Source organism: Ligilactobacillus sp. MP3 (genome assembly GCF_024436335.1).
GTDB lineage: Bacteria > Bacillota > Bacilli > Lactobacillales > Lactobacillaceae > Ligilactobacillus > Ligilactobacillus salivarius.
Window position 1 is genome coordinate 1 of the sequence record NZ_JANFQI010000011.1, and the last position, 57,671, is coordinate 57,671.

47 protein-coding genes, 1 tRNA gene and 1 riboswitch (1 of these 49 running past the window's edge) are annotated in these 57,671 nt (G+C 32.4%); of the genes, 42 read left to right on the forward strand and 6 right to left on the reverse strand.

From position 1 onward, the window contains the following. The 5 genes from NOU10_RS08000 to NOU10_RS08020 form a co-directional block, all read left to right on the forward strand. Positions 1–995 (forward strand): LPXTG cell wall anchor domain-containing protein (locus NOU10_RS08000; protein WP_255906527.1); only part of this gene is annotated, 995 nt, incomplete at its 5' end. 141 nt (positions 996–1,136) lie between these two features. Beyond that, complete coding sequence (locus NOU10_RS08005; protein WP_003705203.1) at positions 1,137–1,583, forward strand: CopY/TcrY family copper transport repressor; 447 nt, start codon at positions 1,137–1,139, stop codon at positions 1,581–1,583. A 123-nt stretch (positions 1,584–1,706) separates the two neighbouring features. Beyond that, positions 1,707–2,150 (forward strand): universal stress protein, encoded by a 444-nt coding sequence (locus NOU10_RS08010; protein ID WP_003703052.1) that lies wholly within the window; start codon positions 1,707–1,709, stop codon positions 2,148–2,150. A 28-nt stretch (positions 2,151–2,178) separates the two neighbouring features. Continuing rightward, a complete protein-coding gene (locus tag NOU10_RS08015; protein WP_003710625.1) occupies positions 2,179–2,712 on the forward strand; it encodes a TetR/AcrR family transcriptional regulator in 534 nt (177 codons plus the stop codon). 333 nt (positions 2,713–3,045) lie between these two features. Next, positions 3,046–3,480 carry a MarR family winged helix-turn-helix transcriptional regulator gene (locus NOU10_RS08020; RefSeq protein ID WP_003705201.1) on the forward strand — a complete coding sequence of 145 codons (435 nt, stop codon included), beginning with the start codon at positions 3,046–3,048 and terminating at the stop codon, positions 3,478–3,480. 65 nt (positions 3,481–3,545) lie between these two features. Here NOU10_RS08020 and NOU10_RS08025 read toward each other — a convergent pair whose 3' ends face one another. Continuing rightward, a complete protein-coding gene (locus NOU10_RS08025) occupies positions 3,546–4,427 on the reverse strand; it encodes a LysR family transcriptional regulator (protein ID WP_161022877.1) in 882 nt (293 codons plus the stop codon). A gap of 141 nt (positions 4,428–4,568) precedes the next feature. On the opposite strand from NOU10_RS08025, the gene NOU10_RS08030 reads away from it, so the two are divergent. The 6 genes from NOU10_RS08030 (at position 4,569) to NOU10_RS08055 (ending at position 10,776) form a co-directional block, all read left to right on the forward strand. Beyond that, complete coding sequence (locus NOU10_RS08030) at positions 4,569–6,194, forward strand: malolactic enzyme (RefSeq protein ID WP_255906528.1); 1,626 nt, start codon at positions 4,569–4,571, stop codon at positions 6,192–6,194. Between the two features lie 60 nt (positions 6,195–6,254). Next, on the forward strand, positions 6,255–7,223 hold the full coding sequence (locus NOU10_RS08035; protein WP_255906529.1) for an AEC family transporter: 969 nt from the start codon (positions 6,255–6,257) through the stop codon (positions 7,221–7,223). Between the two features lie 142 nt (positions 7,224–7,365). Next, positions 7,366–7,962 (forward strand): ECF transporter S component, encoded by a 597-nt coding sequence (locus tag NOU10_RS08040; protein WP_255906530.1) that lies wholly within the window; start codon positions 7,366–7,368, stop codon positions 7,960–7,962. A 32-nt stretch (positions 7,963–7,994) separates the two neighbouring features. Then, positions 7,995–8,651: a glycoside hydrolase family 73 protein gene (locus NOU10_RS08045; protein WP_255906531.1), complete on the forward strand. Its 657-nt coding sequence runs from the start codon at positions 7,995–7,997 to the stop codon at positions 8,649–8,651. Positions 8,652–8,695: 44 nt separating this feature from the next. Continuing rightward, positions 8,696–8,793, forward strand: a riboswitch (purine riboswitch). A 67-nt stretch (positions 8,794–8,860) separates the two neighbouring features. Next, the gene (locus NOU10_RS08050) at positions 8,861–9,439 is read left to right on the forward strand and encodes a xanthine phosphoribosyltransferase (protein ID WP_255906532.1); all 579 of its coding nucleotides are present in this window, start codon (positions 8,861–8,863) and stop codon (positions 9,437–9,439) included. Positions 9,440–9,441: 2 nt separating this feature from the next. Then, entirely contained in the window at positions 9,442–10,776 is a 1,335-nt protein-coding gene (locus NOU10_RS08055) for a nucleobase:cation symporter-2 family protein (RefSeq protein WP_003705195.1), read from the forward strand. A gap of 43 nt (positions 10,777–10,819) precedes the next feature. Here the strand turns inward: NOU10_RS08055 and NOU10_RS08060 are convergent, their stop codons facing one another. Next, positions 10,820–11,356, reverse strand: a complete 537-nt coding sequence (locus tag NOU10_RS08060) for a sugar O-acetyltransferase (RefSeq protein ID WP_255906533.1) — start codon at positions 11,354–11,356, stop codon at positions 10,820–10,822. 74 nt (positions 11,357–11,430) lie between these two features. Here NOU10_RS08060 and NOU10_RS08065 point away from each other — a divergent pair, with 74 nt between their 5' ends. The 17 genes from NOU10_RS08065 to NOU10_RS08145 all read left to right on the forward strand — a co-directional run bounded on the left by NOU10_RS08065 (position 11,431) and on the right by NOU10_RS08145 (position 35,066). After that, positions 11,431–13,506, forward strand: a complete 2,076-nt coding sequence (locus tag NOU10_RS08065) for a DNA topoisomerase III (RefSeq protein WP_255906534.1) — start codon at positions 11,431–11,433, stop codon at positions 13,504–13,506. 100 nt (positions 13,507–13,606) lie between these two features. After that, on the forward strand, positions 13,607–14,251 hold the full coding sequence (locus NOU10_RS08070) for a GTP pyrophosphokinase family protein (RefSeq protein ID WP_003703093.1): 645 nt from the start codon (positions 13,607–13,609) through the stop codon (positions 14,249–14,251). 20 nt (positions 14,252–14,271) lie between these two features. After that, the gene (locus NOU10_RS08075; protein WP_011476267.1) at positions 14,272–15,078 is read left to right on the forward strand and encodes an NAD kinase; all 807 of its coding nucleotides are present in this window, start codon (positions 14,272–14,274) and stop codon (positions 15,076–15,078) included. Continuing rightward, positions 15,068–15,955 (forward strand): RluA family pseudouridine synthase, encoded by an 888-nt coding sequence (locus NOU10_RS08080; RefSeq protein WP_003705190.1) that lies wholly within the window; start codon positions 15,068–15,070, stop codon positions 15,953–15,955. Before NOU10_RS08075 ends, NOU10_RS08080 begins: the two co-directional genes overlap by 11 nt. A 17-nt stretch (positions 15,956–15,972) precedes the next feature. Beyond that, on the forward strand, positions 15,973–17,340 hold the full coding sequence (gene mgtE / locus NOU10_RS08085; protein ID WP_014568625.1) for a magnesium transporter: 1,368 nt from the start codon (positions 15,973–15,975) through the stop codon (positions 17,338–17,340). Between the two features lie 593 nt (positions 17,341–17,933). Beyond that, entirely contained in the window at positions 17,934–18,248 is a 315-nt protein-coding gene (locus NOU10_RS08090; protein WP_003703026.1) for a hypothetical protein, read from the forward strand. 17 nt (positions 18,249–18,265) lie between these two features. Then, the gene (locus tag NOU10_RS08095) at positions 18,266–18,748 is read left to right on the forward strand and encodes a GNAT family N-acetyltransferase (protein WP_069469084.1); all 483 of its coding nucleotides are present in this window, start codon (positions 18,266–18,268) and stop codon (positions 18,746–18,748) included. A 178-nt stretch (positions 18,749–18,926) separates the two neighbouring features. Continuing rightward, positions 18,927–20,300, forward strand: coding sequence for an NAD-dependent succinate-semialdehyde dehydrogenase (locus NOU10_RS08100; RefSeq protein WP_255906535.1), 1,374 nt, complete (start codon positions 18,927–18,929; stop codon positions 20,298–20,300). A 186-nt stretch (positions 20,301–20,486) separates the two neighbouring features. Next, entirely contained in the window at positions 20,487–21,821 is a 1,335-nt protein-coding gene (gene gdhA / locus NOU10_RS08105) for an NADP-specific glutamate dehydrogenase (RefSeq protein ID WP_004564287.1), read from the forward strand. 89 nt (positions 21,822–21,910) lie between these two features. Continuing rightward, complete coding sequence (locus NOU10_RS08110) at positions 21,911–23,020, forward strand: hypothetical protein (protein ID WP_255906536.1); 1,110 nt, start codon at positions 21,911–21,913, stop codon at positions 23,018–23,020. 39 nt (positions 23,021–23,059) lie between these two features. Then, entirely contained in the window at positions 23,060–24,823 is a 1,764-nt protein-coding gene (locus tag NOU10_RS08115; RefSeq protein ID WP_255906537.1) for a glycoside hydrolase family 13 protein, read from the forward strand. A gap of 204 nt (positions 24,824–25,027) precedes the next feature. After that, positions 25,028–26,977, forward strand: coding sequence for a 1,4-alpha-glucan branching protein GlgB (gene glgB, locus NOU10_RS08120; RefSeq protein WP_004564290.1), 1,950 nt, complete (start codon positions 25,028–25,030; stop codon positions 26,975–26,977). 98 nt (positions 26,978–27,075) lie between these two features. Beyond that, positions 27,076–28,218 carry a glucose-1-phosphate adenylyltransferase gene (locus NOU10_RS08125; RefSeq protein WP_113895773.1) on the forward strand — a complete coding sequence of 381 codons (1,143 nt, stop codon included), beginning with the start codon at positions 27,076–27,078 and terminating at the stop codon, positions 28,216–28,218. Continuing rightward, positions 28,208–29,380, forward strand: a complete 1,173-nt coding sequence (glgD, locus tag NOU10_RS08130) for a glucose-1-phosphate adenylyltransferase subunit GlgD (RefSeq protein ID WP_255906538.1) — start codon at positions 28,208–28,210, stop codon at positions 29,378–29,380. The genes NOU10_RS08125 and glgD overlap by 11 nt, the downstream gene beginning before the upstream one ends. Continuing rightward, entirely contained in the window at positions 29,380–30,810 is a 1,431-nt protein-coding gene (gene glgA / locus NOU10_RS08135; protein ID WP_255906539.1) for a glycogen synthase GlgA, read from the forward strand. The genes glgD and glgA overlap by 1 nt, the downstream gene beginning before the upstream one ends. Before the next feature lie 28 nt (positions 30,811–30,838). After that, positions 30,839–33,262 carry a glycogen/starch/alpha-glucan phosphorylase gene (locus NOU10_RS08140; RefSeq protein ID WP_255906540.1) on the forward strand — a complete coding sequence of 808 codons (2,424 nt, stop codon included), beginning with the start codon at positions 30,839–30,841 and terminating at the stop codon, positions 33,260–33,262. Further along, entirely contained in the window at positions 33,243–35,066 is a 1,824-nt protein-coding gene (locus tag NOU10_RS08145) for a glycoside hydrolase family 13 protein (protein ID WP_255906541.1), read from the forward strand. The genes NOU10_RS08140 and NOU10_RS08145 overlap by 20 nt, the downstream gene beginning before the upstream one ends. Positions 35,067–35,172: 106 nt before the next feature. On the opposite strand, the gene NOU10_RS08150 is transcribed toward NOU10_RS08145, so the two are convergent. Next, on the reverse strand, positions 35,173–35,538 hold the full coding sequence (locus NOU10_RS08150) for a DUF4828 domain-containing protein (RefSeq protein WP_004563810.1): 366 nt from the start codon (positions 35,536–35,538) through the stop codon (positions 35,173–35,175). Positions 35,539–35,769: 231 nt separating this feature from the next. Between NOU10_RS08150 and NOU10_RS08155 the strand changes: the two genes are divergently transcribed. The 10 genes from NOU10_RS08155 (at position 35,770) to pgmB (ending at position 47,410) form a co-directional block, all read left to right on the forward strand. Next, positions 35,770–36,780, forward strand: a complete 1,011-nt coding sequence (locus NOU10_RS08155; protein ID WP_164480099.1) for a Gfo/Idh/MocA family protein — start codon at positions 35,770–35,772, stop codon at positions 36,778–36,780. A gap of 18 nt (positions 36,781–36,798) precedes the next feature. Continuing rightward, positions 36,799–38,079 carry a DEAD/DEAH box helicase gene (locus tag NOU10_RS08160; protein WP_255906542.1) on the forward strand — a complete coding sequence of 427 codons (1,281 nt, stop codon included), beginning with the start codon at positions 36,799–36,801 and terminating at the stop codon, positions 38,077–38,079. A 32-nt stretch (positions 38,080–38,111) separates the two neighbouring features. After that, a complete protein-coding gene (locus NOU10_RS08165) occupies positions 38,112–38,525 on the forward strand; it encodes a DUF3284 domain-containing protein (RefSeq protein WP_003710591.1) in 414 nt (137 codons plus the stop codon). A gap of 85 nt (positions 38,526–38,610) precedes the next feature. Then, positions 38,611–38,684, forward strand: a tRNA-Arg gene (locus tag NOU10_RS08170). A gap of 99 nt (positions 38,685–38,783) precedes the next feature. Beyond that, complete coding sequence (locus NOU10_RS08175; RefSeq protein ID WP_255906543.1) at positions 38,784–40,808, forward strand: KUP/HAK/KT family potassium transporter; 2,025 nt, start codon at positions 38,784–38,786, stop codon at positions 40,806–40,808. A gap of 139 nt (positions 40,809–40,947) precedes the next feature. Then, on the forward strand, positions 40,948–41,943 hold the full coding sequence (locus NOU10_RS08180) for a LacI family DNA-binding transcriptional regulator (protein ID WP_250200508.1): 996 nt from the start codon (positions 40,948–40,950) through the stop codon (positions 41,941–41,943). A 155-nt stretch (positions 41,944–42,098) separates the two neighbouring features. After that, positions 42,099–43,454 (forward strand): SLC45 family MFS transporter, encoded by a 1,356-nt coding sequence (locus NOU10_RS08185; RefSeq protein ID WP_255906544.1) that lies wholly within the window; start codon positions 42,099–42,101, stop codon positions 43,452–43,454. A gap of 3 nt (positions 43,455–43,457) precedes the next feature. Next, positions 43,458–44,450, forward strand: coding sequence for an aldose epimerase family protein (locus NOU10_RS08190; RefSeq protein ID WP_255906545.1), 993 nt, complete (start codon positions 43,458–43,460; stop codon positions 44,448–44,450). A gap of 14 nt (positions 44,451–44,464) precedes the next feature. After that, entirely contained in the window at positions 44,465–46,729 is a 2,265-nt protein-coding gene (locus NOU10_RS08195; RefSeq protein ID WP_255906546.1) for a glycoside hydrolase family 65 protein, read from the forward strand. Between the two features lie 9 nt (positions 46,730–46,738). Further along, positions 46,739–47,410: a beta-phosphoglucomutase gene (pgmB, locus tag NOU10_RS08200; RefSeq protein ID WP_255906547.1), complete on the forward strand. Its 672-nt coding sequence runs from the start codon at positions 46,739–46,741 to the stop codon at positions 47,408–47,410. A 113-nt stretch (positions 47,411–47,523) separates the two neighbouring features. On the opposite strand, the gene NOU10_RS08205 is transcribed toward pgmB, so the two are convergent. Further along, entirely contained in the window at positions 47,524–49,131 is a 1,608-nt protein-coding gene (locus tag NOU10_RS08205) for an APC family permease (RefSeq protein WP_160996645.1), read from the reverse strand. Between the two features lie 311 nt (positions 49,132–49,442). Beyond that, a complete protein-coding gene (locus tag NOU10_RS08210; protein ID WP_255906548.1) occupies positions 49,443–50,678 on the reverse strand; it encodes an aminopeptidase in 1,236 nt (411 codons plus the stop codon). Between the two features lie 126 nt (positions 50,679–50,804). Between NOU10_RS08210 and wecB the strand changes: the two genes are divergently transcribed. The 4 genes from wecB (at position 50,805) to NOU10_RS08230 (ending at position 54,797) form a co-directional block, all read left to right on the forward strand. Further along, complete coding sequence (wecB, locus tag NOU10_RS08215) at positions 50,805–51,947, forward strand: non-hydrolyzing UDP-N-acetylglucosamine 2-epimerase (protein ID WP_255906550.1); 1,143 nt, start codon at positions 50,805–50,807, stop codon at positions 51,945–51,947. Between the two features lie 171 nt (positions 51,948–52,118). After that, positions 52,119–52,913, forward strand: a complete 795-nt coding sequence (locus NOU10_RS08220) for a TrmB family transcriptional regulator (protein WP_255906551.1) — start codon at positions 52,119–52,121, stop codon at positions 52,911–52,913. A 17-nt stretch (positions 52,914–52,930) separates the two neighbouring features. Further along, positions 52,931–53,797, forward strand: coding sequence for a sulfite exporter TauE/SafE family protein (locus NOU10_RS08225; protein ID WP_003703062.1), 867 nt, complete (start codon positions 52,931–52,933; stop codon positions 53,795–53,797). Between the two features lie 13 nt (positions 53,798–53,810). Further along, positions 53,811–54,797 carry an ornithine cyclodeaminase family protein gene (locus NOU10_RS08230; protein ID WP_004563822.1) on the forward strand — a complete coding sequence of 329 codons (987 nt, stop codon included), beginning with the start codon at positions 53,811–53,813 and terminating at the stop codon, positions 54,795–54,797. Between the two features lie 58 nt (positions 54,798–54,855). Here the strand turns inward: NOU10_RS08230 and NOU10_RS08235 are convergent, their stop codons facing one another. After that, positions 54,856–57,671, reverse strand: partial view of a YfhO family protein gene (locus NOU10_RS08235; RefSeq protein WP_255906552.1) — the 3' portion only. It continues 43 nt past the right edge of the window; only the last 2,816 of its 2,859 coding nucleotides appear in the window; its start codon lies off the right edge, out of view — the gene reads right to left on this strand; the stop codon is at positions 54,856–54,858.

The following is a 57,671-nucleotide window of genomic DNA, read 5'->3' on the forward strand; positions in this document are numbered from 1 at the left end:
TAGGTAACAAAGTGGTAGAAGGCAAGAGCGACGCAGATAAGAACGAACCAAAGGAACTAGGCGACAAGGTAAAAGTAGACGATCCAAACAAACTAACAGAAGATGAAAAATCAGAAGTAGTTAAAGCAGTCGAAGACGCAAACAAGGATGAAAATGGCAAGTCAACATTACCAGAAGGAAGCAAGGTAACCGTAGGCGACAATGGCGACGTAACAGTAACATACCCAGATGGCTCCAAGGATACAATTCCAGGAGACAAAGTGGTAGAAGGCAAGAGCGACGCAGATAAGAACGAACCAAAGGAACCAGGCGACAAGGTAAAAGTAGACGATCCAAACAAACTAACAGAAGATGAAAAATCAGAAGTAGTTAAAGCAGTCAAAGACGCAAACAAGGATGAAAATGGCAAGTCAACCTTACCAGAAGGAAGCAAGGTAACCGTAGGTGACAATGGCGACGTAACAGTAACCTACCCAGATGGCTCCAAGGACACAATTCCAGGAGACAAAGTGGTAGAAGGCAAGAGCGACGTAAAGAGCGACGCAAAGAGCGACGCAGATAAGAATGAACCAAAGGAACCAGGCGACAAGGTAAAAGTAGACGATCCAAACAAACTAACAGATAGCGAAAAAGAAGAACTATCAAATAACTTGGAAAAACTTAATCCAGGTACAGTGGTAACTATAGCTGATGACGGAACTGCAACACTAACATACCCAGATGGTTCAACAAATACAATTCCAGGTAGTCAATTAGTAACTGCTAAAGGTAATGGTAATACTACAAACTCTAACGTGAAGGTTAAACCAACAAATACCAATAATAAGATTAATAAAGATAATAATTCACTTGGTAAGAATACTGCTAATGCTAAAGCAGGTGAATTACCACAAACTGGTGAAACTAATGATAGTCAGAAGTTATCTGTAATCGGAATGGCATTAATGGGAATCTTAGGTTTGTTCGGCTTAGGTAAAAAGAGAAAGAAAGACTAGTTAAGATAAAGATTGACTAGCAAAAGAGATCAATAGCGTAAAAGTTATTGATCTTTTTTTGTGCAATTTGTATGTACTACTACTTAAAATATATAAGATAGTGGTATACTATTATATATAATATTTTTTAAGGTGGTGGAAATGTTGGAAAAAGTTGAGATCAGTAATGCAGAGTGGGATGTTATGAGAGTTATTTGGGCTTTAGGTGAAACAACAAGTCGACAAATTATCGAAGCTTTATCTGACAGAAGACAATGGAAACCAGCTACCACTAAAACATTAATTGGTCGCTTAGTAGCAAAGGGATATGTAGGAACTAGACGGAAAGGTAGAGCCTATATTTACTATCCTATTATTAAAGAACAACAAACAATTAACGAACAAATATTAACAAGTTTTGGAAATATTTGTCAGATGCATGTGGGTCAAACTTTGGCAACGGTATTGAATAATGTAGAATTATCCAAAGATGATATAAAAAAACTTGAGTCAATTCTTGAAGTTAAAGCAAAAAATGCTCCAGAATCATTGCCATGTAACTGTGTTCCTAATGGCAGTTGTGATTGTATGATGGAGATGGATAATTGATTTTTACAGTATTGAAATAAAAAGTTTGGTTATCCTAAAAAATATATTTAAAAACTTAGGGGAATAAAGTATAATAAAATCGTAGCTTTGCAGGTACAATTTTTTGTTGAGAGGATGGAAGAGATGGACTCTGAAAATATTAAAAATATTAAAAAGATACTAGTTGGTGTAGATGATTCAGAAGATGCTCAATTAGCATTCCGTGTAGCCATGCGTCGAGCTATTGAATTAGATGCAACTTTAGTTATTACTTCTATTTTAGAAAAAGATGAAATGAATATTTATCAAGCTATGTCACGTGATTATATTCATGGTGAACGTGCAGAATTAGAAAAGCACATGGAAGGTTACAAAAAAATAGCGCTAGAAGCAGGTGTAAAAAATGTTCAACTAGTATTTTCTGAAGGAAATGCCGGTGAAGAAATTGTTAAGCATATTATCCCTGCGGTTGAACCAGATTTACTAATTATCGGTGCTTTATCCAAAACTGGAATTAGAAAATATTTTGGTTCACAAGCTGCTTATATCGTTAAATATTCCCCAATTTCAGTGTTAGTAGTACGCTAATAATTAAAAATTATGAGGTAATAGGTCAATGAAAAAGCAACAAGCCAGAAGAAAAGAAGCATTAGGTAATAGTTTATTAGTACTTTTGCGAAAAGAACCACTTGAAAAGATAACAGTAGATCAAATTTGCCGTGAAGCAGGAGTACATCGTAGTACATTTTATCGTTACTTTACTGATAAATTTGATTTGTTAAAGTATAGTTTCTTAACTTTCATGGTTGCTGAACTTGACCCACATGATACTATTAATTCAGTTGTTACAATGATTGGCAATGATAAGCCGCTTTTTAGAAATGTATTAATTAATAATAATGATGTTACACTGATGAATATTATTACTAATATGCTCAGCGAACAGTTACTGCAAGGTTCGAAAGAAGACACAGAAAATTTTACTGACATTAACTGGGTGAGAAATGCTCTAAGCACTTCTGCAGTTCCGAAAATGACGGCTAAAATGATTGCTGGTGGAGTTCTAACAGTTGTAGTGGATTGGGTAGAACAAAATTTTCAAACACCAGAAGAAGAGTTAATCGACTTCTTTAGGAATTTCATGCCATAACATTGTAAGTAATTAAGTAAAAGCACTAGCTATCAATACTAAATTAAGTGTTGATAGTTAGTGCTTTTATTATGATTTTATAAAAATAGTCAATAATTTTAAATTTCATTGCAGTAAAAAAAATTTAGCCAAAGTATTTTACAAGATAAAAATAATAAAGTATAATACAAACAGGTAAATTAAGTACAACTGTAAACTTGTCTGAAAATGTTATTTTAAATAAATTTATGGTATTTGCTATTTACTTATATGTATATTTTATTATACGATAGAATTTGTGTTTATTGCATAAAAAGGATATAAGGCAATCTTAGTAAATTGGAGGTAAGATCAATGAGCAATTCTATTCAAAGAGCAATGGTTAACTTAACACAACTTATTAGATTACATGATTATTATGAAGGTGCTGTTGAATTGGACAAGTTAGGTGCAATCGATATGTACTATTTAGAAGCAATTAACCAATTAGATAATCCTACTATTGGAACAATTTCTAAGTTATTAGGTCAATCTACACCTAATACAAATTATCATATTAAAAAATTAACAAGTCTAGGTTTAGTGACAAAAAAAATCGATGATGAAGATAGACGTGTTACACATTTATCAGTTACAGAAGATTATACTAATGCTTTAGCACAACAAAGTGAATTTTGGGATAATTTGCAAGAACGTTTAGAAGATGAAGTAGCTCCACGTGACTTAGCTATTTTTAAGCGTGTATTACGCCAAGCAACAGAACTTATTGCTGAAAATAATCCTAGATAACTACTCATAAGTAAATAAATAATTAATAGTCTAGAATCAAAGATTCCAAAATCGATGATTCTAGACTATTTTTTATCTGTTAATAAAGAAATTAGTTTACTTTGGTTAGGAGTTAAAATATGAGAACGACGGTATGCAATTGAAACAATGAAATTTAGTGGAATATTAGTTTCAATATCTAGTGCAACTAGATCGTCAGTGTTTTTCAAAGCCAAGTCCGTTAATAAGGCTATTCCAGTATTTTGAGATACCAAACTTTTTAGTAACGGGACATCGCTTGTTTGGAAGATAATAGTTGGACGAAAATGTGCCTCGTGGGCAAAGTGTTTAAAAACTTCTGCATGAATAAAGCTTGAATTTAAGTTAATAAAGTTTTCGTTTACTAATTCATTGAAAGTTACACTTTTTCTATTTGCTAAGCGATGTTGAGGACTAACAATAATTTTAAAATTCGCTTTTGAAATAATATGTGCTTTCAAGTTTTTATTAGCTAGTGGAGTAGTTGAGCTAAGTAAAGACATATCTAAGGTACCGTCTTTTAACATTTTTAATAAAATAGCAGATCCTTTTTCTTCATAGGGTTCGATTCGTCTTAAAAGTTTGTTATCTGCTAAACCTGGAGTAATTTGTGGGAAATAGAACTGACTAATAATAGGGGGCAGTCCTAAACGGATCATTTGTTCCTGATTTCGAGAAATTTCTTTACGTGCAATTTCTAATTCATTAAGAATTGTGACTACATGCCTATCAAACTGCTCACCATCTTTAGTCAAAATAAGTTCTTTATGTGATCGATCCCGCAGAAAAAATTTTGTTTGATATTCATTTTCTAGACGTTTAATTGCTAATGTAATTGTAGGTTGACTAACTTCGAAAAATTCAGCAACTTTTGAAAAATTTTTTTCTTCAACTAATTTGTGATAATATTCTAAACTTTTTGTATCCATTTAATCACCGGTATAATAACCTTTCTTTTTATCATATAAATAATATTAATAGTTGTATCTTTATTTGACAATAATTTTAACCCAAAACTATAATGCACCATGTAAACAGGTAAATTAGATATTTACATGGGAGGAATTTATATGGCAACGCCACAAGAAATTTTAAGAAATCCATTTTTAAATAAAGGTACAGGCTTCTCTAAAGAAGAAAGAGAAGAATTAGGCTTAGTAGGATTATTGCCAAGTCACGTTCAAACAATCGAAGAACAAGCTGAACGTATCTATGAACAGTATAGCTCAAAGACATCAAGATTGGAAAAAAGAATTTACTTAATGTCCTTATTTAATACTAATAGAACATTATTCTTTTATCTAATGGGACAACATTTAAGAGAATTTATGCCAATTGTTTATGATCCAGTAGTTGCTGAATCAATCGAAGGATACAATCATTTATTTATGCGTCCTCAAGAAGCAGCATTTATTTCAATCGATAAACCTGAATCAATTGAAACAACTTTGAAAAATGCAGCTGATGGTCGTGACATTCGCTTGATTGTAGTTACAGATGCTGAAGGAATTTTAGGTATTGGAGACTGGGGCGTTGATGGAGTAGATATTGCCATTGGTAAATTAATGGTTTATACAGCTGCAGCAGGTATTAATCCAGCACAAGTTTTACCAGTTTCTATTGATGCAGGTACTAACAACAAAGAATTATTAAATGATCCATTGTATTTAGGTAACAAACATGAACGTGTTTATGGTGAAAAGTATTACGAATTAATTGATAAATTTGTAGCTGCAGTTCAAAAACTATTCCCAGAATCAATGTTACATTTTGAAGACTTTGGTCGTTCTAATGCGGACGTTATTTTAAATAAGTATAAAGATAAAATCTTAACATTCAACGATGATATTCAAGGCACAGGTATTGTTTGTTTGGCTGGTGTCTTAGGTGCTTTAAATATTTCCAAACAAAAATTCACAGATCAAAAATTCTTAACTTTTGGTGCTGGAACAGCTGGAATTGGGATTGCTCGTTTAATGTTTGATGAAATGAAGCGTCAAGGCTTGAGTGAAGAAGAAGCTAAGAAACACTTCTATCTTGTTGATAAACAAGGATTATTATTTGACGATACAGAAGGATTAACTGAAGGTCAAAAAGCATTTGTTCGTTCACGCGATGAATTTGAAAATGCTGATGAATTAACAAACTTAGAAGCTGTTGTAAAAGCAGTTCATCCTACAGTTATGATTGGTACTTCAACTCAACCAGGTGCGTTTACTGAAAGTATAATCAAAGAAATGGCTGCATATACAGAACGTCCAATCATTTTCCCAATTTCTAACCCAACTAAGTTGATTGAAGCACATGCAGATGACTTGATTAAGTGGACTGAAGGTCGTGCTTTAGTTGCAACAGGTATTCCATCAGATGATGTTGAATATAATGGGGTAACTTATAAGATTGGTCAAGCTAACAACGCTTTGATTTATCCAGGTGTATGTTTTGGTGCAATGGCAGCAAGTTCTAAAGTTTTGAATGAAGAAATGATTTCCCAAGCAAGTCATGCTTTAGGTGGAATTGTTGATCCTGATGAACCAGGTGCACCAGTTTTACCACCAATTGATAAGTTACAAGAATTTACAACAACAGTTGCTGAAACTGTAGCTCAATCAGTTATTGATCAAGGATTGTCTAAAGAAAATGTGACAGATGCTAAAAAAGCTGTAGCTGATATGAAATGGGAACCACGCTATTAATATTTATTTTAAGAAAGACAAAGAGATAGAGAGAATGAGAATAGATTAGGAGGAGATAGAGTGGCAGCATTTTTAACTTCAGTATCTAGCGTAGTTGTTATTGTTTTGATGATGGCATTAGGATACATTTTACGAAAGAATGGATGGTTTGACGATTCGTTTTCAAGTAATATTTCCAAATTAATCACACAAATTGCTTTACCAGCTTCAATTTTTATTTCAGTTCAAGATCATTTGACAAGAGATGGCTTAGGCAATTTATTCCAAGGATTACTATTTCCAGCTTTAGGAGTAGTAATAGGTTATATCATTGCTTGGTTAACAGTTAAGATTTTTAAAATTCGTCCAGGTCGTCGAGGCATCTTTATGAACACAGTGGTAAATGCCAATACAATTTTTATTGGTATGCCATTAAACAATGCTTTGTTTGGTTCAAAAGGACTATCTTACTTTTTGATTTACTATATTATTAATACAGTTTCAACCTGGGCATTTGGTGTTTATTTAATTTACAATGATGATCCAGTTGCTAAAAACAAAAATGCAGCTAAAAAGATTAATTGGCGTAAATTATTACCAATGCCATTGGTAGGTTTCATTGTTGCAATTTTATGGTTATTGACTGGTATCAAAGTTCCAGCATTTGCAGCTCAAACATTGACATATGTTGGTGGTTTGGTAACACCACTATCATTAATTTATATTGGTATTGTACTTTGTGATGCGGGATTGAAGAATTTTAAAGTTGAAAGAGATACAATTTTAGGTTTAATAGGAAGATTTATTCTTTCCCCACTTGTATTAATTTTACTTATAAAATTTGTTGCTCCAGCAGTAGGAATTCACATGGTAAGTTTAATGAGAGAAACATTTATTGTACAAGCTGCAACACCAGCATTAGCAGTTCTACCAATTTTAGCAAATGAAGCACATGGCGATGTAAAATATGCCACTGATATTGTCGTCATGAGTACAGTATTATTCATTGTAGTAGTACCAATCTTAATGACAATCATCCAATATATATAGTTTTTTAAGCATAAGAGAGAGAAACTAATCATATTATGACGATTAGAAGTTCATAATATGATTAGTTTTATTTTTATAATTTTATTTCTAATAATGTGATATAATCTAAGCTAATGAATTATCTAAGAAGGGATTTTATATTTTGGAGAGTAAGGATAAGATTTTTAGACAGGTACTAATTGCTTTATTTAGTGCAATTATTATCATTCAAAATTTCATACCATTTTTAGGTTATATTCCAATGGGGCCACTAAATTTAACAATTATCCACATAACGGTAATTGTTACGGCCTTAGTTTTTGGTACTAAATATGGATCGATCATAGGTGGAATATGGGGTGTCATTACTTTTATTAGAGCTTTTGTTTGGCCAACTAGTCCCTTAGCAGCAATTGTTTTTGTTAATCCTTTAATTTCAATATTACCTAGAATTTTAATTGGGACAGTCGCTGGCTGGTTATTCAAGTTCTTAACACTTAGGACTGGGAAAAGATATTTAAGTATGACAGTTGCAGCTGTTGCAGGATCATTAGTTAATACTATCCTGGTCCTAGGTCAAATCTATCTATTTTACCGTGGACATTCGATGGCTTTATATCATATCGACATTCAAGCATTATTACCTTATTTATTAGGGGTAATCGCAACGAATGGAATTCCTGAAGCTATTTTAGCAGGAATATTAGCCCCTATGATTGCAAAGCCCTTAAGAAAAATGATGATTAATCGTATCAAATAATAAATAAACTAATAGAAAGGAAGTTACCAAGCTTGGCGCGAAAAAGAACACAAAGTAAAAAAATAGTCAAGAAAAGACGAAAAAAAACAAAATTTAAGTTCTTATACGTAAATGGCAAACTTCGATTATCAGACTTATTATTGGTAGTTATTTTGTTAAGTTTATTATTTGTACAATTAATAAAATGGTCTGGTGCAAGCAATAGTACACAAACGACCAAAATTGAAGACGTAAAAAAGGAAGAATTTGTAGAAAAAATTGCTCCAATTGCGCAAGATGAACAGCGAAAATACCATATTTTTGCTAGTATTACTATTGCTCAAGCAGCATTAGAATCAAATTGGGGTCAAAGTGAATTAGCCACACAATATTACAATTTATTTGGGGTAAAGAGTGATACTGGGGGCTTAATGACAACTAAAGAGTATGTAAATGGACAATGGATTGTTGTAAGGGCACGATTTGCTATTTATCAAAGTTGGAGAGAATCTATTGAACAACATACGGCACTTTTAGTAAATGGAACAAGTTGGGATAGTAGTCATTATCAAGCTGTGTTGTCAGCAGATAATTATGTGGAAGCTGCTCAAGCTTTACAACAAAGAGGATATGCAACAGATCCTAATTATGCTCAGAAGTTAATTTCATTAATAAAAACATATAATTTAGATAAATATGATAATAATTAAGAGTTAAAATCCGAATTATAATGGTTGTTAAAGTTGTTATTGTATGTTATCTTTAAATATATACTTATATATCGTCATAATATGGGTGACAGTTTCTACCCAGGACCTTAAATCTTGGACTATAAGTAATTAAGCATAGTATATTTTAGTATGGGCTTTTTTACTTATGGTAAAAGAGCTTTTATTATTTTATGGAGGAATTAGGAGTTATGAAGCTATTAGAAGAGAAAATCAAGAAAGATGGAGTTGTTTTACCAGGAAATGTGTTGAAGGTAAATCAATTTTTAAATCATCAGATTGATCCTGAATTGATGTATAAAATGGGAGAGGAATTTGCAAGATTATTCAAAGATGAAGAAATAACAAAAATTATTACAGTTGAATCATCAGGGATTGCACCTGCTGTAATGACTGGATTAGTTATGAAGTTACCAGTTGTTTTTGCTCGTAAACATAAGAGTTTGACATTGGTAGATAATCTATATACTTCAGATGTTTATTCTTATACAAAGAAAGTTACTAATACAATTTCTGTTGATAAGAAATTTTTAACATCAGATGATAAAGTGTTGATTATTGATGATTTCTTAGCTAATGGCCAAGCCGTTCAAGGAATATTCAATATTTGCGATGCTGCTGGTGCTGAAATTAAAGGTGTAGGAATTGTCATTGAGAAATCTTTCCAAGAAGGTGCAAAGATTATTCATGATAGAGGAGTTAGATTAGAATCTCTAGCTGTTATTAGTTCATTTGATGATAACCAAGTACATTTTGAAGGGGAAGAATAATCATGCAAGAAAAAAATGTAAATCATGGTAGAGCTGCGATTTTAGGTTTACAACATTTATTGGCGATGTATTCAGGAGCAGTTGCCGTACCATTACTAATTGGTACAGCATTAAGATTTAATAGCGAGCAAATGACATATTTGGTATCAATTGATATTTTTATGTGTGGTTTAGCTACTTTTATTCAATTAGCTCGTAATAAGTATTTTGGAATTGGACTACCAGTTGTTTTAGGATGTGCGATTCAAGCGGTAGAACCTTTGAAGATGATAGGTAAACAATTTACAATTGGAACGATGTATGGTGCAATTATTGTCGCCGGAATTTTTGTGTTTTTGATTTCAGGTTATTTTTCTAAGATTAAGAAATTATTCCCACCAGTTGTAACTGGAACATTGATTACAGTTATCGGTTTAACATTAATTCCAATTGCTCTACAAAATATCGGTGGTGGCGATGCAACTGCTGCTGATTTTGGTAATTGGAAGAATTTAGTTACTGGTTTTGTAACGATTTTGATTATCTTGATTATTCAGATTTGGGGTAAAGGTTTTTTGAGTTCCATAGCTGTATTAATTGGTTTAATTTTAGGAACATTACTAGCAGCTACAATGGGAATGGTATCCTTGCAACCAATTGTCGAAGCTGCATGGTTCCACGTGCCACAACCATTTTATTTTGGAGCTCCACACTTTGAATGGTCATCTTCTGTAACAATGATAATCATTTCCTTAGTATCAATGGTTGAATCCACAGGTGTATTCTTTGCTTTAGGTAATTTATTAAACAAAGATATTACTGAAGATGATTTAAAGCATGGTTATCGTGCAGAAGGTTTAGCTGTAGTTTTAGGTGGTATTTTTAATACTTTCCCATACACAACTTTCTCACAAAATGTAGGTTTATTACAATTAACAGGAATTAAGACTAAGCGTCCAATTTATTGGTCAGCAGTTTTATTGATGATTTTAGGGTTACTTCCAAAAATTGGAGCATTAGCAACTATTATCCCAACTCCAGTTTTAGGTGGGGCTATGTTGGTAATGTTTGCAATGATTAGTGTCCAAGGGATTAGAATGTTGATTGACGTTGATTTCAAAGATGAACGTAATATTTTGATTGTAGCAGTGTCAATTGGATTGGGATTAGGAGTATCTATTTATCCTACAATTTTCCAAAACTTGCCTCGTACAATTCAATTGTTCTTAGGTAATGGTATCGTTGTTGCAAGTATTTGTTCAGTTGGTTTAAATGTTTGTTTCAAAGGTAAAGAAGGATTAGATCAGGAACAAATTACTCAAAAAGATGAACGTCCAATGACGGTTGAAACTAAATAAAAAGAAAAAATTCACGAGATGTAAAAACATATCGTGAATTTTTTTATGGTTTATCATCAATGTTGATTTTACGAATAACTCTGGCTGGATTTCCAACAGCCACTGAATTAGCTGGAATATCTCCTGTAACAACGCTGCCAGCACCGATAATAGAGTTTTTACCAACTGTTACTCCAGCACCAATTACAGCATGTCCTCCAATCCATACGCCATCTTCAATGATAATTGGAGCAGCTGAAAGATAATGTTGTTTCCTCAATTTGAGATCATCAGGATAAATAGTAGTATAGATGCCAACCTTTGGAGCAATATTGACATTATTTCCAATCTTAACTGGTGCATAATCTACAATAGTTGCATCATGATTTAGAAAAGAGTTATTTCCAAATGAAATATTAGTACCTAGTTCACAATAAAAATTAGATTCAATGTAAGGATTATCTCCTAAATTTTTAAATAAAGATGACAGTAATGAGTAATCATACTTATTTTCGAAATTTATCTTATTATTATATTTACGACAGATATCTTGAGCTTGAGCTTTTAATACCGTAAGTTTATCAGTTTGACTATTAAACAATCTTACAATTCCTTTTCTTCAATATAGTGTATAATTTTATTGTAGCAAGAATGTAAAAGAATGGAAGATTTTTAATGAAGAAATTAATTTTAGCAGAAAAGCCAAGTGTCGCTCGTGACATTGGAAGAATTTTAAATGCTAATGAAAAGAAGAAAAACTATCTTGAAGGTAAAAATTATGTTATAACTTGGGCTTTAGGACATTTACTAGGTTTAAAAATGCCAGAAGATTTAAACAAAAAGTGGGAGAAGTGGCAATTAGAAACATTACCAATGCTACCTAAATTCATTGGAACAAAGCCATTGCCAAAGACCAGAAGCCAATTAAAGACAATAGAAAACTTAGTCAAAAGAAAAGACATAAATGAAATTGTAATAGCTACTGATGCTGGTCGTGAAGGAGAATTGGTAGCTCGTTGGATATTACAATATGTACATGCAAATAAAAAAGTTACGCGTCTTTGGATTTCTTCACAGACAGATAAAGCTGTTAAGCAGGGATTTAAAGAATTAAAACCAGCAGAAAAATATAATAACTTATATGAATCAGCATTAGCTCGTGCCACAGCAGACTGGTTAGTTGGTTTAAATGTTACACGTGCATTAACTGTTAAATATCAAGACAATTTATCAGCTGGACGTGTTCAAACTCCTACATTATCTTTAGTGAGAAGACAAGAAGAAAAAATTGAAAAATTCATGCCTCAAAAGTATTATCGGATAGCATTACGCCTTGGTAATCAAACTGCATACATGAAACAAAAAAATATTTATGCGATTAAAGAACGTGATGAAGCTGAAAAGAAAAAGCGTCATCTGGATAATTTTAAGGGTCAAATAAGGAATATTAATTCAAAGGTAAAAAGAGAAGCAGCACCTTTACTGTACGATTTGACGGAATTACAAAGAGAAGCAAATAAGAGATACGGTTATTCAGCTAAGAAGACATTGAGCTTGGTTCAAAGTTTATACGAAATTCATAAAGTGGTATCTTATCCAAGAACTGATAGTAGATACTTGTCTAATGATATTAAGTCTACTTTAATGGAAAGGTTACAAGCGATTAGAAAATATGATAGTAGGGCTGAAGAATCTATAAAAAACAAAGCTAAGGTTATCTTGAAAAAAGTTTTCAATGATAGTAAAGTTACAGATCACCATGCTCTAATTCCGACTGAACAAGTACCAAACTACAGTAAATTTTCTGCTGATGAACAGAAAATATATAACTTAATTGTTTCGCGTTTCTTAGGGATTTTTGCACAACCTTATACAGTTGAAGAATTAAGAGTAGTTGTAACTTTTGATAAAGATGAATTTATTTTCGTAGGAAAGAAAGTTCTAGATTATGGTTGGAAGAATAAAGATGCATCTGAAGAAGTTGCTTTAAATCTGAAAAAAGATACTATAGTAAATCCAAACTTTACAGTTGAAGAAAAATTAACAACACCACCAGCACCGTTAACAGAAGCTGGATTATTAGCGCAAATGGAAAAATTTGGCTTGGGTACTCCAGCAACTAGAGCTGAAATTATTGAGAAATTAGTAAAATCGGAGCTGATGGAAAGAACTGGTCATGCACTAAGAGTAACACCTAAAGGAAAACAATTGTTAAATCTTGTAAATAAAGAACTTGTTAGTCCTAAATTGACTGCTAAATGGGAAAAACAATTGGAAGATATTGCTCATGGAAAAATGAAATCACAAAAATTTATTGGAGATATAAAAAATGATACTAAACGTTTAGTAAGTGAAGTAAAGAATAGTAAAGAAGATTATAAAGACTTTTCATTGACTAAGAAACGTTGTCCAGAATGTAATAGTTTCCTAAAAGTTCGAAAAACAAGAGATGGAGAAATATATGTATGTTCTAATCCAGAATGCAATTATCGTCGTCGAAAAGATGCTAAAGTTTCCAACCATCGCTGTCCACAATGTCACCGCAAGATGTTAATTGTTGAAGGAAAAAATGGTAAATATTTCAGATGTAAGTATGACGGTACTACTGAAAAGATGACAGTTGGTAAGAAAAATAAAAAGATGACTAAGCATGAGGAAAGAAGATTGCTAAAGAAAATTAACCAAGATGATGAGCCACAAGAGAGTCCTTTAGCATTAGCTTTAAAAGCAGCAATGGGTAAAAACGAATAAAATTGAAAATTTTTGAAAAATAAAAGTATCTATTTCCAACAACAAACGCTAATATGTTAAACTAATAAGCGAAAGTATTTAGAATTGGAAGGTAAGTACGATGGATTGGCAATTATTTTTGAATCCCTACGAACAAACCGTAAATGAATTAAAATTAAAATTAAGAGAAATGAGAAAGCAGTATCGTCAAACTGATAATCATGCACCGATAGAATTTGTAACTGGACGCATTAAATCAGTAGATAGTATTAAAGAAAAAATGGTAAGACGACAGTTAACAGAAGATAGATTAGATGAGATGGAAGACATCGCTGGTGTAAGAATAATGTGTCAGTTCGTTGAAGATATTTATCAAGTTGTATCAGATTTACGTAAACGAAAAGATATGACAATTATTGAAGAACGAGATTACATTACAAATAACAAGTCTAGTGGATATCGTTCTTATCACATCGTAATTAATTATCCTCTACAACAAATTGATGGTGAAAAGATTATCAAGGCTGAAATTCAAATCAGAACTTTGGCGATGAACTTTTGGGCAACAATTGAGCATTCACTTAATTACAAGTATCAAGGAAAATTTCCTGATGAGATAGCAGCTAGACTGCGTAGAGCAGCTGAGGCGGCTTTTCAATTAGATACAGAAATGTCTAGTATTAATGGTGATATTAAAGAAGCTCAACAGATTTTTTCACAAAAAAAAGGTTATACAGATAGTTCGCTGGATGATATAGACAACTAAATTGAGGTGTAAAGTTAAACATGAGAGTCGGAATCTTTTCAAATAATGTTCGTCGTTCTTTAGAAGTAAAAGCTGCCTTGACTAGACGCTTTTTGGAAAGGCATTTTATAATTGATGATGAAAATCCAGAAGTGGTAGTTACGATTGGTGGCGATGGTACACTTTTGTCAGCCTTTCATAAATACATTGATATGTTAGATAAGATAAGATTTGTAGGTGTACATACTGGACATTTGGGATTTTATACAGATTGGCGTGACGATGAAATAGATGACTTAGTTATCAGTCTACAGTCTGATAATGGACAGTCAGTTAGTTATCCTCTCCTAGATGTGTTTGTTACTTATAAGGATTCAAATAAACGAGATGTATTTACTGCTTTAAATGAAGCTACTATTCGTCGTATTAGTAGTACTATGGTAACTGATATTTTTATTGGTGGCGAATTTTTTGAACGTTTTCGTGGCGATGGTTTGTGTGTATCAACTCCAACTGGTTCCACTGCTTATAATAAATCTTTAGGTGGTGCGGTAGTGCATCCAACTTTAGATGTATTACAATTAACTGAAGTAAGTTCGATTAATAATCGTGTCTTTAGAACATTAAGTTCACCAATGATTATTGCTCCTAAAGATTGGATAACAATTGAACCTGAAGGAGCTGCAGATTTTATTTTAACTGTGGATTCCGATAGTTATCATAAATTGAAAATAAAAGAAATTAAATTTAAGATTTCGAAGAAGAAAATTCATTTCGCCAAATATCGCCACACACATTTCTGGCATCGTGTTCAAACTGCGTTCATTGGTGATGAAGATGCAGATTAATTGGATTTATTCGGAAGATGTTAGTTGTAAGTTGAAAACTTTCTTCAAAAAACAAGGAATATCTAGAAGATTATTAGCTAAGGTCAGATATTCTGACGGAAAGATTTTGATAAATGGTAAATCCGGGCGTAAGATAGATAAAATAAAAAAGAACGATAAAATAACTTTAGTTGTTCCAGACGAAGAGTTTAGACGGAACGTTCCGCCATCATTTGTACCAATTAAAATTTTGTATGAAGATGATAATTATCTTTTAGTAGACAAACCGGCTTTTGTAGCGTCAATTCCTTCACCTTTGCATCCTAATGACTCTTTAGTTAATCGAGTTGTAGGTTATTATCAAATTCGAGGATATCGTGGAATTATCCCACATATTGTGACTAGACTAGATAGGGATACGTCAGGGATTGTTATTTTTGCCAAACATCGCTATGCTCATGCTTTACTAGATAGTCAATTAAAAGAGCATAAGATTAGCAAGACATATACAGCAATATTAAATGGAATTTTGCATAATAATCATTATATAATTGATTTACCTATTGGTAGAGATAGTACAAGTTTAATTAAACGAAAAGTACTATTCTCTGAAAAAGCTAAGCGAAGTAAAACTGAAATTTTTGTAAAAGAGAGAATAAGAGATAATACACTTTGTAAAATAAAGTTGCATACAGGTAGAACCCATCAAATAAGAGTACATTGCTCCTATTTAGGATATCCTTTGGTTAGTGATACTTTATATGGTGGGACTATTTCTATGCCACTACAACGTCAAGCTTTGCATTGTAGTGAGGTTGTATTTTGGGATCAATTTAGTTCTCAGTATATAAAAGTAAAGAGTAATATTTCCCAAGATATGATGAATTATTTAAAGTGAAAGGAGGATGATTAGCAATGGTAGAGAAACAAATTGAGAGCGAAGAAGAAGTCAATGCCATTTTAAATTTATTAAATCAACAGAAGGCGCATGATTTTAGAGAGCAATACTTAGACTTACACGTCTATGAGCAAGCACAAATTTTTGCTGAAATGGACTATATCCAACGTTCTAGATTGTATCGCTATCTTACTCCTGAAGAAGTTGGGGAAATTTTTAATGTTAGTGAAGAAGAACCAGTGGTATTAGCAAATTACTTTGAAGAAATGACTCCGCGTTATGCAGCTCAAGTTATTAATTCAATGTATACAGATAATGCGGTTGATATTTTGGCATATGCTAAGAAGAAAAACTTAGTAAAATATATGAAGTTACTGCCAGAAGAATCGGCAACTGAAATTAGAGAAATGTTGCATTATGAAGATAAAACTGCTGGAGCGATCATGTCTACAGAATATGTTGATATTGTGGGTAACCAAACTGTCAGATCGGCGATGCATGTTATCAAAAGTGAAGCTTTAGAAGCAGAAACTATTTATTATGTTTACGTAATTGATGATGAAGAAAAATTAATCGGAGTTTTAACTTTACGTGATTTATTAACTAATGATGACGATACAATGATTAGTGACATTATGAATACTCCAGTAATGTCAGTTGAAGTTTCTGAAGATCAAGAAGAAGTTGCTCAAACAATCAGAGATTATAATTTCTTAGCAATTCCAGTAACTGACTACGATGATAAGTTAATAGGAATTATTAACGTCGATGATATTATTGACGTTATTGATGAAGAATCGTCTGAAGATTACTCAGGTTTGGCTGGTGTTGATACAGAGAAAGTTACGATAAATCCTTTTGAAAATGCTAAAAAACGTCTACCAAGTTTAACGGTAATGTTGTTATTGGGATTATTGACAGTTTTATTAGTTTCACATTTCGAATACCTGTTAAATCAAGCTACAATTTTAGCAGTATTTATTTCAACTATTACCGGTGCTTCTGGTAATGCGGGTACCCAGAGTTTGGCTGTGGCGATTAAACGTATTGCTAATAATGATGATGATGAGTCTAGGTTAAAAATTATGGTAAATGAAATTTTGACTGGTATCTTGATTGGTGGAGTTACTGGTATTATTATTTGGATTTTGGTTGGGGCATGGAAGGCAAACTTTGTTTTGGGATTTGTAGTTGGAATAGCTATGTTCTTTGCAATTATTATAGCTAATTTAGTGGGTTGTTTAATTCCAATGATAATGGAAAAATTTAATGTTGATCCTTCTGTTGCTTCAGGTGCTCTTATTTCAACTTTAAGTGACGTGACTTCACTATTAATATATTTCCTTTTTGCACAAATGTTTTTACAATTTTTTATTGGACAATAACAAATGTGGTAGTTTCTGAACAGTTTATGCTGATTAGAAACTACCACATTTTATTATCTAAACATATTTACTACGTAATTTAATACTCGAAAAAATAGATAGATTGAACTACTGACAATAAAATAATATAAGAGAAGCAAAATCAAAGGTAAGTACCAAAGATTAAGAGAAAGTAAAACTGATACGAAGGCTAACTTTCCTTTTAAATATAGGCGAATCACATAAACAAGGGTAATAATAAAGCCTAGAAAAATACTACTCTTAAATTGCTTCTTATTAATCATAGAAAAAACTCCTAACAAATTAGCTATCTCTATTATAGTATGAATATCAAGGAATTTAAACCAAATATAGATTAAATTAAAAAAGTTAGATAAAAATATCAAAAACTTATTGACACCGCTTACAGATAGAAGTATTATTATGGAGTAAGGTATTTAATAAATTTACCTTCTAATCAATTCTCTTTCTCTCTTATGCCAAGGAGTTGGGATAAAGTCATTCGGCTATATCTCAGCTCCTTTTGCTATGGTTGAAAAATATTATTTGAGTTAAAATAGATATTGCATAATAGTTGGGAAAGGAAAAGTAAAATGGCAAGAAAAAGTAATGAAACATTGACTTTGATTGAAGAAATAACACGTAATGATGGCAGTAAATATTATGAAATTTCAAATATGGTTCAAAATGGACGTGCAGAATTAGCCGCAATTCGTGGAATGATAAAAGAAGTTAGAATTATTCAATTAAATATTCCACATTCTACTAACGTAATTAAATATGAAAATTATGTTAATGAGAATTTTGAAATGCCACCTGAAAACTTTACTGAATTTGAAGAATGGAAGAAAACCCCTGAAATGGAAGAAATAGTTGAAAAAATTTTAAAAGAAAATCATATTGGATAACCTGAAAGGAAGAGATTATGGAATTTAAAAAGGTATGTCCAGAAGAAATAGATGCGATAGTTAGAATTGAACAAAGCGGTTTTACCCCGGAAGAAGCGGGAAGTAAAGCTACTTTTATTGAAAGAATTAAGAATTTTTCCGAGACGTTTTTGGTAGCAGTTGAAGATGATAAAATTAGAGGATTTATTTGTGCAATTAGGACTGACGCTCGTTATGTAGAAGATTGGATGTATGAAGCACAAGCTAAGCCAGATGATAGTGGTAAGTATTTAAATGTTTTATCTGTTGCTGTCGCACCTGAGTATCGTGGGAATCATATTGGCAGTGACTTATTGATAAATTTGGAGAAAATTGCTAAAAAGTTAGGAATAGATGGTATTTCTTTGACTTGCTTAGAAAGTAAAGTGGGATTTTATGAGAAAAATGGTTATTCAAACAAAGGGAAATCATCTTCTGAACATGCTGGGGAAATTTGGTACAACATGGAAAAGGAATTATAATTGAATACGAAAAAAACTAGTAAATAAGCAAGTGATAATAAGTTTTTTTCACAAGATAAAGCTTAATTTAAAAGTATTTGTTAGAATATTTTGTGAAAAATCAAAGCAAAATACTTGCTTATTTTTTATAATAGCATTATTATGTAAGCGTACTCGAATTTAGAAAGAGGTGCTTTTTATGGCATATAAAACAATTAATCCATATACAAATGAAGTAGAAAAAGAATTTCCTAATACAACTGATGAAGAGTTGGAAGCTGTTTTAGCCAAAGCACACCAATTATATTTAGATTGGCGAAATGATTCTGAAAGCTTAGAAGATAGAAAAGCTATTTTACATAGGGTAGCTGATATTTTACGTGAAAGAAGAACAGAATATGCAACAATTATGTCTCATGATATGGGAAAATTAATTGGCGAAGCAGAAGGAGAAGTAGATCTTTGTGCAGATATTTGTGATTACTATGCAGACAAGGCGAACGAATTCTTAAAGCCTCGTACTTTAGAAACAGATGCTGGAAAGGCATATTATATTAAGCAATCAACTGGAGTTTTGGTAGCGGTTGAACCATGGAATTTCCCATTCTACCAAATTGCACGTGTATTTGCACCAAACTTTATTATCGGTAATCCAATGATTTTAAAGGATGCCTCTAATTGTCCTGCTTCAGCTCAAGCTTTTGCAGATGCTGTTTTAGAAGCAGGAGCTCCAGAGGGAAGTTTGAATAATATGTTTATTAGCTATGATCAGGTAGCAAAAGCAATTGCAGATAAGCGTGTTAGTGGTGTTTGCCTAACTGGTTCTGAACGTGGTGGAATGAGTGTTGCTGCCGAAGCTGGTAAAAACCTAAAGAAAACCACAATGGAATTAGGTGGTAATGATGCATTTATCATTTTAGATGATGCTGATTGGGAGCTAGTTAGAGAAGTAGCACCACAAGCTCGTTTATACAATGCTGGTCAAGTATGTACTTCATCTAAGAGATTTATTGTAATGGCTGATAAGTATGACGAATTTTTAGAAGTACTGAAAGATGCATTTTCAGCTGTTCGCATGGGAGATCCTACTGATAGAACTACAACATTGGCTCCATTAAATTCTAAGAGTGCTAAAGAAAAACTAGAGAAGCAGGTTGAACTAGCAGTTGAAAATGGTGCTAAAGTTTACTATGGAAATGAAAAGGTTGATTTACCAGGTCAATTCTTTATGCCAACTATCTTAACTGATATTACTCCTGATAATCCTATTTTTAATCAAGAAATGTTTGGACCAGTTGCATCTGTTTATAAAGTAAACTCTGAAGAAGAAGCAATTGCATTAGCAAATAACTCAAGCTATGGTTTAGGAAATACAGTTTTCGGTGAACCAGAACACGCTGCTCGAGTAGCTGCTAAGATTGAAACAGGAATGTCTTGGATTAATTCAGGCTGGGCATCACTTCCAGAATTACCATTTGGTGGAGTTAAGAATTCAGGATATGGTAGAGAATTAAGTGAATTAGGATTCAATGCTTTTGTAAATGAACACTTAGTATTTGAACCAAAGAGATAATCAATAATTATTAATATCGACGAGTTTGTAAGGCTTGTCGATATTTTTTATTAAATAAATCTGGCCTTAGGTTTAATTTTAGATTAAGTAAATCTAATTTATTTTTAAAAAATATGAGAAAATGGTTGATTTTAAATAGATATATTAGATATAATTAGATCAACGATAAAATTGGAGGTGCTGCTAATGAGTTATGTTGATGACGTTTATTCAAGAGTAGTAGAACAAAATCCTAGTCAGCCTGAGTTCCATCAAGCTGTTAAAGAAGTATTAGAATCATTAAGACCAGTAATCGAAAGTGATGAAGAAAAGTATCGTAAAGAAGCTTTATTGGAAAGATTGACAACTCCTGACCGTCAAATTCTATTCAGAGTAAGTTGGGTAGATGATAATGGGCAAGTTCAAGTTAATAATGGTTATCGTGTTCAATTTAATAATGCAATTGGACCTTATAAGGGTGGGCTTCGTTTACATCCATCAGTTTACCTAGGTATTATTAAGTTCTTAGGATTTGAACAAGTATTTAAGAACGCATTAACTTCACTACCTATTGGCGGTGCTAAAGGTGGTTCGGACTTTGATCCTAAAGGTAAGTCTGACAGAGAAGTTATGGCATTCTGTCAAAGTTTCATGACTGAACTTTATAAATATGTTGGAGCTGATGTTGACGTACCAGCTGGTGATATCGGAACAGGTGCTCGCGAAGTTGGTTACTTATTTGGTCAATATAAGCGTCTAAAGTCTACATATGAAGGTGTTCTAACTGGAAAGGGCTTGACCTTTGGTGGTTCTTTAGCTCGTACTGAAGCAACAGGTTACGGATTACTATATCTAGTTGAAGAATTATTAAAAGATCATGGTAAAGACTTAAAAGATAAAGTTGTAACAGTTTCTGGTGCTGGTAACGTAGCTACCTATGCAATTGAGAAAGCACAACAATTAGGAGCTAAAGTTGTAACATGTTCTGACTCTAATGGTTGGGTATATGATCCAGAAGGAATTGATGTTGAACTGTTAAAAGATGTCAAAGAAGTTAAACGTCAACGACTAACAGAATATGCAGCACGAAGAGAAAGTGCTCAATATCATGAAGGCCGTGGGGTATGGTCTGTTAAAGCTGATGTTGCCTTACCATGTGCAACTCAAAATGAGTTAGATTTAGATGACGCTAAGAATTTGGTTGCTAATGGTGTACTTGCTGTTTGTGAAGGTGCAAATATGCCAACCACATTAGACGCAACAAAGTATCTTCAAGAAAACGGGGTACTTTTTGTTCCAGGTAAAGCAAGCAATGCAGGTGGTGTTGCAGTGTCAGCCTTGGAAATGAGTCAAAATTCAGAACGTCTAAGCTGGTCATTCGAAGAAGTAGATGGCAAGCTAAAAGATATCATGGTTAACATTTATCATAATATTGATGAAGCTGCTAAGAAATATGGTTTAGATGGAGACTATGTAGCAGGTGCAAACATTGCTGGATTCTTAAAGGTAGCAGAAGCAATGGAAGCACAAGGTGTAGTTTAGAGAATAACTAATTAATTAATTTAAGAGGCTATTAGGTTTTTCCTAATGGCTTTTTTTAGTATAATTATATCTGAAAGGAAGCGGTAACAATGTTAGGTGGATTTAGTGTTCTATTTGAAGCTCCCTTAGAGAAAGTTAAAATTGTTACAAATGATAGTGGGGGCTTACGACTTAGACCTCAAGAAAATGAAGAAACAAAACAAATAGTTATAATAAAGAAAAATGGAAAAGTTAGAGTTAAGAGATATAGCTATAGATTAGAAATTAATGGTGATCGAAAATTTTTTGATCGGACATTTAAATTTGATGAAGAAATCACTCAAAAGATTTTAGCAAGTATAAGGGATTGTTTCAATAACAGAGAGGGTAACATTATAGGTTTAGATGCTAGACCTTGGACTTTGGATGTAACTGATAAAAATGGTAGAAAGAACCAATTAGTAGGTATAGTTAATGGAGACGAATCAGTTAGCAAGATTTCAAGTTACATTCGAGAAACGTTAGACTTGGATTATTTATGGTTATTTGATGGTAAAGATACTAGGGATGAAATAAAAAAAGTTATTTTAGAAACTAGACATAATTTAAACAATACGATCAAGATAGAAAAGCTAATTATAACTGCTAAAGAAGATAAAATTGAATACAGTCAAAAAGATGACAAAGGAATGAAAATCGCTAAGACGTATGTAATTCCTAATAAGGTGAAGGAACTTTTAGAAAATTATTCTTTTACTAATTCATTCAATAGAATCTTAGGTAATCCTAAAGACGTTATTGAGCCAGAAGAAAAGCGGGATTACCAATTAATAATTGAAAATAGTCAAAATGATCGAAAGATTTATGTGGGAACTTATGATAGATATTCTCTGCCAACAGATTGGGGAGATTTTATTAAAGATATAACAAATATAATTTCACAAGAAGATGAAACAGAGATTTTTAAATCAAGTGTTTATAATAGGAGACTACGCAGAAAAGGTGAATATATTATTTGTGGTGTATTCTTTGAAGGCGGATATAAAGAATATAATTATTTAACTGATGATGAAAGTATTCAAGTTGGCGATGAGGTTGAAATCCCAGTTGGTGTTGATAATCATGTAGTAAAAGCTAAAATAGCTGATGTAAATTATTATTATAAGGAAGAAGCACCATATCCAATTGAAAAGACAAAAAAGATTCTAAGAAAAGTTTGATTGGAAGTATCAAAATAGCGCAGGGGGAATTTGAGAAAAATGAATTTAGCGGCACTTTATCACAGACCAGATAGTGAAATGGCGTATTTAGTAAAAAAAGATGACTTTCAGATTAGATTGAGGACAGGGACAAATGAAGTTGAAGCTGTAATTTTATATTATGGAGATCCATATGACGTTACCATAAATGATAAAAAGAAGCAGATTTGGGAATATCAAGTTCAAGAAATGGCACTACAGGCTTCAACAAGCCTTTATGATTATTGGCAATTAAATGTGAGTGTGCCACTAAAAAGACTACAATATTTCTTTAAAATCAAATTTAAAGATGGCGAAGAATTTTTATATGATGACAGACATATTTGGAGTTATTCCAAGACTCATTTAGAGAATAGTTCTGGTTTTAGGATGCCTTATTTCCATGAAATAGATCGCATAAAAACGCCAGATTGGGTGAAAAAAACGGTTTGGTATCAGATTTTTCCTGAACGTTTTGCTAATGGAGATCATTCAATTGATCCTAAAGGAACATTGCCATGGGGAAGTGAAAAGCCTAGTAGAACAAATTTCTTTGGTGGTGATCTTCAAGGGGTAATCGATCATTTAGATTATCTGGAAGACTTAGGAATTAATGGAATCTATTTTTGTCCGATTTTTGCTGCACATTCTAACCATAAATATGATACGATAGACTATTTTAATATTGATCATGCTTTTGGCAGTAAGGAAAAATTTAAAGAGTTAGTAGATAAAGCGCACGAACGTGGTATTAAGATAATGTTAGATGCGGTATTCAATCATATGGGGGACTTTTCCATGCAATGGCAAGATGTTATAAAGAATGGAGAAAAATCTCGTTTTGCCGAATGGTTCCACATTAATAAATTTCCAGTATCTTATAATGAAATTAGCCTGGAACAAGCAGAAAATTTAACCTATGAAGTTTTTGCTAAGACACCACATATGCCTAAATTAAATACAGCTAATCCTGAAGTACAAGATTATTTGTTAGAAATTGCTAAATATTGGATTGAACAATTTGATATTGATGCTTGGAGGTTAGATGTTGCTAATGAAATAGATCATCACTTTTGGAAGAAGTTCTATCAAGAAACTCATAAGTTGAAACCGGATTTTTATGTTGTAGGAGAGGTCTGGCATTCAGCTCAATCTTGGTTAGACCAAGCTGAATTTGATGGCGTGATGAATTATCCATTTACTGATGCAATTATTGATGGAATTATTTTGAATAAGATTAATATTACAAATATGATGGATGCACTTATAAATAATTTAATGAAATATCGGGATCAAAATAATCAAGTTATGCTAAATTCATTAGATACACATGATACAGCCAGAATTTTGACGCTAGCAAAGGGTGATAAGGATAAAGTAAGACAAGCTTTAGTCTTTATGTTTATGTTGACAGGAAGTCCATGTATTTATTATGGTACTGAAATTGGTATGACTGGAGGACCAGACCCAGATTGTAGGAGATGCATGATTTGGGATAAAAGTCAGCAAGATTTAAGAATGTTCAATTTTATGAAAGATTTAATTGCTATAAGAAAAAAATATTCAAAAGTATTAAATTATAGTAATATAACATGGAATTTAGTAGACAAGGGTAATCATGGTGTTGAGTTAACACGAGAATTACCTGGGTGTAAAGTGCAATCAATTTTTAATTTTAGAAAGAATAAAATCGATATAAAAGCAGGTGGAAAGAAAATTTTAGCAAGTAATATCGAAAAAAATGAAATCGCTCCAGGTGGCTTTATAATAACTGTTACTGACTAAGTAAATTTTAAAGAGGGAAAATAATTTTTCTCTCTTTTTTTATTGGGATAAAATTAATAAAAAATACATTTAAATGAAAATAAGATTAAAAAAATAAGTTGATTTTGATAAAATTTGTGAAAGCTATTTCCTTAAATCAATATACGTTGTATTATAAAAGTAGATAATTTTAAATTTATCAATTCAACATAAGGAGGGGTGTCTATGGCTGTAAATACAGAAGAACGCCACGGACAAGAATCGCTAGAAAATCATAAACACATGTTTAATCAAGGTGTGAACTATGAACTTTATAATTTTTTAGGTGTTCATAAAATTAGTACAGATGATGAAAGCGGTTATGTTTTTCGCGTTTGGGCTCCTCATGCTAAACAAGTATGGGTATGTGGAGACTTTAACAACTGGGATAAATCTCACCCAATGACGTTAGATAAAAAATCTGGCATTTGGAGTATCGAGGTAAAAGAATCCCGAGAAAATCAATATTATAAATATTTGGTCAAACAGGCAAACGGTAGAGAAGTTATGAAGACTGATCCGATGGCACAGGTATATGAAAAACGTCCTGAGACAGCAGCTGTCGTCAAAGAATTGGAACCGTTTAAATGGAATGACGGTCTATGGCGTGGCAGACAAAAACGTATGAATCATTTTAATAATCCAATTAATATTTATGAAGTACATGCGCCATCATGGAAAGAACATGAAGATGGTAGTTTGTATACGTTTAAGGATTTAACAGCAGAGTTAATACCATATGTAAAGAAGATGGGTTACACTCATATCGAATTTATGCCATTGATGGAGCATCCCCTTCCAGCATCATGGGGTTATCAGTTAACGGGATACTTTGCTTTGTGTTCAAGTTACGGTACACCAGATGAGTTTAAGGATTTTGTTAATGAATGTCATCAAAATAATATTGGTGTTTTAGTTGACTGGGTTCCAGGTCATTTTAGTATTAATGATGATGCTTTAGCATATTATGATGGAACTCCAACTTATGAGTATGAAGATCCAGATAGAGCTAAAAATATAGGTTGGGGTGCCTTAAATTTTGATTTAGGTAAACCAGAAGTGCAATCATTCCTTTTATCAAGTGCTTTTTATTGGCTTAACGAATTTCATTTAGACGGTATGCGAGTAGATGCCGTATCAAACATGATTTATCTAGATTATGATGAAGGTCCATGGAAACCTAATAAATACGGAGATACTCGTAATTTAGAAGGATATGCTTTCTTACAAAAATTTAATAAAGTTGTGAAGTTTGCTCATCCTGAGTCTTTGATTATTGCTGAAGAAAGCTCATCAGGTACACAAATATCAGGAACTATTGAATCTGGAGCAATAGGATTTGATTATAAATGGAATATGGGTTGGATGAATGATGTACTAGAATTTTTCGAAATGGATCCATATTTTAGAAAAGATAATTTGAATTTAGTTACATTTTCATTTATGTACTGGCAAGCAGAAAACTTTGTATTACCTTTATCACATGATGAAGTTGTGCACGGTAAGAAGAGCTTAATGCATAAAATGTGGGGAGATAGATATCGTCAATTTGCACAATTGAGAACGCTCTATACATTTATGATGATGCACCCAGGTAAGAAATTGCTATTCATGGGTGGCGAATGGGGACAATTCTTAGAATGGAAATTCGATCATGGATTAGAGTGGATAGATTTACAAGATGAAATGAATGCTAAAATGCAACATTTTACTTCAGTTTTGAACCACTTCTATAAGGAAGAAAGACCATTATGGGAGTTAGGTCAACAAGATGCTACATTAGAGGTTATAGATGCGGATAATTATGATGATACTGTTTTGAGTTTTATTCGTCATGGTAAACGTAAAAAAGACTTCTTAATTGTTATTTTAAACTTTACACCAGTTGAAAGAAGAAATTTCAGAATTGGTGTCCCATACGAGGGTACATATACTGAAATCTTAAATACTGAAATGAAGGAATTTGGTGGAACATGGGTTGAACATAATGCTGATAGTGTTAGCGAAGAAGTTAACTTTAAGGATTATGAACAGTCTATTACTACAACGGTTCCAGCTTTAGGTGCAATTATTTTGAAGCCTAAAAATGTTAAAGTAACTCGTCGAAGTTCTAAGAAACACTCACATAAGAAATAGTCAAAAAAGAGAGAGAGAATTCGGTTGTTTTTGTTGTTTGATGTCTAGGGTAAGAACAAAGTGAGGTGAAAGATGAAGTTGCTGTGCTTCATCGTAGTATGAAAAATGAAATGTTAGGAGTAATCCTCGCAGGAGGTAAAGGTACGCGTTTAGGAAAATTGACACATAATCAAGCTAAACCTGCTGTACCATTTGGTGGACGTTATCGCATTATTGATTTCACTTTAAGTAATTGCGTTAACTCAGGAGTTAAAAATATCGGTGTTATTACCCAGTATCAACCCTTAAATCTAAATGCACACATTGGAAATGGTGCTAGTTGGGGATTAGATGACTTGAATGCGGGAGTAACAATATTACAACCTTATTCTAATAATGAAGGTAGCAAGTGGTTTGAAGGGACTGCCCATGCTATCTATCAAAATATTGGTTATATTGATCAAATGGATCCAGAATATATTTTAATTCTATCTGGTGATCACATTTATAAGATGGATTATGAAGCAATGCTTGATCAACATAAAGAAACGGGCGCTTCATTAACTGTTGCTGTTATTGATGTTCCTTGGAACGAAGCACCACGCTTTGGAATTATGAATACTGACGATAATAATCGTATTATTGATTTTGAAGAAAAACCGGCTGAGCCTAAGAGTAATCATGCTTCTATGGGTATTTATATCTTTAACTGGAAGAGATTACGCGAAGTTTTAGTAAATAGCTTTACTCGTAATCAAGATATGGTGGATTTCGGTAAAAATGTTATTCCATATTATTTGAAGAGTGGTGAAAGTGTATTTGCATATAACTTCAAAGGATACTGGAAAGATGTTGGTACTATCGATTCATTATGGCATGCAAATATGGAGTTCTTGGATGAAAATAACGGATTGAACTTACAAGATAGAACATGGCGCATCTATTCTAGAAATCCTATTGCACCACCACAAATCATTGCTGAAACAGCTGAAATTAAGGATGCAATGGTTGTTGATGGCTCTTATATTGCAGGTAAGGTTGATCATAGTATTTTATCTGCTAATGTAAGAATTCAAACAGGTTCTGTTGTGACAGATTCTGTAATCATGCCAGGTGCAAAGATTGGTAAAAATGTAACGATTCATCGTGCAATTATTGGTGAAGGTGCTGTTATCGGCGATGATGTTGTCATTGATGGTACAGATGAAATTGCAGTTATCGGAAATAAAGAAGTAGTTGGGGTGACAAGTCATGAAAAATAATAAAATGTGTGCAATATTAGGAAATGAACATGAATATACGGAATTACTACCATTGACCAAAAGAAGATCATTAGCCACTCTTTACTTTGACTGCAAATATCGTATCATGGATTTTGCTTTATCAAGTATTGTAAATGCTAATATTCGTAATATTTTCTTAGTGGTAAATCAAGCTAAATTAAAATCCTATTTTGACCATTTAGGCGGAGGTAGAGAATGGGGATTAGATAGTATTGGTAGTTATCGTTACATTAACTTTTCTCAAGATTTAGTTCGTCAAAAAGTAGAAGGTCAAAAGTATTTTGATGATGTAATTGATTATTTAGAGAAATCACGCTCAACATATACAGTTTTTGTTGGTAACAAGATGTTAAATAGTGTTGATTTAAAGGCTGTTTTGAAGATTCATAAGGCACAAAAAAACGACATGACAGTTGTATTCAAACGTATGCCAAAAGATAAGATTGCTTCTGATGATCAAATTCTAGAAATTGATGATCAAACAAATCGTGTAAAGGGCAATCATAACTTTAGTGAATATCCACATAATTCTGATATTTACAACTTATCAATGAATATCTTCATCATTGAAACTCAAAACTTAATTAACCAACTTCGTAAAGGTCAAAGAATAGGAGCATCTGCTAACTTAGAAGATTTCTTCTTAAGTTTGATTAGTCGTTTAAACTGTGGTACGTATGAATACACAGGATACTTGTGCAATATTTTTGATGTAAAGAGTTACTATGATGCTAATATGGATATGTTGAACGTTGATCATATGAATTCATTGTTATACAGTAGCCAGCACATTATTACTAGAACAAAGAATGAAGTAGCTACTCACTTTACTAAGACTTCCGATGTTAAGAATAGTCAATTTGCAACAGGATGTGTTGTTGAAGGATATGTAAGAAACAGTTTAGTATCACGTAGAACATTTATCTCTGAAAACTCTAAAGTAGAAGACTCAATAATCATGTCTAATGCTCGTATTGGAAAAGATGTAGAAATTAAATATGCAATCTTAGACAAAGATGTTGTAGTTAAATCTGGTGTAAAGATTATCGGAACTCCAGAAAACCCTGTAGTTATTGAAAAGAAGATGAAAGTAACAAGTGATGTTATTCAAGATACACCTAAGGAGGATGTTGAAGACTAATGAAACTTTTATTTGCCGGTAGTGAATGTGCACCTTTCTTTAAAACAGGTGGCTTAGGCGATGTAATGGGGGCATTACCTAAAACAATTGCTAAAACAACTGATAATGATGTAAGAGTGGTACTTCCATTCTTTACAGGAATGGCTGAAGAATACAAGAGTCAACTATCATTTGTAACAAGCTTTTATGTAAAAGTTGGTTGGCGTAATCAATATTGTGGTGTTCTAAAGTTAGAAATGGATAACGTTACTTACTACTTTATTGATAACTTGTATTATTTTGATAGACCAGGCTTGTATGGTTACTATGATGAGGGCGAACGTTGGGCTTTCTTCCAACAAGCAATCATTGAAATGTTAGAAAAAATTGGATTCATTCCAGATATCTTACATGTAAATGATTATCACACTGCATTTATTCCATTCTTATTAAAAGAAAAATATGGATGGATTAATGCATATCAAAACATTAAAACAGTTTTGACAATTCATAACTTACAATTCCAAGGTGAGTATGGGCGTGAAGTATTGGGAGAATTATTTAATTTAGATGCTTCATATTATGATGATGGAACTGTTCGTTTTGATACTGCTGTTAATTTCATGAAGACTGGTATTCTGTATGCTGATAAGGTAAATACAGTTAGTCCAACTTATGCAAGTGAAATTCAAACTGAAGCCTTTGGACAAGGGTTAGATGAAATTTTGAGAATGCATAATTGGAAGTTAAGAGGAATTCTAAACGGTATTGACTATGAAAGAAATAATCCTGCTACAGATAAGAATCTTGTCGCAAATTATTCTGCTAAAAAGTTAAAGGGTAAAGTTATAGATAAGTTAGCTTTGCAAAAGGAATTTGATTTACCTCAACGTGAAGATGTTCCAGTGATTGCAATGGTTAGTCGTTTAACAGCTCAAAAAGGATTCCAACTAGTTGTTTCAGAAATGCAAAACTTAGTTCAATTTGATGTTCAAGTGATAGTTTTAGGAACTGGCGATGCTAATTTCGAACATGACTTTAGATACTTTGCAGATACTTATCCTGACAAAGTTGGAGCTGCTATTACATTTGATGTTGGATTGGCCCAAAGAATATATGCAGGGGCAGATATGTTCTTAATGCCATCAGCATTTGAACCTTGTGGATTATCACAAATGATTTCAATGCGTTATGGTACATTGCCAATTGTTCATCAAATTGGTGGCTTGCAAGACAGTGTTCAACCATTTAATCCTGTAACTGGTGAAGGAACAGGATTTGGTTTCCACGATTTTTCTGGCTTCTATATGATGCAAGAAATCCAAGAAGCACTACGTTTGTATGCAGAGCCAGTAGCATGGACAAAAGTTGTAAAGCAAGCTATGTCACAAGATTTTAGTTGGGAAACAGCGAGTCAAGAATATCTAAATATGTATAATGAATTAGTCTAATAAGGATAGCTTAGGAAAGAGGGTTAACATGGATTTTAACAAAGAAGTTTTTAAAGAAAAATTCAAAAATCGTTTAGATGAAAAATATGCTTTAGATGTAAAGGATGCAACACCTCAAGAACTTTATTTAACATTGAGTTCAATTGTACGTTCAAGCTACAGTCGGTATTGGCGTAAAACTTGGAAGAAGTACATGGAAGATGGTAAAAAGCAAATTTACTATTTCTCTATCGAATTTTTACCAGGTCGCTTATTAATGAGTAATTTACTCAATATGGGTTGGTTAGAAACAGTTAGAGAAGCATTGAAAGATTTAGATATCGATTTAGATGAAATTGCGGAAGTAGAAAAAGATATGGCTCTTGGTAATGGGGGATTAGGTCGTTTAGCTTCTGCTTTTATGGATTCTTTAGCTTCTGACGGTCTTCCAGGAAATGGTAATGGTATCCGTTATCGTTATGGATTATTCAAGCAAAAATTTATTGATGGTTACCAAATTGAATTACCTAATGAATGGCTTGATAGTGGTAATCCTTGGGAAATTCGCCGTGAAAGTAAATCTGTGATAGTTAGATTAGGTGGAAAGGTATATCTTGTTGATAGGGGAAACTATCTTGAACCAGTCTATGAAGGTGCACAATTAATTAAAGCTGTACCATATGATACTGCCATCGTGGGCTATAAAAATGGCACTGTTAATACAATGAGATTATGGGATGCTGAAATTCCATCTTCAGAAGAAACTAAGTACAGAACTATTGAACAAAGACGTGAAGTTGAAGATTTAGTATCTGTTTTATATCCAGATGATTCTAAAGAATCTGGACGAATTCTTCGATTGAAACAAGAATATTTCTTCGTATCAGCTGGTATTCAAAGTATTGTTCGCCACTTTAAGAAGTACAATAAATCAATGAATAAGATTGGCGAATATATTGGAATTCATATTAATGATACTCATCCAGCTATGAGTGTGGCTGAATTAATGCGTATCTTAGTAGATGAAGAACATATGAGTTGGGACGATGCTTGGAAACAAACTGTTGCTGTAATGAGTTATACAAACCATACAATCATGGCAGAAGCCCTTGAAAAATGGCCTGTTCATATCATGCAACAAGTTCAACCTCGTATTCTACAAATCATTCAAGAAATTGATCGTCGTTTTGTTGAAGAAAAACAAGGTAAATATGCACGTGATATGATCGAACGTACACGTATTATTAAAGATAATCAAGTGAGAATGGCTAACTTATCTATCATTGGTTCTCATAGTACTAATGGTGTAGCTAAGTTGCATACAGAATTACTTAAAGATGATGTGTTGCATGATTTCTATGTAATGTATCCTGAAAGATTTAACAATAAGACAAACGGAATTACAGACCGTCGTTGGTTACAAATTGCTAACCCAGAATTATCTAAAGTTTTAGACAAGGCAATTGGTACAGAATGGCGTCAAGATCCAACTAAGCTACAAAAGTTATTAAAGTATCAAAATGATAATAAAGTTTTAAACCAGATTGCTAATGCTAAGTTGAAGAACAAAGAAAGATTAGCTAAGTTTATCGAAAAAGAAACAGGAATTAAAGTTTCTACAGATGCTATCTTTGATGTTCAAATTAAACGATTACATGCATACAAACGTCAATTATTGAAATTGATGCATATTGTTAAGTTGTATCTAGACATTAAGCAAGGCAAGGTAGCCTCTGATTTCCAACCAAGAGTATTTATTTTTGGTGCTAAAGCAGCACCTAGTTATTACTATGCAAAAGCTATCATTAAGTGCATTAATGAAGTTGCAAACATGGTAAATAATGACCCTGAAATTGGCGATAAGTTAAAGGTAGTATTCTTGGAAGATTATCGTGTATCTTTAGCAGAAAAGATTATTCCAGCTGCTAATATTAGTGAACAAATTTCTCTTGCATCTAAAGAAGCTTCTGGAACAAGTAACATGAAGTTAATGCTTAATGGTGCTTTGACTGTAGCTACACTTGATGGTGCTAATATTGAAATTAAAGATTATGTTGGAGAAGATAATATTTTTATCTTTGGTTTGACTAAGGATGAAGTATACGATTACTACAATAATGGTAATTACCATTCATATGATTATTACAATAATCATGAAGAAATTCGTCGTGTATTGAATGCTTTTGTAGATGGAACAATTCCAAATTGCCAAGCTGAAGGTCAAGAAATTTTTGATTCACTTACAAAATACAATGATGAATATTTTGTATTAAGAGATTTTGAAAGTTATGTAAATATACAAGAAATGGTTGATAGAACTTACGGTAATAAGCGTCATTGGAACCAAATGAGTTTGGTTAATATTGCTTATGGTGGTATGTTCTCTTCTGATGATACCATTAAGCGTTATGCTGAAGATATTTGGAATATTAGTCCATTAAAGGATGAAAAACATGGCACATATTCTTTATAATGCCTGGGATTCTTTATATAAAGAACCTTTTGGAGCTGTAAAAGTAGGCCACGAAGTTGTATGGCGGATACAAATTTTTCCAGATGAGAATGAAGAAATTCATTATGCTAATTTAATTCTTACCAAGGATGGAGAAGAGGATGTACCTTATGCTTTAGAAAATTTAAATCATGATGGGTTATATCAAGTAAAGCTCCAAATTGGAACAGCTGGATTATATTTCTATCATTTTGAAATTGAAACTAGCTATGGTAGATCATACTTAGAGAAACGCCAAGGTGGAATTGCGCAACAAGTAAGTAGTCAATCAGACTTATTAAGATTTCAGTTAACTTGTTATGATAAAGAAGTTCCAAGTCCTAAATGGTATCGACAAGGAGTAGTTTATCAAATTTTTCCTGATAGATTTGCCAATGGATTACCTAATGGTGAAGTTCAAGGAAGAAAGCCAAATAGCTTTATTTATGGTACTACTGCTGATAAACCTTATTATATTCGTGATAAAAATAATGAGATTGTACGTTGGGATTTTTATGGTGGTAATTTAAAAGGAATTTTAAAGAAATTATCATATCTAGAAGAATTGGGAGTAACTACAATTTATCTGAACCCAATCTTCTTATCTCGAAGCAATCATCATTATGATACTGCGGATTTCTTAAAGATTGATCCAATGATAGGAAACGAAGATGATTTGAGGGAATTAATCAGTGAGATGCATAAAAGAAATATGCACTTGATTTTAGATGGAGTTTTCAACCATGTGGGTAAAGAAAGTATATACTTTAATGCTAGTGGTTCGCATGGAAAAAATGTTGGAGCTGCTCAAAGTAAAGAAAGTCCTTATTATTCGTGGTTTGATTTTATCCATTATCCTGATGATTATAAATCTTGGTGGGGTATTAAAGATTTACCAGTGATAGATAAAGATAATCCTGAATATCAAAAGTTTATTTATGGTGATAGTAATAGAAGTGTACTGTCTAAGTGGAATAATTTTGGCGTTGATGGTTGGCGTTTAGATGTTGCTGACGAGTTACCAATGAATTTTCTTAGAGGAATTAGAAAAAACTTGGACTCACATCATAAGCAAGTAATGATAGGTGAAGTTTGGGAAGACGCTTCAAATAAGGTAGCATATGATAAACGCCGTCAATATACAGTTGGAGATAATTTAACAGGTGTTATGGGTTATCCAACGAGAATCTTTATAATGGATTTATTAGAATCTGTAAAGGGTTCACAAGATATTAAGAAGTATTGTAATGAGTATTTACAGTTACAAGAAAACTATCCAAGAGATTTTTGGCTTAATACTTTGAATAATATTGGAACACATGATACCCAAAGAATTAAGACAGTTTTGCATAATGATGATAATAAAGTAATTCAAGCCTTCAGAATACTATTTAATTTACCTGGTGTCCCATGTATTTATTACGGAGATGAAGTAGGTGTTGAAGGTGATGCTGATCCGGATAACCGTAGATTCTTCCCATGGGGACAGGAAAAAAATAGTAGAATTATTCAAGAAGTAAAACAACTTGTTGATAAAAGAAAGAAAAATACTTTATTACAAGAAGGTCGTCTAGGCTTTGTAATTGCAAGAGGATCACACTGTCCTGCTTTAGCAATAGTTAGATATGATGATAAAGGAAATTCTGTGTATAATTGGTTGAATTTAACTCAATATAAACAAATTATTTCACCAGAGAACTGTGAATACCTTTGTCTACCACAAAATATTCAACAAAAATTCCAACATGAGTTAACTTTGGACTCGTGGGAATATAAAGTTATATAAATAAAAATGTACCAATTTTCAAAAGTTAGTTAAGAACTAACCATGAAGATTGGTACATTTTTTGTAAAAAAACAGTCTTTTAAAACTAAGACTGGTGAAATAATTGCTAATTTAATTTTTCTAAAGGATAGACACGATCATCTGCTTCATCATAAACACTAATTGGAAGCTGATTAACAGCATCTATACGGAGATGATATCCATAATTATCTAGGAACAATAATTCGCGATTATCTAGACTAACGATCTTACCGGGAAGACGCTTGCCATCGATAAAGATTTCCAAATTATCCGCAACTTCTAAGCGATGACTTCGTTTACTAATTTCATCAGTAAACATCCAAACTCCAAAATAAAATGCAGGAATAGTAATTTTGTTTTTTCTATGTTTCTTCTTAGCGTGAAAAAAATTTTTTATGCCATCTTTTAAGAACCACTTAGACCTAACGAAGTGCCTACGTTCCATCACCACTATCAACTCCTCCAAACTTAAAAACACACTAAATACCTCTTATTACCGACTATTATATACTATTTTTTTGGTTGTGGAATAGAAAAAATAAATAATAACTAAAATGAAATAATTCATTATTTTTGTTACAAATCAGAAACAATAAAACGTTTACAATAAAACGTTTACGTTGTAATATAACAGTAATTTTTGGTATGATAAATGTAATAAATTATATATGGAGGAATTATTATGCTCAGACTAGGAATTATTGGAACAGGATGGATTGCTGACCAATTTGTTGAAGCTACTCATGCAACAAAAAGATGGCAATTATCAGCTGTTTATTCAAGAAGGATGAAGAGAGCTAAAGAATTTGGAAGCAAGTATTCTGAGGATATTGTATATTTTGATCGATTATCCGATTTTTTCCAAAGTGATAGTTTTGATGTAGTATATATTGCTTCTCCAAATAGTCTTCATTTTGAACAAGCTAAAGCTGCAATAATGGCTGGAAAACATGCAATTGTAGAAAAACCAATTACATCTAATCCACAAGAAATGTCACAATTAATAAAAGTATTAAGAAGACATCCACAACAATTTTTATTTGAAGCAGCTAGACATTATCATGAAGAAAACTTCAAAGCTGTTCAACAGGCTGTACAAGGAATGGAAGAAATTCAAGGTGCAACTTTGACTTACATGAAGTATTCATCAAGATATGATGCCTTCTTGGAAGGTAAGAATCCTAATGTATTTTCACCAGATTTTGCTGGTGGTGCTTTACAAGATTTAGGGGTTTATATGGTGTATGATGCACTAGCATGGTTTGGAGTACCAGATAGTGTAAATTACTATGCTACAAAGCTAAATAATGGAATTGATGGAAAAGGTATTGCAATTTTTAATTACCCACAATTCGAAGTAACTTTGCAATTTGGTAAAACTGCAAACTCATATTTACCTGGTGAAATCTATGGTAAGAAAGAAACAATTGTTATGGATAATGCTGCAGATTTAAATGAAGTTTACATTGTCAATGGCGAAGGTGAAAAGACAATTATTTCAGAGTTAGCAGATAATAATCCAATGTTAGCAGAAGTTATAGATTTTGCTGATGTATTAGAAAATCCAGATAGTCTTGAAGCTAGAGATATTGCGGATGAATGGTTAGCTATGTCAGTTGAAGTTAATAAAGTAATGTATAAATTACGTTACTATGCGAAAATAGAATTTCCAAATGATTATGAAGAAGAGTAGAAAGGATTAATTTTAATAATGAATCCAAAATTTGAAGAACAATTCCGTCAAGAAGGATTTACTGAACCTACGTTAATTCAAAAATATGTGTATCCAAAATTAGCTGAAGGAAAGAATGTAGTAGGTTTAGCTCCAACTGGTTCCGGTAAGACTTTAGCGTATTCATTACCATTGCTAGAAAAAATATTACCCAAAGATGGAAGTCAATTATTAATCATGGCTCCTTCTCAAGAATTGGCTGCACAGTTAACAAATACGATAAGACCATGGGCTAAATTATTAGACTTGAGTGTTATTGGTTTGTTAGGTGGTGCTAATGTAAAACGACAAATTGAAAAACTAAAGAAGCATCCAGAAGTAGTTATTGGAACTCCAGGTAGATTGTTAAATTTAATAAATCTAAAGAAACTGAAGCTTCATAAAATTGAATCTATTGTTATTGATGAAGCAGATGAGATGTTAGGTGATGAAGATAGCTTAAATGATGTACGCGAAATCGTTGGTCACTGTCCATCTGAAGCACAAATTAGCTTTTTCTCTGCTACTGAAGCACCTATTTTTTCTGAATTGCATCGTTGGTTTGGTGTTTATGTAGAAAGAATAGATGTTCGAAAAGAAGATAATACACGTGGTGAAGTAACAAACTATATGATAGAAACCCCAACACGTAAACGAACTGAAATGTTAAGAAGATTAGGACATGTTGATGATTTTTATGCTTTAGTTTTCTTTAAACAAACAGCTACTTTACGTGATGTAGCAGAAAAGTTACTTCATATGAAGGTACCAGTAGCTATTTTGTCTAGTGAACAAAGACAAGTAGATAGACAAAAATCATTAAGACAGTTACGTAAAAGAGAAATAAGATTTGTTTTGACAACTGATGTAGCTGCTAGAGGATTAGATTTACCTGATTTACCAGCAGTTGTTAATTATGATTTACCTAAGGATACTAATACTTACATTCATCGCGCAGGAAGAACTGGTCGTATGGGTGCAGATGGTATTGTTGTTAACTTGGGTAATGAACATGATTTGCGTTTATTCAAACAATTAATGTCTGGAACAGATTTTGTGATAGAAAAAGGTATATTATATGCTGGAAAATTAATTCCAGAATCTGAAAAAGCATTGATTGCAGTAGAAGATGAAAGACCTAATAAAAAAGCAACAAAGAAAAAAATTAAAGATAAGAAGCCTACTCGTAAAGAAGAAAAGGCTACAGAAAAGAAGAAGAAAAAGCGTAAGCGTAATTTGAAAAATAAGGGCAAGCGTCATGGACGTAAAAAAGATAAGTAGAGTAGGACGAAGTAAGAGTTAGAGGTGAGCGGATGAAAGCAGTAACGACTTTACATGTTTCAGCTAAATATTTATTTGAAAGAATTGCTGATAAAACGTTGTATGATATTTTTCAAACAACTGGTCAGGAACTTTCTTTGAATGAATTACAGGGGTATTCTTATTTGACTAAGATTGATATGTATAATGAAGCTCAAATTACAATTACTAGTGTCCTCCCTTACTCAAAGTTTCAGTATATTACTGATACAGCTGATAGTCATGTTACAGAAACCTATAAATTTAAGAGTTTAGCTCAAGATAAAGTAGAAGTTACATTTGAGCAAATAGAAGTTACATCTAATTTTTTGAAAGCTGTAGCTAATAAAATAACTAATATATCTTTGGGCTGGTTAAAGAAACATAACTTTAAAAAGGTTTTAAAACATCTAGAAACTGGATATTAGTAATATAAATATTTTTAATTTAATGATTATTGACTAAACCAAGTTTAATTTATTATACTATATGGTGTTGTCAATAATTAACAATGCACTCGTAGCTCAGCTGGATAGAGCAACCGCCTCCTAAGCGGTAGGTCATCGGTTCAAATCCGATTGAGTGCATTTTATCGAAGTTATATACCGAGATAGCAATTTAAATAGTCGGGGGAGCCAGTAGGTTTTCCCGGCTTTTTAAGTATTTAAAAACGATTGGAGATTGAAATGAAAGTAAAAAGAAAAATCTTTTGGGGAGCTTTAATAACTCTAGGGATAGTTTATGGTGATATTGGGACATCGCCTTTGTATGTAATGAAAGCTCTAATTATGGATGCTGGAGGATTAAATGGGCTAACCGAAGATTACATAATTGGATGTTTATCACTGGTTTTTTGGACTTTAATGTTAATGACAACAATAAAGTATGTTTTAATAGCGTTGAGGGCAGATAATCACGGTGAAGGTGGAATTTTTGCCTTATATGCATTGGTACGTAATAAGAAAAAGTGGCTGATATTACCGGCGTTACTAGGTGGTGCGGCTTTATTAGCAGATGGAACTTTAACACCTGCTGTTACTGTAACGAGTGCTATTGAAGGTTTAAAAGGTATTTCAATTGGCTCTCAGCCGTGGATAAATACACAGTTAGAAGTTAATCTAGTAACATTTGTAATTCTATTAGTACTATTTTTGATTCAACGATTTGGTACAAGTTTTATTGGTAAAGCTTTTGGACCATTGATGTTGTTATGGTTCTCATTTCTAGCAATTTTTGGAATTGTTAACTTAATTCATGAGCCACTGGTATTGAGGGCTTTGTCGCCTCATTATGGATTAATGTTGTTGTTTTCTCCTGCTAATAAAGTAGGAATATTTATTTTAGGAAGTGTCTTCCTGGCAACAACCGGGGCAGAAGCTTTATATTCTGACATGGGTCATGTTGGTAAGAGAAGTATATATTTAACTTGGCCATTTGTTTGTGGGGCATTAGTATTAAATTATTTTGGACAGGGAGCATATTTGATTAAAAATCTTGGTAATTTTAAAACTACTGGTGATATTTTTAATCCGTTTTATGAGATGCTACCTTCCAGTGTCTATTTATTTGGCGTACTAATTTCAACGATTGCTGCAATTATAGCCTCTCAAGCTTTAATTACTGGATCATTCACATTAGTTGAAGAAGCAGTCGGATTGAAATTACTACCTAAAATGAAAGTAGAACATCCTTCTTTATCTAGAGGCCAAATTTATATCCGTACGATAAATTGGTCATTATGTATTTGTACTTTGTTAGTTTTGGCATATTTTAGAACTTCTGAAAGAATGGAAGCAGCTTATGGTTTAGCAATTACAATTACAATGCTTATGACAACTATTTTGTTATCACAATATCTTAAGGATAAAGTAAATGTAGTGTTTAATGGGATTTTCTTAGCTGTTTTCTTGTCAGTTGAATTGATATTCTTAATCTCTAGTTTAACTAAGTTTACACATGGTGGTTACGTAACTCTATTAATCACGCTTCTGATACTATTAATTATGGTAATTTGGTATTTTGGTAATAAGTTACGTGATTATCTAAGTGATGAAGAAGAATGGGTATCGTTAAGTGATTATAAAGATGTATTGCAAGAACTATCAAATGATGATAGAATTCCACTTTATATCAGTAATTTAGTAATGTTGACTAAAGTAGATAAAAGAACTTATAAAGTTAAAAGAGAGACTCTGTATTCAATTTTAGATAAGTCTCCTAAGAAAGCCAAAGTATATTGGTTTGTAACAGTTAATACTACTAGTGATCCATATACAAATTATTATACAGTTGATATGATGGGAACAAGAAACATTGTTAATCTACAACTTTATTTAGGATTTAAAATGGATCATCGCGTAAACCTTTATTTGAGACAAGTAGTTGAAGACTTAATCGAAAATGATATTATCGATGAACAACCTCAAAAGTATACAACTATGCCTGGAAGAAAGATAGGGGATTTCCGCTTTATTATCATTCAAGAACTACTATCTCCAAATACAAAAGTAAGAGGATGGCAACATTTACTTATTTCTGCCAGAATCTTTATTCAAAACCATAGTACTAACCCAATTCAATGGTTTGGACTTGAATTTAGTGAGGTTAAGGTTGAAAAGGTACCATTGCTGTTGAAGAAACGAAGAATACCAGCAATGGAACAAAGAATGATTTTGAATCCTAAAGATGTAAAACGTAGTACAAAAGAATAATATAAAAAAGATAGGTTGACAGTTAAATGTTACCTATCTTTTTTATATATGTCTTTAATACAATTTATAGTAGAAAACATAATGTTAAATATTGTATAGTAGATATGAGAATAAATTTAAGAGAAATACGAGGGATTGTATGACTACAATTAGAGATGTCGCAAAATTAGCTGGTGTTTCTCCATCAACAGCTTCAAGAGCGATGCATGACAGTAATTTAATTAGTGATAAGACGAAGGAAAAAGTAAGAAAAGCAATGGAGGAGTTGAATTTTTCTCCTAATTACGCTGCACAAAGTTTGGCCAATAGGTTTTCAAAAACAATTGGTGTTATTTTACCAATAAGAGAAGAATCCGTTGGTAATAATCCATTTTTTATTCAAATACTTCAAGGAATTTCGACTATTTGTAATGCACATGATTATATAGTTTCATTAGCGACAGGTCAAAAAGAAGAAGAATTAATCCAAAATATCGATAATTTAATAAATAGGGGTAATGTTAAGAACTTTATTTTTCTTTATTCGAAAGAAAATGATGTGATTCTAGAATATGTTAAGAAACAAAAAGATGTGTTTTATGTGATTGTGGGTAAACCATATGACAATATTGAAAGTACATCATATGTGGATAACGATAATATTCAAGCTAGTAGCGATGCGACTAATTATCTAATCAATAAGGGACATCAAAATATATGCTATGTATATACTAATCTAGACGAAATGGTACAAGATGATAGATATGTAGGATATAGGCTAGCGGTTAAAGAAAAATTATTTAATTCATATAAATTAAACTTTTCAAGTGATAATTGGGAAGAAAATAAGGAAAAGTTACTAACTTTTATCAAAGCAAATCCACAAGTAAATGGGATTGTTGCATGTGATGATATAACAGGATTAACTGTTCAACAAATATTGATAGAATCTGGGATAGATTTAGAAAAGTATGAAATTGTAACATTTAATAATTCTATCTATACTCAAATTGCTAAACCTATGATAACTGCAGTAGAAATTTTTCCAAGATTTTTAGGATCAGAAGCAGCTGTCTTAGCAATTAATAATGGACAGAAAACCTTAGATGTGGGGACTAAACACATAATTGTTCCACATAAAATTATAGAGCATTAAAAAAGTCACGAAAAAAATTGTGATTTTTTTAAAATTTTTTATCGCAAACGGTTGCAAAAGAAAACGTTATCTGCTATTATATTCATTGTCGAAATGGAAGAATGCGATTTCATTTTTGATAATTTTATTACATTTATCTAGGAGTGTGATCTTATATGAGCGAAAAGGCGCAAAGTTCACAAGCAACAAAAGGGTTGCCTGATGTTAGTAAAAGTTTAATTTGGATGATAAACTTTGGATTCTTAGGAGTTCAAACAGCATTTACATTACAAAGTTCGCAAATGTCTCGAATTTTCCAAACAGTAGGTGCGGATCCTAATAGTCTTGGTTGGTTCTTCATTTTACCACCGTTAGCTGGCTTATTAGTGCAACCGGTTGTAGGGTATTATTCAGACCGTACATGGGCACCAAAATTAGGTGGTCGTAGATTGCCATATTTACTATTAGGTACATTAATTGCCGTTATTGTAATGATTTTATTGCCTAATTCTGGTAGTTTTGGTTTTGGATATGGTTCATTAGCAGCTTTGCTATTTGGTGCTATAACTGTTGCGTTCTTAGACGTTTCATCTAACATGGCTATGCAACCATTTAAAATGATGGTTGGTGATATGGTAAATGATGATCAAAAGAGCTATGCATATGGTATTCAAAGTTTCTTATCTAATACAGGTGCTGTAATTGCTGCCGTACTTCCTTTCTTATTTGCATATATGGGATTAAAGAATACAGCAGCTAAAGGGGTTGTTCCTCAAACTGTTGTGGTAGCATTTTATGTAGGTGCTGCATTACTTGTTATTACAAGTTTATTTACAATTTTTAAAGTGAAAGAGTATGATCCTGAAACATATGCTATGTATCATGGTATTTCTACAGAAGCAAATGAAGAAAAAGTTAGCTGGATTCAATTGTTGAAGACAGCACCTAAAGCATTCTGGACAGTTACTTTAGTTCAATTCTTCTGCTGGTTTGCATTCCAATACTTATGGACATATTCAGCTGGTGCAATTGCTGAAAATGTATGGCATACAACAAACGCAACATCTCAAGGATATCAAGCAGCTGGTAACTGGTACGGAGTTTTGGCGGCGGTTCAATCTATCGCAGCTGTTGTATGGTCATATGTATTAGCTAAAGTTCCTAATAAATATCACAAAGCAGGTTACTTCTCAAGTTTATTATTAGGTGCATTAGGATTCTTATCAATTTTCTTTGTTTCTAATCAATATGTTTTGATTGTTTCTTATATTCTTGTAGGTATTGCATGGGCAGGTATTAATACATATCCATTGACAATTGTTACAAATGCATTATCGGGAAATCACATGGGAACATACTTAGGTTTATTTAATGGTTCAATTTGTTTACCACAAATCGTTGCATCTTTACTAAGTTTTGGTTTGTTCCCTCTACTAGGCGGACATCAAGCAAATATGTTCTTAGCAGCCGGAATTGTTTTAGCATTAGGTGCATTTTCAGTATTACTAATTAAAGAAACATATGAGGCATAATTTATGATAGAAGAAGAACATTTTGGATATATTGGAAATAAAGAAATTTCAAAATATATTCTAAAAAATAAGCAACAAACACGAGTTGGAATTTTAAATTTGGCAGGAATAATTCAAGAATTCTCAATAGTAGTAAATTCTAAGCGGAAAAATTTGGTTGTTAATTTTGACACACCTAATGAGTATGTAGAAAATAACTTTCAAATTTGTAAGCAAATAGGAAGAGTTGCTGGAAGAATAAAAGGTGCAAGTTTTGAACTTGATAATATGCAATATACAGTAGAAGCTAATGAAGGTCCTAATGCATTGCATGGAGGCTCACATGGTTTAAGCACCCAAATCTTGAATGCCAAAATTACAGGAAACACTTTAATCTTATTTACGAGATTAAAACATGAAGTAGATGGTTATCCAGGAGATATAGACTTGGAAATAAGTTATAGTTTGGATGATGATAATTGCTTGAGTGTGGGATATAAGGCTAAAGCAATTGGAAGTACAGTTTTTGATCCAACGGTGCATGTCTATTGGAGATTACCACAAGGGTTGAAGAATTCCAAGTTGATAATTCCTACTGGTCAACATGTAGAAACAGATGTGGAAAATATTCCAACTGGTAATTTTGATACGAATGAGAAGTATAATTTACAAAAAGAAAAATATTTATCAAATGTAATAGAAGAACTAAGATCTGATGAAATTGCAGGTTTAGACGATATCTATAAAGTTGATGCTAGTGACGATAAAATGGTTGCTAGACTTGCCAATATGGAAGATAATATTAATATAGATATTTTTAGTAATAGAAATGGACTGATTGTTTTTACAGCTGATCCTATAGATGTAGCTAATCATGACAAGGGTATTTACAATGCAGTGGCAACTGAAGCTCAAACAGTTTCTGATTCGTTGCATCATCCAGATTTTGGTGATATAAGGTTGTATGATGGTCAGGAAAAAAATTACGAAATAAAATATAAAGTAAGTATAGTTTGAAAGGAAGTCTAATTATGAAGAGAATATTTGAAGTTGATCCATGGAAAGTTATTTCTCATGAACTAAAGCCTGAAGATAAACGATTACAAGAAAGTATGACAAGTATTGGTAACGAATATATGGGTATGCGTGGGATGTTTGAAGAAAAATATTCTGGCGATACACATAAAGGTATCTATTTAGGTGGAGTTTGGTTCCCTGATAAGACAGTTGTTGGTTGGTGGAAAAATGGTTACCCACATTATTTTGGTAAAGTTATAAACGCTGTGGACTTTGTATCTGTTGATATTAAAGTAAATGGTGAATCCATTGACTTAGCTAAAGATAGTTATTCTGATTATGAAGTTAGTCTTGATATGAAGAAAGGTATTTTAACTCGTAGCTATGTAGTTGATAAAGATGGAGCTAAGGTAAAGGTAACATCTACTCGTTTTGTAAGTATTGCATTTAAAGAACTATATGCTAATAAATTAACTTTTGAAAATCTGGGCTCAGAACCTGTAACTTTAGAAGTTGATTCTGTAATTGATGCAGATGTATACAATGAAGATGCGAATTATGATGAACAATTCTGGAATGTTTTGAGTAAACAAGTATCTGCTAAAGATGGAAGATTAGTTGCACAAACAATTCCAAACAATTTTGGTACACCTCAATTTACTACTGAGATGGCAATGCATCATGTTACTGACATGGAAGCTAAAGGCTTAGGTAAAGAAGAAGACAAGCAAGTTGTTAATACTTTTGCTAAAGAATTAGCAGCCAATGAACAAGTAACATTTGAAAAACGTGTAATTGTTACAACATCTCGTGACTATGCAGATGAGAAAGATTTAGATGAAGCAACAAGTAAATTATTAGATTCACAAGCAGAAAAGACATTTAGTGAACTATTAACTGCTCATGAAGAAGCATGGGATAAGAGATGGGAAAAGGCTGATGTTAAGATTGAAGGCAGTGACGAGGCACAACAAGGTATTCGTTTCAACTTATTCCAATTATTCTCAACATACTATGGCGATGATGCTCGACTAAACATTGGACCAAAAGGCTTTACTGGTGAAAAGTATGGTGGTGCAACTTACTGGGATACAGAAGCATTTGCTGTTCCACTTTACTTAGCATTGGCTGATAAAGAAGTTACTCATAATCTTCTTGAATACCGTCATAATCAATTGCCAGGTGCATACCATAACGCACAAGAACAAGGTCTAAAAGGTGCTTTATATCCAATGGTAACGTTTAATGGTATTGAATGCCATAATGAATGGGAAATTACTTTTGAAGAAATTCATCGTAATGGTACAATTGCATATGCTATTTACAACTATACACGTTATACTGGCGATGAAGAATATGTGACACATGATGGATTTGATGTTTTGACAGGTATTGCACGTTTCTGGGCAGATAGAGTGCATTACTCACAACGTAAGGGATTATACATGATTCATGGTGTAACAGGTCCTAATGAATATGAAAACAATGTAAATAATAACTGGTATACAAACATGCTTGCTAAATGGTGCTTGAATTACACTAATGAAATTGCAGATAAGGTTTCTGATGAAAAATTAGCTGAATTAGGACTTACTGAAGAAGAACGTAACAAGTGGCATGAAATTGCAGATAATATGTATCTACCAGAAGACAAGGAATTAGGAATCTTTGTACAACATGATACATTCTTAGATAAAGATTTAACACCAGTAGCTGATATTCCTGCTGATCAATTACCATTAAACCAAAATTGGTCATGGGATAAGATTTTAAGATCACCATATATCAAGCAAGGTGATGTAATGCAAGGAATTTGGTACTTTATCGATAAATTCCCAGAAGATGTTAAGAAACGCAACTTTGAATTCTACGAACCATTAACAGTACATGAATCTAGTTTATCTCCTTCTGTACACGCAATTATTGCTGCTGATTTGCACAAAGAAGATAAAGCTGTAGAAATGTATTCTAGAACTGCACGTCTTGATTTAGATAACTACAACAATGATACTAATGATGGATTGCATATCACATCAATGACTGGTTCTTGGTTAGCTATTGTTCAAGGATTTGCTGGTATGAGAGTAATTGATGATGAACTTCAATTCTCACCATTTGTACCAAAAGATTGGGAAGGTTATAACTTCCGTATTAACTTCCGTGGCAGATTACTTGAAGTTACTGTAAATAAAGAAGGTTCATCTATTAAATTGCTAAAAGGCGATGATTTAACAATTAAGTTAAATGGTGAATCTTTGACATTAACAACAGAAAAGTAGGTGAATAGTTTGAAGGGTGTAGTATTTGATTTAGATGGTGTAATTACTGATACAGCTAAATTTCACTTTGAAGCTTGGAGTCAACTTGCAAAAGAAAAATTTGATTTAATTCTACCAGCTGAATTTGAAAGTAAGTTGAAGGGAATTAGTAGAATTGAATCTTTAGAAAGAATTTTGGAATTTGGTAATTTGAGCGATAAGTATACAAGTGATCAAGTAGCTGAAATGGCAAATGAAAAAAATACTTACTATGTAGCAGCAATTGATAGTCAATTAACTGAAAGTGATATCTTACCAGGAGTAAAAAGATTACTTGATGAGTTGAAAGAACATGGCATGAAACTAGCAATAGCTTCTGCCTCTAAGAATGCTCCACATATTTTAGAAAAGCTAGGAATCATTGATGAGTTTGATGCAATTGCTGATCCAGCTAAGGTAGCTAAAGGCAAGCCAGCTCCAGATATCTTTATTGCAGGTGCTGAAGCAATTAATTTAGATCCTAAAGATTGTGTAGGCGTAGAAGATGCAGTGGCTGGAGTAGCTGCTATCAAGTCTGCAGGAATGGTTGCAGTTGCAGTTGGTGATAAGGATGAATTAAGCCAAGCTGATGAAGTTGTACCAAGTACACAAGATTTTAGTTATGAATTGTTTAATCAAGTGTGGAATAAAGTGAATAAGTAAATAAGAGAATAAGATGTGATTGAGAGAAGAAGATATTAACTGATTTTGGTTAATATCTTTTTTTTTGCGTATAAAAATGAGGATCAGAGAAAGAACTCTAATCCTCATTTCTTTTAAATATTTGGATTCTTACGACCTATCATAGTAATTACAATTAAGGCAATAATTGATTCAATTGCAATATATAATCCGCGCAAAGCTAGATGAGTACCACCAAGCCAGAGATTAAAAATAATAGATACAATGACGATGCCTAAAATAGCAATCCACTGACCTTTATTAAAGGCGATGCCATATTTTTCTTCGCGTCGGCGAATAGAAGGTAAGATAGCACCTAAACCAATTAAAACTACGATTGCAACAATATTAATAATTAATTCATACCACCATGTATGACTGAATTGCTTAACATCTTGAGGTGTAATTCCCAAAATAGTAGCAATAGCAGTTACAGCAAGTAACAAGAAACCAACAATATAAGCCAGTTTGTCATTTTTTATGTAAACATATTCTGATGGATATTTAGCTGAATTTTTACGAACACGCATGAAGGCATAGAAAATCCAGCAGGTAACGCCAGGAGAAATAATACCGTTTAAATTCAAAAGCCAATTAAATACATCATTCATTTCTGGTAAGAATACCCCTAATAGCATGATGAAAGCTGATAATGAGCTAGTTAAGATATAGCCATTAATAGGTAGGCCATCGCTATTAGTTTTACGTAAGAATTTAGGCATGAATTTATCACCAGTGTCTGAGATTAACATACGTGTCATAGCATCCAATAGAACCGCTAGTAAAGCACACATATAAAGAACAGAAGTCCAAGCGTAGATGTACATGAATAATTTACCTACACCAAGTTGTTGTCCTAAAGCTTGAAAAGCATAGTAAGAACCGTTCATCTTTAAATCATTTGGTAAGTGATAAGCATTAAAATAGATACCTAATGCAAATGAACCAAAAATAGTTAAGAAAGCTGTCATGATTGATAAAGCGATCATTGCCTTAGGAAAATCACGTTTAGGTTTTTTCATCTTAGTAACATAAGGAGCAATGAGTTCACAACCATTAACTGCATAGATTAACATACCAACAGTTGACCAGTATTTTAGATCAAATTTAGGGATGATTGTTTTCCAAGTCATAGGTTGAGTTGCCATATGACCGCCATTCTTAGCTAAACCAAAAAAAGCTAAAACAACAAACAAAATTGTCATAATGAACATCATACCGCCACCGATTGTTGAAAGGAGTTCCATTGAATTTTTCAAGTGACGTTGAATAAAAATAAATACGATGAAAATTAAAAAAGTCCAAAATGTAAATTCGGCATTAGACATTGTATCTTGAAATTTATTTGATCCAGTAAATGCCCAGCCAAAACCAACTACAACAGAATTTGCAGAATCAACTACGTAAGGTACGGAAGCAGCCCAATAAGTCCAAGCAGTGAAGTAACCGAGAAATTCTCCGTTAGTTCCACGAATCCATGAACTAAGACCACCACCTTCTTTATTAAAAATACCACCAAGTTGTCCAACGATTAAAGAATAAGGAATAACATATAAAAATAGCATCAAAACCCAGGAAGTAATAACAGTCATTCCTTGGTTTTGAAAATTATACATAATATCATCAAAACCGATAACAGTAACAAAGGCCATTAGAGTTAGAATAGGCCAGGAAATATAATTTTTACTGCTTAAGTCATCCATTAAAGTTTCCACCTCTTTATAAAGTAATAAGATTATACGAATAAAAGAATAGCTTAAGATAAATATTTATGCAAGATAAAAAAGTAGAAAAAGCAATTTATCAAGATTTGGATATAGGACCAATTTTTTAATTTATACAAAATAATCGGTTTCAAAATTAGAAATTGCAGAAATTAAAGAATTGGTCCTGTGTGAAAATAAGAAATTGCTAGTAAGTGGTGATAAATTATGTAAAGCAAAGTTATATGTTTAAACAATATAAATAGCGCTTGAGAAAAATTTTTCCCAAGCGCATTTTAGCAGTATTATTTTTATGCCCAGTCACCGTTTCTAAAAATAGGAATAATAGTACCATCTTCTTTGATACCATCAATATCCATATCAGCTGAGCCCATCATGAAGTCGACATGAGTTTGACTAATATTGATGCCGTGTTCCTTTAATTCTTCGTCTGACATTTTAGTACCACCTTGAATTGAGAAAGGATAAGCAGCACCTAAAGCCATGTGGTTGCTTGCATTTTCATCAAATAAAGTATTAAAGAAAGTAATACCGGATTGTGAAATTGGCGATGGATCTGGAACTAATGAAACTTCTCCTAATGAAGTAGCACCATCGTCAGTTTTGATAAGTTCTTCTAAGATATTTTGTCCTTTATCAGCTGTGACTTTAGTAACTTTGCCATTTTCAAATTCAAAGTGCATATTTTCAATAATATTACCAGCATAGCTCAAAGGTTTAGTTGAACCGACATAACCGTCAATTTGACGAGCATCAGGTGCTGTGAAGACTTCTTCAGTTGGCATATTTGCCATAAACTCAATTCCAGCAGCGTTATAACTGCCAGCACCTTCCCAAATATGATTCTTTGGAAGTCCAACAGTAATATCAGTAATTGGCGATGTGTAATGAAGAGCTTTAAATTGCTCTTTATTTAACCAATCAGCTTTAGTACGTAAAGTTTCATCATGTTTCTTCCAAGCAGCAATAGGGTCTTCTTGATCGATGCGTGTAGTTTTAAAAATTTCTTCCCACAATTTGTCAACTGCTGCATCACCCTTTAAATCAGGGAAAACTTTTTCAGCCCATTTAACACCAGCTGCACCAACAACAGTCCAGCTTAAATCGTTATTTTGAGTGGCTTTTCGTACAACATTTAAAGCTTTACCATTAGCTTTTTGGAATGTAGATACACGATTATGATCTAATCCGTTAAAAGCATCAGGATCTTCAGAGATAACAGAAATACGTGCAGCTTTATTATCAGCGATATATTCAGCTTCTTTTACAAGATAGTAAGGAATATTTTCAAGACGTTCTTGATTAGCAAATTCTAAAAATTGACGAGAAGTAAATGTATCTGACCACTTAACCATAACTTCACTTGCTCCAGCAGCATATGCTTCTTTAACAATTAAGTGAGCTAATTCTTGTTGTTCAACGTTAATGTATAATACAACTGGTTGGTTTGGTTGGACATTTACACCAATTTTAACAATTAATTCAGCATATTTTTGTAGTTTTTCTTTAAAATTTGGAATTGTCATAATGAGCCTCCATTCAAAATAGATTTGTAAATTTAATATATCATAAATACCATAAAAACTGACAATAAAAGCACTGGATTTGTTATACTTTTAATGAAGATTTATTTTGAAGAAGGACGGATATTAATGAAAAAAATAAAAGTAATGACGGTTTTTGGAACAAGGCCAGAAGCAATAAAAATGGCACCGTTAGTATTGGAATTACAAAAACAAAGTCAGCGTTTTGAAGCAATTACAACAGTATCTGCACAACATCGCGAAATGTTAGACCAAGTTTTAGATATTTTTCATATCAAGCCTGACTATGATTTAAATATTATGCATGCCAGACAAACTTTGACTGATATAACTTCTAATGTACTAATCAATCTAGATAAAATCTTAAAAGAGGCTAAGCCGGATATTGTATTAGTTCATGGGGATACAACAACTACATTTTCTGCAAGTGTAGCAGCATTTTATAATCAAATACCTATTGGACACGTGGAAGCAGGACTTAGAACATGGGAAAAATATTCTCCATATCCTGAAGAAATGAATCGCCAAATGACAGATGCGATGACAGACTTGTACTTTGCTCCTACAAATCAAAGTAAAGCTAATTTGCTTAAAGAAAACCATAAAGAAGATAATATCTATATTACAGGAAATACAGCTATAGATGCACTTAAACAAACAGTAGATAAAGAGTATCACCATGATATTCTAGATAAGGTTTCTCCTGATAATAAATTAATTTTACTAACAATGCATCGTCGCGAAAACCAGGGAGAACCTATGAGACGTGTGTTTAAAGTAATTCGTGAAGTAGTTGAATCAAGAGAAGATGTAGAAGTTATTTATCCAGTTCATTTAAGTCCGGCAGTTCAAGAAGCAGCAAAAGAAATTTTAGGAAATACAGAAAGAATACACTTGATTTCACCACTTGATGTTGTTGACTTTCATAATTTAGCAGCTAGAAGTTACTTTATTATGACAGATTCTGGTGGTGTTCAAGAAGAAGCACCTTCATTAGGTAAACCGGTATTAGTATTGAGAGATACAACTGAACGTCCAGAGGGTGTAGAAGCAGGTACTTTAAAATTAGTCGGTACAGAGTCTGAAAAAGTAAAGAAAGAAATGGAAGAGTTGCTAGATAATGATGCTGAATATCGAAGAATGGCACAAGCAAAGAATCCATATGGCGATGGAAAGGCATCGGAACGAATTTTAGATGCAATTGCGTATTATTTTGGTGTGACAGATAAAAAGCCAATAGAGTTTGAATAATAGTAATAGGACTAGTTGTTTTCTGACGACTAGTTTTATTTTTTACAATTTGTGAAAAAGATATCAATCTGTACTATTAAAATGCTTTTGTGAAAAAATACACTTGAAATTAATCAACAATTGCATTATAGTAGTTACTGTAAGGTACTACTATAAGGAGGTGAAGATCAAATGCTTGATATATCAACAATTATGAGAAAATATGGGTTCAATGAATCAGAAATAAAAGTTTATCTCACCTTAATTAATCATGAACAGATGACAGGGTATGAAGTTAGCAAATTATCTGGTGTGGCTCGTTCAAAAGTTTACAATGTCTTAGAAAATTTAATACAAAAGAATATGGTTTTAGTAAATCAAACAGAAAATAAGATGTACCGTGCAATTCCTACAGATGAATTTTTAGCAAGACTTGAGCATATTTTTAAGAATGACTTAAAAAATCTGAAGCAAGGTTTTAAAGAGATTAAAGAACCTATACGAGATGCTGGACACCTTTGGAAGGTTAATGATTACACAAGTATGATTGAAAAAATAAAATATGTTATCAGTAACGCAAAAGAAAGTATATATATTCAAATATGGACTTCTGATATTGATGATGAGCTGGTTAATTTAATAAAATTGGCAGAAAAACGACTTACTAAAGTAGTTATTATTTTGTTCAAAGATAGTGAAGATAATTTTGATTTTAAAAATGTGTATTACCATGGTTTTGAAAAGGATAAGTTATCAGATTTCGGTTCTCGTTGGATTAATGTTGTTGTAGATAACAAGCAAGTAGTGTACGGCACTATTAATCATCATACAACAAATGTAATTTGGACAGAAAATACAGCTATGATAAGTTTAGCTTCAGAATATGTAAAACATGATGCGTATACTTTGAAGATTTTTAGAGATTTACCGGAAGATCTAAAGAAAGAGTATGGTGTGGATTTTGAAGGAGTAAGGGAAATTTATTGAGAGGATAGTGAAAGAAAATGGTTAGGTATATATTATTAACAATGGTTGTAATTGTAAACGGATACTTTGCAACTGTATTTATCCGTGATTTATTGAAACATAAGCAGGAATTTAAGGAAGAACCAGCTGATTCCAAATGGTTAGCATTGTCATCATTTATTATATTCTTTTTATCAACATTTGGAATTTCTGATTTTGCAATTGGTACTGTTCTATATCAAAAAGCTAAATGGGTAAGCATGAAAAAATTACCAGGAACTTTGAATACAGAATGCGTAATACCTGTAGCAGTTATGGCTTTGAGCTATATTACTGGAATATCAGTTGGTATCAAAACTTTATTGGTTTGTATCATTTGCCAAGTTATCGGTGCATATTTAGGACCACGTTTTGTAGTTAAATTGCCAGAAAAAACCATTAAAGTTTTTGTAGGGATTGGTTTAATTATCGCTTCACTTTTGATCGTTGCTGGTCAGTTAAAATTAATTCCTTCAAATGGGACTGCAACAGAATTATATGGTTGGAAACTGATTTTAGCAGGATTTTTACTTTTTGTATATGGTGCGTTGAATAACATTGGGATTGGATCATATGCGTTGACAATGGTGACAGTATATTTACTAGGATTAAATCCAATTGCAGCTTTTCCTATTATGATGGGGGCATGTACATTCTCTGTTCCGGTTGGTTCAGTTCAATTTATTAAATTGGATGACTATAGTAGAAAAATAACTCTATTCACTGCAACTTTTGGGGTGTTAGGTGTATTAGTAGCTGTATTCTTGGTAAAGCAACTAAATACATATCTTTTAAATTGGTTAGTAGTAATTGTCTTGCTATATAGTGCCTATACTATGTTATCAAAGCAAAAAGAAGAAGCTTAGGGAGGAAATATAAATGTTAATTTTAAAAAAAGATGATATAAAAAAGTGTTTTACAATGAGAGATGCGATTGAAGCAGATAAAGAAGCTTTAGAGATATATTCTGAAGGAAAAGCTAAGGTGCCATTAAGAACCAATATTGATATAGATGAAAAAAATGGACAAAATCTTTATATGCCAGCTTATGTTGGAGGAAACCAAGCTGCTGCTGGATTAAAAATCGTTTCTGTTTATCCTGATAATATTTCTAAGGGTTTACCAAGTGTGCCAGCGACAGTAATAACTTTAGATGCTGATACTGGAGAATTAGGTGCGGTAATTGAAGGTACTTATTTGACACAGTTAAGAACGGGTGCTGTTCAAGGTGCAGCCACAGAGTTATTAGCTAGAAAAGATGCTAAAGTTGGAGCTTTGATAGGGACTGGTGGACAAGCAGCAACACAACTAGAAGCAATGATAGAAGTTAGAGATTTAGAAGAAATTAGAATTTTTGATATAGATTTTAGTAGGGCTAAAAAGTTTGCTGAATTAATGGCAGATAAATTCAATAAAAATATTTATCCATGTCAAACTGCTAAAGAATGTGTTGAAAATGCCGATATTATTACAACAGTTACTACTTCAAAACGTGCAACTTTCAATGATGAATGGGTTAAACCAGGAGCACATATTAATGGGATTGGAGCATATACGCCAGAAATGTGTGAAATACCATGTGAAACAATAAAAAGAGCTAAAACCATTGTTTTTGATACCCTTGATGGAGTTTGGCAAGAAGCTGGTGATTTTATTCAACCATTAAATAAAGGTGAAATTAGTAAAGATATGATTACTGGTGAGTTAGGACAATTAGTGGCAGGAAAAATAAAAGGTAGAACTAGTGATGATGAAATAACTATTTTTAAAACAGTTGGAACAGCTGTTTTAGATGTTTATATTGCAGATAAGATTGTAAAAAAAGCACAAGCTAATGGATATGGACACGAGTTTGAATTAAATTAAAGAGTTAGCAACTAAAAAAGGAAGCAAAGATCAAAAAAATCTTTGCTTCCTTTTAATATTATTTTTTCTTAAATTTAGTATATATCAAACTAATTGCTAAAAGAATTAATCCAACGATTGAGGTAATCATCCCTAGTTTCAAACCTGGAATATTATAGACTAATTTAACTTTATGTGTGCCTTGAGGGAGTTTTAATCCTACAAAAGCTTGGTTAGTTCTAATAACAGGAGCTTTTTTTCCATCTACTATGGCAGTCCAACCGGTAGAATAAGGAATTGAAGAAGTTAATATTCCAGTACGATTAGTAGTTATTTTTCCTTCAAGACCGTGCTTATTGAATTTTAAGTTTTGAAGTGCATGTTTTTGAATTTTAGCTACTTCTTTATCGTAACTAGTATTTAATGGTTCAGCATAAACCTTTAATTTAAAACTATAAGTTCCCATTTTTGAAGGAGTAAGTTTTAAAGTCTCCGGTAAATTCTTGAAATATCCCATATTCATGGTTCCACTGTTTACAATTTTAAAGAATGAAGTTTTGCTTTGACGAGGTTGAGCAATTGTTTCAGTTCCAAGATTAGAGCTGATATTTAAAGCATAACTCATATCAGGTGATCCCTTCAAAACATGATATCTAAAGTATTTATAGTAGGTCAATTTTTCATTAGCAGCTAGAAGACCATTAGTTAGATCATCTGTTTGATTTTTTTCTTCCAGTGCAATTTGTTTCTTGAAAGAAAATGGAGTGTACTTGATATCATTTATTTCAACATGTAATTCTACATTTTGAGGAAGGTTATTCTTTTCCTTCAATTTATCTAATTGTAAAACAAGTTTGTAAGTTTCATTAGCATCAAGTTTTTCTAAGTTATTAGTATCAATAACATTTCCTCGACTAGAAACCAATACATAAGGAATGTTAACTACATCAGTATTGGAAATTTTAGCTTTTTTCAATCCTTTGGCATTATTACTAGATGTAAAGACTGCCTTACTTAATAAGCGTTCCTTTTGAGAGACACTGAGTTTATCGTAATTTTTAGGAGTGATAGCAGTATCTTGCCAATAAAGCAAAGGAAAATTATTTTTAGTAGCATATCTACGTGTTTGTTGGTTTTTACTAGAATTTTGGTTTACATCATAGATTAAACGAGTAGTTTTATCGAGATGATAACCATATGGAATTTTAGTATCATTTTCTTGATTCAACTGAGTAAATAAATATTTAACTCCTAAAAAGTTTAAGATCACTGAGCGGTCATCAAACTGTTGCAGAGGCACATTAGTTTCATATTGGACATTTTGCATATTTAAAGCAAACTGACCTATATATTTGTTTTGTAAGGAATAATATGAACTAAGTCCATGCAATTTTTCGTTAAGAGTGTTATACATTTTAAAGTCTTCACCTAAGTAATAGTTATTACTAATAGTAGAAACTTTAAAAGTATTATCATTATCAATATCTGAATCTAAACCAGCATAACGTTGATTTTGCAATTTATCATAAGCACCAGCTGGTAACATTTCATTAGCAAAACCTCCATTATAAGGTGTTTCAAAATAAATAGCATTTAAAATAACATTTAACAATACTAAAATATTTGCCCATCGATAAGCGTGTTTATAATCAATGAAATGTAACCAAAAAATCAAACCTAAAAATATAAATAAGAAGATGATAGGAATAAATAATTTTTCACTATTTTGGAAATAGTAATTAATACCTACAATACTGATATAAATAGCGGTAGTAATTGTAATGTACTTTAACATTTTTGGAGATAGTTTCTTAACATGTTCTAGTAAAATACATACAGAGAATGAAACTGGTAAGCAAAGCATTAGAGTCCAACGATTTGAAGGAGACATTAAACCATTGAATGCTGCACCAAAAGCGGGGAATAAAAGCATAATCCCACTAAGGATGAAAATAGCAGTCATAACTGGATATTTTCGATACTTAGCAAGGACATAAATTACTCCGAAAAAGGCGATGCTAGAAAAACCTAAAGCACTCCAAAAGTAAAAATCACGGTTTCCACCATTAATTAGCTGCGATGGTAAGGCTAAGTAATAGTAAAGTGGATAAAATTTTAATCCATTGGCGAAAGTACTACCAGCTCGAGTAGAGTTTTGTACTGCAAGTAATTCAGGGATTAAAAGTACAGAGCTCAGTAACAAACTTAAAATAGTAGAACCTGCGAGCTTCCAAAATATTAAGAAGTAATTTAAAGTCTTACGATAAGTGAAAAAGACTCGAATTACTAAATAAATCATAGCTCCAATGCCTAAAATAAAGGCAAAATAAAAGTTATTGATTAACATCCAAGTGAATGCAAATGTCAGCATCCAAGCGGATTTTTCTTGCAAAACTTTTTCTAAACCTAAGATAATTAGTGGAAAAATTATGAATGCAGTTGTGAAAAAAGGTTGTGCAACGTTGGCGTATAAAAGATACGCATTAAAAATATAAACCATCGCTCCTGGAATAATAACTGACTTTTTCAAGTCGAAATGATTAGCGAAATATGTAAAAGCTAATCCAGCAAAATATAATCGTAAAATAATCATTAACTGATAAGCAAAAATTATTTTATTTGCAGGAAATAGTAGGGTTAGGTAAGCAAAGATATCTCCAACTGTATAATAAGAATAAATTTGAAAAGTATCAGCACCTAATCCGTATTTCCAAGACCAAGTCGTTATACCAGAAAAGGGATGGTGTAAAAATTCAATTAAAGCTTTGCGATAATTAATTAATAGAGGTAAATGTTGTTGAGAACCATCTATTTGCCAAATTAATGAATGGCCTGAAAAATAATAGGAGCCATAAACAAAAAAAGCGACTATCGCAAATGAAATTGAATACCAAA

What these genes read in the sequence shown, in the direction of transcription:
- NOU10_RS08140 (WP_255906540.1), top strand. Translation starts at nt 30,839, where the DNA reads ATGGATTTTAACAAAGAAGTTTTTAAAGAAAAATTCAAAAATCGTTTA.
- NOU10_RS08205 (WP_160996645.1), bottom strand. Translation starts at nt 49,131, where the DNA reads ATGGATGACTTAAGCAGTAAAAATTATATTTCCTGGCCTATTCTAACT.
- NOU10_RS08195 (WP_255906546.1), top strand. Translation starts at nt 44,465, where the DNA reads ATGAAGAGAATATTTGAAGTTGATCCATGGAAAGTTATTTCTCATGAA.
- NOU10_RS08115 (WP_255906537.1), top strand. Translation starts at nt 23,060, where the DNA reads ATGAATTTAGCGGCACTTTATCACAGACCAGATAGTGAAATGGCGTAT.
- NOU10_RS08070 (WP_003703093.1), top strand. Translation starts at nt 13,607, where the DNA reads ATGGATTGGCAATTATTTTTGAATCCCTACGAACAAACCGTAAATGAA.
- NOU10_RS08185 (WP_255906544.1), top strand. Translation starts at nt 42,099, where the DNA reads ATGAGCGAAAAGGCGCAAAGTTCACAAGCAACAAAAGGGTTGCCTGAT.
- mgtE (WP_014568625.1), top strand. Translation starts at nt 15,973, where the DNA reads ATGGTAGAGAAACAAATTGAGAGCGAAGAAGAAGTCAATGCCATTTTA.
- NOU10_RS08005 (WP_003705203.1), top strand. Translation starts at nt 1,137, where the DNA reads ATGTTGGAAAAAGTTGAGATCAGTAATGCAGAGTGGGATGTTATGAGA.
- NOU10_RS08090 (WP_003703026.1), top strand. Translation starts at nt 17,934, where the DNA reads ATGGCAAGAAAAAGTAATGAAACATTGACTTTGATTGAAGAAATAACA.
- NOU10_RS08025 (WP_161022877.1), bottom strand. Translation starts at nt 4,427, where the DNA reads ATGGATACAAAAAGTTTAGAATATTATCACAAATTAGTTGAAGAAAAA.
- NOU10_RS08010 (WP_003703052.1), top strand. Translation starts at nt 1,707, where the DNA reads ATGGACTCTGAAAATATTAAAAATATTAAAAAGATACTAGTTGGTGTA.
- NOU10_RS08175 (WP_255906543.1), top strand. Translation starts at nt 38,784, where the DNA reads ATGAAAGTAAAAAGAAAAATCTTTTGGGGAGCTTTAATAACTCTAGGG.
- NOU10_RS08230 (WP_004563822.1), top strand. Translation starts at nt 53,811, where the DNA reads ATGTTAATTTTAAAAAAAGATGATATAAAAAAGTGTTTTACAATGAGA.
- NOU10_RS08165 (WP_003710591.1), top strand. Translation starts at nt 38,112, where the DNA reads ATGAAAGCAGTAACGACTTTACATGTTTCAGCTAAATATTTATTTGAA.
- NOU10_RS08080 (WP_003705190.1), top strand. Translation starts at nt 15,068, where the DNA reads ATGCAGATTAATTGGATTTATTCGGAAGATGTTAGTTGTAAGTTGAAA.
- NOU10_RS08075 (WP_011476267.1), top strand. Translation starts at nt 14,272, where the DNA reads ATGAGAGTCGGAATCTTTTCAAATAATGTTCGTCGTTCTTTAGAAGTA.
- NOU10_RS08155 (WP_164480099.1), top strand. Translation starts at nt 35,770, where the DNA reads ATGCTCAGACTAGGAATTATTGGAACAGGATGGATTGCTGACCAATTT.
- glgD (WP_255906538.1), top strand. Translation starts at nt 28,208, where the DNA reads ATGAAAAATAATAAAATGTGTGCAATATTAGGAAATGAACATGAATAT.
- NOU10_RS08125 (WP_113895773.1), top strand. Translation starts at nt 27,076, where the DNA reads ATGAAAAATGAAATGTTAGGAGTAATCCTCGCAGGAGGTAAAGGTACG.
- NOU10_RS08225 (WP_003703062.1), top strand. Translation starts at nt 52,931, where the DNA reads ATGGTTAGGTATATATTATTAACAATGGTTGTAATTGTAAACGGATAC.
- NOU10_RS08100 (WP_255906535.1), top strand. Translation starts at nt 18,927, where the DNA reads ATGGCATATAAAACAATTAATCCATATACAAATGAAGTAGAAAAAGAA.
- NOU10_RS08015 (WP_003710625.1), top strand. Translation starts at nt 2,179, where the DNA reads ATGAAAAAGCAACAAGCCAGAAGAAAAGAAGCATTAGGTAATAGTTTA.
- NOU10_RS08095 (WP_069469084.1), top strand. Translation starts at nt 18,266, where the DNA reads ATGGAATTTAAAAAGGTATGTCCAGAAGAAATAGATGCGATAGTTAGA.
- NOU10_RS08020 (WP_003705201.1), top strand. Translation starts at nt 3,046, where the DNA reads ATGAGCAATTCTATTCAAAGAGCAATGGTTAACTTAACACAACTTATT.
- NOU10_RS08110 (WP_255906536.1), top strand. Translation starts at nt 21,911, where the DNA reads ATGTTAGGTGGATTTAGTGTTCTATTTGAAGCTCCCTTAGAGAAAGTT.
- glgA (WP_255906539.1), top strand. Translation starts at nt 29,380, where the DNA reads ATGAAACTTTTATTTGCCGGTAGTGAATGTGCACCTTTCTTTAAAACA.
- NOU10_RS08050 (WP_255906532.1), top strand. Translation starts at nt 8,861, where the DNA reads ATGAAGCTATTAGAAGAGAAAATCAAGAAAGATGGAGTTGTTTTACCA.
- wecB (WP_255906550.1), top strand. Translation starts at nt 50,805, where the DNA reads ATGAAAAAAATAAAAGTAATGACGGTTTTTGGAACAAGGCCAGAAGCA.
- NOU10_RS08145 (WP_255906541.1), top strand. Translation starts at nt 33,243, where the DNA reads ATGGCACATATTCTTTATAATGCCTGGGATTCTTTATATAAAGAACCT.
- NOU10_RS08160 (WP_255906542.1), top strand. Translation starts at nt 36,799, where the DNA reads ATGAATCCAAAATTTGAAGAACAATTCCGTCAAGAAGGATTTACTGAA.
- NOU10_RS08030 (WP_255906528.1), top strand. Translation starts at nt 4,569, where the DNA reads ATGGCAACGCCACAAGAAATTTTAAGAAATCCATTTTTAAATAAAGGT.
- NOU10_RS08220 (WP_255906551.1), top strand. Translation starts at nt 52,119, where the DNA reads ATGCTTGATATATCAACAATTATGAGAAAATATGGGTTCAATGAATCA.
- NOU10_RS08190 (WP_255906545.1), top strand. Translation starts at nt 43,458, where the DNA reads ATGATAGAAGAAGAACATTTTGGATATATTGGAAATAAAGAAATTTCA.
- gdhA (WP_004564287.1), top strand. Translation starts at nt 20,487, where the DNA reads ATGAGTTATGTTGATGACGTTTATTCAAGAGTAGTAGAACAAAATCCT.
- NOU10_RS08055 (WP_003705195.1), top strand. Translation starts at nt 9,442, where the DNA reads ATGCAAGAAAAAAATGTAAATCATGGTAGAGCTGCGATTTTAGGTTTA.
- NOU10_RS08180 (WP_250200508.1), top strand. Translation starts at nt 40,948, where the DNA reads ATGACTACAATTAGAGATGTCGCAAAATTAGCTGGTGTTTCTCCATCA.
- NOU10_RS08065 (WP_255906534.1), top strand. Translation starts at nt 11,431, where the DNA reads ATGAAGAAATTAATTTTAGCAGAAAAGCCAAGTGTCGCTCGTGACATT.
- NOU10_RS08210 (WP_255906548.1), bottom strand. Translation starts at nt 50,678, where the DNA reads ATGACAATTCCAAATTTTAAAGAAAAACTACAAAAATATGCTGAATTA.
- glgB (WP_004564290.1), top strand. Translation starts at nt 25,028, where the DNA reads ATGGCTGTAAATACAGAAGAACGCCACGGACAAGAATCGCTAGAAAAT.